Here is a 57,671-nt window from a genome sequence, read left to right on the forward strand (position 1 = left end):
ACCTGCACGCTGGATTGCATGGGACACCGGTTCTTTCACGACTGTCAGGAGATGGATCACGCCTGTTTCGTGATGGACGAGATGCTGGCCCCGTTCATTATCAAATGGCGCGACATGGGCTATGAGATCATTGTCACCGCAGATCATGGCCAGGATGAGCGCGGCCACCACGGCGGGCGCAGCCCCCTGCAACAGGAAACCGCGCTTTATTACTTTGGCGATGCGACAGGCCCCGCAGAGGATGTGGTGATTGATCAGCTGCAACTGGCCCCCACCATTCTCAGCCGTCTCGGTGCGCCAATTGCCGACACGATGAAGGCAAAATCTTTCCTCAGCTGAGGATCCATGGCAGGCTTCTTTGGGTGATCGATGTATTCGCCCGACAGGAGCCTGCCATGACCCGACATTGCCTTGCCCTGATACTGCTGCTTCTGCCGCTGCCCGCATTGGCGCAGGATGGCTGTGACGATCTTTGGTTTACGCGGAACCTGATCATGGACCGGGCCGGTTATTGCTTTGGATCGACACTGGGGCAAAGCGTCTTTGACAATAGCGACTGTCTGGGCAAATCGGTCGCGCTTGACCCACACAGCAATCGACAGGTGCAGGAAATCCGGGGGCTAGAGCAATTTCACGGCTGCAAGGTCAATACCAAGCGCCGTCATCTGGCACTGAATGACACCCACCTGCGCCGCCTCCTTGTCGATCTGCCGATCCGCGATGAATTTGAAAGCGCCTGCCTTGGCTGGCTTGGTGGTCCGGTGCCGCTCTACTCAGGTCACAGTGCAGGAACGGCGCGCATTGGAGTGATCCAGCCCGGCGATGTCATCGGGTATTCCCATCTCCCGGTGGGCAACTGGTCTTATGTGACCACCCACACGAGCGACTGGCGCGTCAAAAGCGGTGGATGGTACGACCGCAGTGCCGCACCCGAACAATGCCGTGACTTTGCAGGCTAGGGTAGGCGTCACTCATAAGGCCAGAGCCCCTGCCCCAGCGCTTCCACTGCAACAGAGATCCTCTCAAAACTGTCGCGGGCGCGGCCGACGCTGTGGCGGGCGCGCAGATAGCCGTGGACCAACCCCGGTTCATTGATCCAATGTGCCTTGCCGCCAGCTGCCAAAATCTTGTCGCGGTAGTGACGGGAGTCATCGCGCACGGGATCGCAATCAGCGGTGACCAGCACCGTGGCAGGCAGATCTGAGAAATCATTGTCAGCAAGCGGTTCCAATGTCGGGTCAGTGCCGACCTCACTTCCCTCCGGGCGCCGCAGCTGTCCATAGAACAGAATGTCATCCCGCGTCAGCATTGGGGCCTGCGCATGTTCCAGATAAGAGCCTTCGTTGATGTCACCGCCAAAGGCCCCGTAGATCAGCACCTGACCAACCAGCCCCGTGAGCCGTCCACGGGCATGATGCGCCACCGCAGCGCAGAGATTGGCACCAGCGCTGTCCCCGGCCAGGACCAGATCGCCTTCGAAGCTGGCAGAGATCCACTGGCAGACCGCCCAGGCATCTTCAAAGGCCGCAGGATGCAGGTGTTCGGGAGACAGCCGGTAGTCCACCGCGACCACGCGATAACCGGTTTGCGCGCAAAGCTCGGCACAGACATCATCATGGCTGTCCAATCCGCCAACCACGAACCCGCCGCCATGACAGTACATCACCGTGCAGCCCGGTTCCCCGGCGGTGTAGATCCGCACCGGAACGGCACCCACCAGACGATCCTCGCAGCTGACACTATCAGGACGCGCCGCGCGAAACTCAGCCGCCATGGCGTCATAGACCTTGCGCTGCTCGGCAATCGACAGATCCACCGCATCATCCGGGTAACATTCGCCCGTCTTGCGGATAAAGGCCCAGGTTTCCTCGTCGATCAGCCGTTCGTAGTTCATCTCGCCGTTCCCTGTGTCGTAGTGCGTCGGATGAGCCTAGCAGCGCGGCGGTCAAAAACCATGCCCCAGAATCGAAAAAAAGCGCCCCGGTGGAGCGCTTTCTCAATCTCGTTCAAGGACCAGTGCCGAAGGCGGGTGATCACGCCTTGGGCATGGGCTCCCACGGGCGGGTAAAGACCCCCAGCACGTCGGAAATATCCGAGGCCTTGGCACCGTTTTCTTCGACCTGTGCGACCAGACCGCGACCTTTGTCATCGACCACATGTTCGACACGGGCCGGCAGACCCGCCTTGAGCAACGCGTCGTTGTAGATCCGGGTGATGGCATTCTTACGCAGATCCGGTTTGAAGACCTTGCCCACGGCGGTTTTTGGCAGTTCATCCATTACGGTGACATGTTTCGGGATCGCTGCCCGCTCATGTACGTGGATCTGGCAATAAGCCAGAAGCTCGTCAGGCGTCACAGTTGCGCCGTCCACCAATTCGACAAAGGCACAAGGCACCTCGCCGGCATGGGCATCCGGCTGGCCGATGGCGCCGGCAAAGGCCACAGCCTCATGCCCCAGAAGCGCCTCTTCAATCTCGGCCGGGTCGATATTGTGACCACCGCGAATGATCAGATCCTTGGCACGGCCGGTGATCCAGAGGTACCCGTCGCTGTCCAGCTTCCCAAGGTCGCCAGTGCGCAGGTATTGATCCTTGTAGAACAGACCGTCGTTTTTCTCGACTTCGGTATAGGTGTGACCGGCATAGACACCGGGGCTGGAGATGCAGATCTCGCCAATCTCATCCACCCCCAACTCAACCGTGCCACTGTCGGTTCCTTTGACGATCTTCACATCCGTATAGGGCAGCGGAATACCGATCGAGCCGATTTTCTTCTCACCCTCAACCGGATTACAGGACACCAAACAGGTTGCCTCGGTCAGGCCGTACCCTTCGACGATCTTAACGCCTGTTGCCTCTTCAAACCGTTTGAACAGCTCGACCGGCAAGGGCGCCGAACCGGAGAAGGCGGTTTTCACGGTGGAGACATCCGCATCCACCGGCCGCTGCATCTTTGCCGAGATCGCCGTGGGCACCGTGATGATGAAAGAAATCTTCCAGCGCTCGATCAACTTCCAGAAATTGTCAAAGACACCGTCGCCGCGATAGCCCTGTGGTGTCGGGAACACGACATGCGCACCGGAGGCAACAGCCGCCATCAGGATCACATGGCAGGCAAAGACATGGAACAGCGGCAACGGACACATGATGTTGTCTTCGGCAGTGAACAGCAGCTTGCTGCCCAGCCAACCGTTGTAGTTCATGCCGGAATAGGTGTGCTGTGCCACCTTGGGCATGCCAGTGGTGCCGCCAGTGTGGAAGTAGCAGGCCACACGGTCGCTGTTGGAATCCGCAAAGGTCAGCTCGGTGGGATGCTTGCGCAGCTCTTTGTTGAAGTTCTTGTAGTCCGCATGCGCCAGCTTGTCCTTGCCCTCAAGTTTTGGGCGGATCATCGGCACGATCCAAGACTTCGGCGGGGTCAGATAGCGGTTAAGGTCAATTTCCAGAACCGTGTTTACCTTAGGCGCGTGGCGCACCGCCTCGGCGACCTTTTGGGCCACGTCGGTCTTCGGGAACGGCTTCAGCGTCACCACCACCTTTGCCCCGGTCTCGCGCAGGATGGAGGCGATCTGCTCCGGCTCGAGCAATGGGTTGATCGGATTGGCGATCCCGGCCACAGCGCCGCCCAGCAGTGTCACAACCGTTTCGTTACAGTTGGGCAGGATATAGGCAACAACGTCCTTCTCTCCGATCCCCATGGAGCGGAACATATTCGCCGCCTGGGTGACCTTATCCTTCAGCTGGCGCCAAGTCAGGGTCTCGGCCTTGTCGGTCGGGCCCGAGAAGATCTGATAGCTGATCGCCTTGTTGTCAGGAAACTTCCCGGCCGTACGGGACAACAACCCATAGAGCGTTGTCGGCATGTTTCGCTGCCCGAAGGGCATTTCATTCACTAGTGCCAAGCAGTCCGCGGCCGTGGCAAATCCCATTGGTTTCCTCCCCTAGTCCCCTTGTGCCGGGGAATTTCAGTTAACACAAAATGATTTGAAACGGCCTGTCGTGCAAGCGCGCCGACAGGGTCACGTCAAGGAAGCCTGCGCTTTGACGCAGCGACATTTGACAGTTTTCAACCTTGAAACCGAAATACTGACCGTTTGGGGCGGGTTTTGCCTATTCTGCAGCCAGTCCATCGGTGAACTGCAACCGCGCCAGACGAGCATAAAGACCACCCTCGGCGACCAGTTGGTCATGGGTGCCGGTGGCCACGATGCGCCCCTCTTCCATGACCACGATGCGGTCTGCCTTCTTCACGGTCGCCAGCCGGTGCGCCACGATCAATGTGGTGCGCCCCTGGCTCAGCTCGTCTACAGCCGCCTGCACCAGACGTTCGCTTTCAGCGTCAAGCGCAGATGTCGCCTCGTCCAGCAGCAGCACCGGCGCATCACGCAGAATGGCACGGGCAATCGCGATCCGCTGTTTCTGCCCACCCGAGAGCATGACACCGCGCTCGCCAACCTGGCTGTCGTAGCCTTCGGGCAGTGCGGTGATAAACTCATGCGCCGCCGCAGCTCGGGCAGCGGCCTCAACCTCAGCGTCGCTGGCACCGGGACGGCCAAAGCGAATATTGTCACGCGCGGACAGCGCAAAAATGACCGGATCCTGCGGCACCAACGCGATATGTTTGCGGAAATCATCCCGTTGCAGATCCTGCAACGGCATACCATCTAGGCAAACGGCACCAGACGTCGGATCATAAAACCGCTGGATCATCTGGATGATCGTTGTCTTACCCGCACCAGACGGCCCGACGAAGGCAACCGTTTCCCCCGGCTGCACGGTCAGGGAAACATCCACCAACGCCGGGATCTGTGGACGCGCCGGATAGCGGAAGGATACGTTGTCAAACCGGATTTCCCCGCGCACCGGTGTGACAAGCGTTTGGGGCTGCCTGGGATCCTGGACCTGATCTATCGCCGTCAGCAGCTCCACCAGCCGCTCGGTCGCGCCGGCGGCCCGCTGCAATTCGCTCCAGATTTCCGACAGTGCTGCAACCGAGCCTGCAACGAGAACCGCATAAATCACAAACTGGACCAAGGTGCCCTCGGTCATCACGCCCGCGCGCACGTCATTGGCGCCCATCCACAACACACCAACCACCCCGGAGAACACCAGGAAGATCACGATGACTGTGAGAAAGGCGCGTGTCTGGATCCGTCGCATCGACGCGTCAAAGGCGGTTTCGGTCAGGCGGCTGAATTCGCTCCGGCTTGCACCTTCATGGGTGTAGGCCTGAACCGTCTGAACTGCGCCCAGCGCCTCCCCTGCGTTGCCAGATGAGGCCGCGATCCAATCCTGGTTCTCGCGGCTGATCTTGCGCAGGCGCCGCCCCAGCACAAGGATCGGCACAATCACCGCCGGCACGATCAGCAGCACGAGGCTGGTCAGCTTGGCCGAGGTCAGCAGCATCAGCGCCAGACCACCGATGAAGATCAGCATATTGCGCAGGGCAATTGACACGGAGGACCCCAGAACCGACTGGATCAACGTGGTATCTGTGGTGATCCGGCTCAGCACCTCGCCGGTCATGATCTGTTCATAGAACGCCGGGCTCATGCCAATGACGCGGTCAAACACCGCCTTGCGGATATCGGCAACCACCCGTTCGCCCAGCCGTGTGACCAGCGCGTAACGCAGTCCGGTGCCTGCCGCCAACAGCGCAGCGATCACAAGGGCGGCGGCAAAATACTGATTGAGAAGCGCGGCTTCGGAGATCCGGAAATTGTCGACAACCCGACGCACCGCCAGAGGCAGGGTCAGCGATAGACCCGCTGTCAACACCAGCGCCAGCGTCGCCATGGCCATCAGCACACGATAGGGGCGCATGAATGGCCATAGTGCGGAGAGAACACCAACTTTGCGTGATTTCTCGCGCTCTACATCCGCAGTCGGGACCGCTTGATTTCCCGCCATGTCAGCTCCTTCGACGTTCCGTGTGGCAGGTTCTCGAGCCTGCGCATCGCCAAGGTTCATGACTGCGCAAACCTCTAAGGTCAAGCGCACAGAGACCATCATCCCTGGCCATAGCGCCGCATGCCGCAGATCAACCAGACGTGCCGCGTCGTGACGGGTAACGGCGCGGGCGCCACAAATATCAGCTGATGTCGGAAATCCTGGAGCGGGTAGCGGGAATCGAACCCGCACCTTAAGCTTGGAAGGCTCTTATGATACCATTTCACCATACCCGCTCAGGGAATTTGGTCTATAAATCGGTGCTTTCTGAGCGTCAAGCGGATCTGGTGTGAAAATCTCACATTTCGCAGCGTCGCTTGGAACCACCGACTGCCGCAGATCTGATCTGCGGCCTCGTCAGCTGCCCAGCACGCGGCCAATCCACCCCTTGCGCGGCGCGTCGTCATCGGTGGGGGTTTCGGTGTCCGCGTCGTTTGCCTCCGCGTCGGCGCCAGCTGTCTCATCGGCTTCAACAGCGCTCTGAAACCGTTCGAAGAACTGATCGGCCATCTTCTTGGCAAAGCCATCAATGATACGGCTGCCAAGCTGCGCCAGCTTGCCACCAACTTTGGCCTCCACCTCATAGCTCAAAAGGGTCTGCCCATCTTCGCCGTCGCTCAAAGTCACATGGGCATCCCCCTTGGCAAAACCGGCAGCGCCGCCCTTCCCCTCGCCGCGCAGGGTCAGGCTGTTTGGCACATCGAGATCTGAGAGCGTCACAGTTCCGCGAAACGTCGCCTTCACCGGACCCACTTTCTGCACGACGACCGCCGTGAAGCCATCCTCGGCGGAGCCGTCCATCTCCTGACAGCCCGGTACCGCATTCTTCAGGGTTTCGGCATCCAGCAACCCCTGCCAGACCTCGGTGCGCGGGGCAGCTATGGTGCGGGTATCGGCAAGTTTCATAAGCGCTATTCCTTCTTCTGGCGATCGGCTGGGGATCTCAATCCTGGCAGACAGCGGACGGCCTGCACGACATTGCATAGTCTAAACCGGAACCGCCCCGATATGCGACATTGGTTGCAGGCCAACGGTGGGCTACCCCGCCCTAACGCTTTCGGTCAACCTGCGACGTCAGCTTGTTCCTGGCCATTGCCGGACCAGATCGCAGAGCATGATCATCACCTTCGACCTTTCGCCTATTGGTAGGTCCGCATCTGTGCTGTTAGCATGATTCTCGCCGACAGCAGCGCTTAAGTCACTGCAACTGCCCGACCTATGCCACAGAACCAGCCGCCCGACCTCAGGAGCCTGATGACACAGACGTCCCCCACAACAGCCACGACGCAGAGCGCCACCGCCGATCCGCAAGGCTTGGCCCGCTTTGTCACCGCGTTGATCGTCGAGGATCATCCGCTGTTCTGCGACGCCTTGGCGATGACCTTGCGCGCGACAGTCGGGATTAGCACCATCGCAACCGCACCGACACTGGAACGGGCCATGGCCGAGATCGCCGATAAAGCGGCCCCCGATGCGGTGGTTCTGGATCTGAATCTACCGGACGTTCATGGGCTGGACGGGCTTATCCGGTTGCGCAACGCCACCAGCGCGCCGATCCTAGTCGTCTCATCCATGGCGGACAATCGGGTGATCAGTGCCGCCATTCACGCAGGTGCCGCAGGTTTCGTCCCCAAGCACAGCCAGCGCGAGATCTACATCGGCGCGTTCGATGCCATCGCAAAGGGCACGCCCTTTGTCCCGCCCGGCTATGTGCTGTTGCCGCGCGACAGCGAAACGCAGGACGCGACGGGGCGACTGGCGACACTGACCAATCAGCAGGCGCGCATCCTGCAGCTGATCTGTGCTGGCAAACTGAACAAGCAGATCGCCTATGACCTGTCCATCGCTGAAACCACGGTCAAGGCTCATGTCACCGCAATCATGCGCAAACTCGGTGTGCAAAGCCGCACCCAAGCAGTTCTGATCGCAAAGGAAACCAGCTTTGCAAACGTCTTGCAAGATCTGGGCTGAACTGCCTACCATCCAGCATGACACGCCCTGCCCGTCCCCGCGCCAACACCGATCCCCCCGCAACCGCACAGGCGGAGGCCGAGCGCACTCTGCCAGCTATGGCTGCCGCATTGCACCACGCCGGTCGCATCACCCGCACCGGTTTTGCAGACGCCGACGCGCCTGATGCGCTGGCGAGGTTGGCACAGATGCTGGCGCCGTTGGATGAGCTTGAGTTGATCATTCTCTTTGTCTCTCCCCAAGCCGATATCCATGCGCTCAGCGCGGCGGCCGCCCATGATCTGGCCCCCGCACAGGTGGTTGGCTGTACCACCGCAGGCGAAATCGGCGAGGCCGGTTACACAGATGGAGAGATTGTCGCCATCGGCCTTCCGCGCAGCCATTTCTGCGCCCGTGTTCTGCCGATTGACGATCTGAACGCCTATGACGCCCAGAACCAGATCGACCAGATCATTCGCAATCGCAACGACATGGCGCGGGAGACACCGCAGTGGGGATCCGAATTTGCCTTTCTGTTGATTGATGGGCTGTCGGTCAAGGAGGACGCGCTCACCGCCGATCTTGCGCCGGGGCTTGGCCCGGTGCCACTGTTTGGCGGATCCGCCGGAGATAGCAGCGATTTTGGCGCGACATATGTCCTCTGTGATGGGAAGGCACGGCAGAACGCAGCGGTCCTTCTGCAGATCCGCAGCAACTGCCCGATCAAAGTCTTCAACACCGATCATCTGGTACCGACGGCCCAGCGCATGGTGGTAACCGGGGCTGATCCTGCTCGCAGACTGGTCCATGAGATCAACGCCGAACCGGCAGCGCGGGAATATGCGCGCCTGCTGGGCAAGGATCCGGAACAGCTGACCACCTTCACCTTTGCCGCCCATCCCGTCGTGGTGCGCATTGGTGGCCAGCATCATGTGCGCGCGATCCAACAGGTCGCAGACACTGGCGATCTTGTGTTTTTCTCCGCCATCGACGAAGGGGTCGTGCTGACGTTGGCAGAGCCTCTCGATATGGTGGATCATCTCGACCGCGCACTCTCTGTGCTGGGAGAGACCCGGACCCCGGATGTGATTCTGGCCTGCGATTGCCTGCTGCGACGGATGGAGGCCCAGCAGAAACAGCTGACCCCACAGATCTCCGCGCTGCTGGCCAAACACCGCGCGGTTGGGTTTTGCACCTACGGGGAGCAGGTGAACTCCATCCATGTGAACCAGACCCTGACCGGGGTGGCCATCTACCCGCCCGAAACAGACGACACTGCGGTCAGGCCATGACCGAAGGCCTGATTGATCCGCGCGATTCACTGGAACGGCAGAATGAAAAACTGCTGAAGATCACCGCAACCCTGATGCGCCGGGTGGAACAGGATACCGATGCCTCCGGACTTGCCTATGCGCAGTTCGAACGCGCTGTTTTGCTGGAAGAGGAAATCCGCAGCCGCACCCGCGATCTGGAGCGCACGCTGGATCTGCTCAATCTCTCGAACGCCAAGCTCGCCGAGGCCAACCGCGAAACCGAAGCCGCGCGCGCCAATCTCGCCAATGCCATTGAAACCGTGCAGGAAGGGTTCGCTCTCTTCAATGCGCAGGATGTGCTGGTGATGTGCAACAGCCGATTTGGCATGCACATGCCGGACATCTGCGCTGATCTGCGTCCGGGATTGAGGTTTGACAGCTACGTGCAGCTGGTCAGTTCCAGCACGGCCCTGTCGCTGCCGACAGGCACGCCCCCCACCACTTGGGCTGCGCGCCGACTAGCACGACATCAGGACCGCAGCGTCATGTTCAACGTCCGCATGACCGGCAATCGCTGGGTGCAGGTGAGCGAGCACCGGACGCCGGATGGCGGCACGGTCATCCTGCAGACCGATGTCACGGATATCATGCGGATCCAGCATCAGGAACGTGAACGCATTTTGGATGATCAGGCCCGCCTGATCCGCGCCACATTGGAACATCTGAACCAGGGGGTCTGCATCTTCGATCAGCAGGCCCGGTTGGTCGGGTGGAACCGGCTGATGGGGGATCTGCTGTCGATCCCGATCGGGCGATTTCGCATCGGCAGCCGGTTTGAGAGTATTTTTGAGCGCCTGCGCGAGACCTTTACCTTTGCCCAAGCGGATATTGCAGATCAAGTCGCAGACTGGGCGCGCCCGCGCACCGCATTGGGGGACAGTTCAGCTTCCGCAAAGACCGCTACCGATCAGCGCGCGCGGGCTCCGCTCTCTTTCGATATTCAGCAGGGTGCGACGCGGGTTCTGACGGTGTTTATGCAGGATATGCCCGATGGTGGCTTTGTGATCAGCTTCACCGATGTCACCGCCGAACGGCAGGCCGCCCGCGCCATGAGCGAGGCACGCGACACCCTGGAACAACGCGTGCTGGAGCGAACGCTGGAGCTGGAAGACGCGCTGCAGGCCGCTGAACGGGCCAATGCGTCCAAATCCCGCTTTGTCGCTGCCGCCTCCCATGATCTGCTGCAACCCTTATCTGCCGCAAAACTCTTTGTCGCCGCTCTGGAAAGCGAACTTCCCGACGGTGCGCCTCAGGACACGTTGCATAAGGCGGCCAATGCGCTGGACAGTGTCGAAACGCTGGTCTCGGCTCTCCTCGATATCTCAAGGCTGGATTCCGGTCGCGCCGAGGTCCATGTGGCCTCTGTAGATCTGGGCGACCTGTTGGGTCAGCTTCAGGACGAGATGCATCCAATGGCCGATGCCAAGGGGCTGACCCTACGCCTCAGACCCAGTCAGGCGCGCGTGCTAAGTGATGTAACCTATCTGAGGCGTATCCTGCAGAACCTGATTTCCAACGCGCTGCGCTACACCGATAAAGGCGGTGTATTGATCGGTATACGGCCCCGCCGCGCCTCTGTCCGGGTTGAGGTCTGGGACACGGGGCCCGGCATTGCAGAACAAGATCGCGGCCGCATTTTCGCAGAGTTCCAGCGCCTCAATGCCACGGCGAGTGCTGCTGACGGAATGGGGCTGGGGCTGGCCATTGTGGAGCGTGCCTGCGCGCTACTTGGCCACCCCCTGACACTCAGATCTGAGGTCGGGCGTGGAACGGTCTTTGCCATTGACCTGCCCCGCGACGCCGCCCAGCCGAAGATCGGCGAGGCATTGCTTCTTGACGCGGCGCCCCCTCGCCCTGCCGCTGCGCAGCTGCCGCAATTGATCGCGCTGCTGATTGTTGCCGATACAGACCTGCGGCAGGCGCTGAGCCTCACTATGGAACAATGGCAGATCGACGTGCTGCCCTGCGCCAGCGAGGGTGAAGCCCGGACCTTGCTGGCCGAAATTGAGGTCGTCCCGGATGTTCTGCTGATCGATCTGCACCTAGGGTCAAACCTAAGCGGCGCCAAAGTCATTGAGGATATGCGTCGCGATCTTGGTCCTCTACCTGCATGCCTCATGTCCGCCACCCCCAGCCCAGACATCACCACGCTGGCGCAAGCACTGGATGCCCAGCTGTTCACAAAGCCGATCCACACGGAGCAGCTGCGCAGCTTTCTCAACGATCTGCGCTCTCCGCAGGTTTGATGCCCGATCAGCGCGCCCTTGCCTGAATCCGCCGCTGCCCTGACAACGGCAACCGAGTGACGCGCCACGCTCCGCCGCTGCAAAAGTGATCCGTGGGTGCAAGCGCAACGTAGTAAATCCACAACGAAACCTCTATCTGCGATATCTAGTCCGCCCTCGCCGTCCAGATCATCGCACAGCCGGAAAACCACGCCAGATGACCTCTCCCCACGTTATGCCGGTGCACCGGCCCACCGCCGTCATCACCGCACACGGCCAGCCCTCCGATCCCGCCCCGCAGGAACGCGCGCTGGCAGAGCTTGCAGATGCGGTCGCAACCCTGTTGCCGGACTGGGATATCCGTTCGGCCACCCTTGCGACCTCCGACAGGCTGGAACAGGTGACACCGCAGGGCGCGCTGGTTTATCCGTTCTTTATGGCAAATGGCTGGTTTACCAGTTCTGTGCTGCCACGACGGCTGCAAGGGCACGACGTTCATCATCTTCCGCCCTTTGGGCTTGACCCGAACCTGCCCGGCCTTGCCTGCGATGCGCTTGCCCTGGCCTGCGCCGCACGCGGCTGGTCCCTTTCCCAAACCCGTATTCTGCTCGCGGCACATGGCTCAGCCCGTGGCCCCAAGGCCGCAGAGGCGGCAGAGGTCTTTGCAACAGCGATGCGCGACCGCCTTCCCGGCACCACGCTGGCCACCGGTTACGTTGAGGAAGACCCGCGCATCGCAACGACCGCCCGAGTGTTCGAAGACACCGCCCCAGCGCGGCCCAGCCTCTGCCTGCCGTTTTTTGCGCAAGCGGGCGAGCACGTGCGCGACGACATTCCCGATGCGCTGGCCGATGCAGGCTTTGGCGGCGATACCCTGCCGGTTCTCGGAGCACTCCCGCAGGTGCCACAGCTGATTGCAAACGCGCTCAATAAAGCCCTTTCCGGCCCCGGTGTCATGCCAACCTGATCTGAATGTAGCGGGGCGCTCCTGCACATTGCCCGCAGCTACGTGTCTTCGCCGTGTTTGGTCCCAGGTGGATTGTAATTCGAACACATGCCACCGTGACAGGCGTCAGTCTTGCCCTCCCCAGACCTGGGGAAGCGCGTGCCCATAAGAACAAGACAGTGCCACAACAGAATTTTTCATTTTTTCCGCCCGGTTCCGCACAGCGGCACTTGCACCGCCCCCCCGCATGTGATTAATCACGCCTCACACCACCGGTAAGGCGAGTTGGCGGAGTGGTGACGCAGCGGATTGCAAATCCGTGTACACCGGTTCGATTCCGGTACTCGCCTCCACTAAAATCAATGAGTTGAAAAGACTTGAGCCCTTGATGTTATCACCAGGGCATCTCATTCGAGTTATCGCCCTGTTCTGCTTATAGACACTCCTTCGATGCTTGACGTACGCGCATTGTCTGACCGGCCTCTGCTGCATCCTTCGAGATTGTCTTTTTGGTGGCGTGGGTAAATAAGCGCAGCCTCGCGTACGAGCGTCGTAAAGCGTCTTAGCTAGACCGTCGCACACGCTCGCTACGCGGCCGTAGTCCGGGGTTCGCAACGCCTACCGCTAAACCGAGGCGGATGCCTGAACCGGCTCCCAGTAGACCGGGCCGCAGTCATTGTCTTCGAGGAACCTGTAGCGCGCCGCCCGGCGGTCCTCATTCAGTTGAATATCTGGCGCGGAGCGGTCGTCAAAACGGTAAGGCAATACCGCGCGCAGGTCCTCGGTATGCTCAAACACAGCCCGTACCACCCAAGGACGCGTATACATCGCCTCGCGTGTCGCTTCCTTCGGGCGTTGGAAACCCTTGGACGATGGAAACACAATCTCTCCCTCCACAGGGATCTCGAGGGACCTCAAAAAGTCGCGGTAGTCATCCTTTAGGCGTTCGACCCGGATGATGTGATCCGCGACGCAAACACCATTGAGCGAATAGACGTCAAAATCCTGCGGCCAGCGGCCATCGCTGACGAACCTTTTGAACCGGGGCGCTACCGGGCGCTCTGGGCGCCGATTGCCCTTCCAGAAAAACGAGGAAATTGCCTTCTCCCAAGGATTCCGCTCGGTGCAGACCACATCGTAATCCACGATATCCTCACCGTAGATGCGCAGCGCATCACAATATCTGGAGTGGTTTTGCAGCTCAATCACTTCACCGGAATTGATATTCACAAATCGCGGATTTTCGATCCGTGCGACGCACTCCACCCGCTGGGCTTCCTCACGTGGGCGCAGTTTGGTTATCATATCCTGCGGGCCGCAATATCTGCTGATCGCGAGTTCGATTGAGCTGCCAGCGGTCTTCCCCGGCTTCACGTAAACAAAGTTATGTTTGTGGCTTACAATCATTTGAACGCACTCAGAAGGTAGGGTATCTTTCGCTTATGGCATGCGGGGTTACCTCGGGCAATGATCACAGGCAGGTCGATGACCGGCCCAAGAGGTTGATAAGGCAGGTATGAATACGCACGAACGGCACCAGCGCTGAGGGACCCGTGTCGACATACCCACGGAGCCCCCTTGTGGTAACAAGGATGAGTGTCGAACGAGGCACTTCTGGACAGGGAGCAGTTTTTCAGGCTCGATTTTGCAAGTCGTCAATTTCGCCCAGCGAAAGATACGATTTTCGAGCGACCCAACGATCGCCCTCTTGGCCTTTTTCATAAAAACAACGAAGCAGTGCGGAATATTATGTCTGACCTCCCAGTAATCGCCTCCCTCTGGATTGGGGGAAATCTGAGTTATCTTGAACAAACCTGTCTCAAATCATTTGCCGATCACGGACATCGCACCCTTCTTTACACCTATGAAACCGTAGACAATTGCCCACCCGGTGTTGAGCTGATGGACGCGAACCGTATTTTTCCGGCGTCAGACTTCATCCGCCACAAGGTGTCTGGTTCCCCGGCCGTTCACGCCGATGCCTTTCGCTACAAGATGATCTCGATGCAGAATGTCATTTGGGTGGACGCAGATGTTCTCTGCGTGAAGCCCTGGGATTTTCAGGATCAATGGGTTTTTGGCTGGGAAAAAACCGGGCGTCTGGTCTGCAATGCCGTCCTCGGTCTGCCCCGGTTCTCCCGAACGCTGCAGCGGCTCAATGCCTTCTGCGAAAACGAATACCCGATCCCGCCTTGGGCAAACGGGGAAGAACGTGCACAGCTTGAAGCCGCACATGCGGCTGGCAACCCGGTGCATGTATCCGAGCTGAAATGGGGCGTCTGGGGCCCCTCAGCATTGACGCATTTCCTCAATGAAACTGGCGAGATGGCCCATGTGAAACCACAGATGGCGTTTTTCCAGATTTCGTTCAAAGAGCGCCGCAATCTGCTGTCGCCGGGTTATATTGTTGAGAAGAAGATTGATGATGGCTGCTATGGTGTGCACCTCTGGAACCGTCGGCTGAGCCGCCGCCTGATCACTCATGAGGGTGGCATTCCGCATCCTGAGAGCTATCTCGGCCGCGCCTTGGTCCGTCACGACATTGCTGCTGCTGCTGCCCCGATCCCGGACCGCCCACCAGCGGGAAAACCGACACAGGCTGAGCTGGCAAAAGCCAAAGCCTCCACCCCGGCGGCCAAAGCCCCTCCCCCTGCCGCTGGGCACTCAGCCGACCCGCATCTCGGCATGCCGCTGGACCAATTGGTGCAGAGCCCGCATTACCAACGCGCGATCAACAACCTTGAGCTGCGCACCGAGACCATTGGCGACCGGCTCTCACCGCTGTCAGAGCCAATCTCAAACGATAACATCCTAATCCTGACCTCAATGAAGAACGAGGCGCCCTTCATTCTGGAGTGGATTGCCTATCACAAGGCGATCGGGGCTAAGCATTTCCTCGTCTACACCAACGATTGCAGCGACAACACAAATGAGATTTTGGATCGCTTGGCTCAGCTGGGTCTAGTCACCCGCGTCACCAATCCCTGGGATCCGACCTCCGGTAAGAAGCCTCAGCATGTAGCGCTGGCAGACGCGATGCAGCAACCCGTGTACAAGGCGGCGGATTGGGTTCTGACCATTGATGTCGATGAATTTGTGAACATCCACGTCGGCGAAGGACGTTTTGCCGATCTGTTCAAAGCGGCAGGTGACCCCAACGTCATCTCCTTCACCTGGAAATTTTTTGGCAATGGTGGCGTTGCCAACTATGAAGACCGCCCGATCATCGAACAGTTCACCGCCTGCGCGCCAGAGTTCATTCCCAAGCCACGACTGGGTTGGGGCTTCAAAAGCATGCTGCACAAGTCCGCGCCTTACACAAAGATCGGCGTACACCGTCCGCTGAAAATCGACGACGAAGAAAACGTCTCGCAGGTGCGCTGGGTCAACGGGTCCGGTCGCGTCATGCCGGAGATGCTGCTAACCAACAATGGCTGGCGCTCCACCAAGCGGTCACTTGGGTATCGCATGGCGACGCTGAACCACTACGTGCTGCGCTCCGCGGACAGCTTTCTGGTGAAACGGGACCGAGGCCGCATCAACCATACAGAGCAAGATCAGGGTATCGACTACTGGGCGCGACGCAATTACGCCTCTGAAACCGACGCACGCATGCACAACCGCGTACCAATGATGCGTGCTGAGTTGGACACGCTGATGGCCGACGCGAAGCTGGCAGATCTACATGCGGAAGCGGTTCAATGGCACGAAGCCAAGATCGCTGATCTGAAATCAAAACCAGAATACGCCGCACTTTACGAAAACCTGACCGAAGTCGCACGCCCGGATGCTATCTATCTCACCAAGCTGGAAGACCAGGCTGAGGCCGGAACCCCGGCGGATGTCCAGATACCCGAGCCCGAAGCCCTGCTGCTCTCACCCGAACAGATTGAGGCAAAGACACAGCTGCTGAAGGAGATGGTACAAGGCAAGATCCGTGTTGGGGATCTGCGCAGTCGGGAAGCAGAGCTGGGCGTGTCGATGGATGTCTCAGATCTGGCTCAGAAGATGCAGCGGGCGCCTCAGGCCGTCACCGCTGCAACCAACCCAGCGCCCGCTGCAAGCCGTGTGGTCAAAGTCGCACCCACCGCGCCTGTTTCGAGCGATCAGCATAGGCTTGATCATGTGCCGATCTGGCTTCCCAAAGCTCCAGACACCACCGCACCCGCTGCTGGTGACCCAAGGTTCACGGACATGCGGACCCATGCCGCTCAGCGCGCTGGCTTTTTCTGGGAGAGCGATGAAAACGCGCTGTTCTTCGAGCCTTTTGGCAAGCGGCTTGTGGTCACTTTCGACAATATCCATGTGGTTCAGCAAAAGGAGGGCCAGCGATGGCCGTGGGGCTACAAACTGCTATCGCAGACGCTGGGCTGTTCGGTCCTTGGTGTGATCGGCTCCAAGCGCAATTGGTTCCGCAGCCCCTTTGTTCATGATAGTTTTGACCACCTGCGCGACAGTGGTTTCTTTGATCAATTCGATGAGGTCCTGTTCTACGGTGCCTCCATGGGCGCCTATGGCGCGCTGACCTATTCGCAATGTGCACCGGGCGCCAAGGTACTCGCCATCGCGCCGCAAACCACGCTGGACCGCCGCATTCTGCCCGATGATGACCGCTGGGGCTGGACCGCGCGTCTGGACTGGGATGATCGCTATGCGGACGCCGCAGAGGCAACCCATCTCGCTGATGATACGGTGGTTCTCTATGATCCCTACTTCGACCCGGATGTGCAGCAGGTCAATCGCCTGAACGGTGACAATATCCGCAAGTTGAGAATGCCATTCTTCGGCCACCAGCTGCCGCAGGCGCTGGTCAATATGGGGATCCTAGAACCGATACTGAGCGAGATTTTTGAGGACCGCCTTACCGCCCAACGGTTCTACCAGTTGCTGCGCGCCCGTCGTGATCTCCCCCGTTTTCAGCATGATCTGCTGATGAAGGCTGAGGAGAAGAACCACCCAAAGCTCGCCATTCAAGTCTGTGAATACACGTTGAAAAAACGCGATGCCAAGAACATCCGCAATTCCCTTAACCGTCTCCGCGCCGAACTTGCAGAAGCGGAAGGATAAGCCATGACCGCTGCCCCAACCGCCACCGCAACGCGCCTGATCATCACTTGTATGAAGAACGAAGGTCCCTTCATCCTGGAATGGGTAGCCCACCACCGCGCTATCGGATTCGACCATATGCTGGTTTTCACGAACGACTGCGACGACGGCACGGTTGAACTGCTGGATGGGCTGGCAGAGCGCGGCTATGTCACCCGCATGGACAACCCCTATCAGGAGATGGGGAGCGGCTATAACCCGCAAAAAGGTGCGCTCAAATACGCCGAGAGCCTTGATTTGGTCCGCAACGCAGAGTGGGTTCTTGTCTCCGACGTCGATGAATTCGTCAATATTCACGTCGGGGATGGGGATCTCGACAGTCTCTTTGCCGCCACCAATGATCCTGACATGATCTCCATGCAGTGGCGCCTGTTCGGCAACAGCTTTCGAGACAGCTACAGCGACGTACTTCTGACGCAAGAGCACAGCTACTGCGCGCCAAAATACTGCCCTGCTCCGATCCAGGCCTGGGGCATCAAGACGATGTTCAAGACCGCTGGCGACTATGTTGCTGGCGCCTATGACCGCATCGGTGTCCACCGCCCGCTGAAGCGGCGCATTGCAGGTATGCCAAACTGGGTTGCGGGTACCGGCCGACCGGTGCCCGAGGATATGGCAGATCAAGGCTGGCGCTTTGGTATTCGCGACCATGGCTATGACATGGTCACCCTCAACCACTACGCCGTGCGCAGCACCGAAAGCTTCCTCGTCAAACGGGACCGTGGCCGCGTCAACCATGTGGAACGTGATCAGGGGTTGGCCTATTGGATGCGCATGAACTTCAACATGGAGCAGGATACCTCCATTCAGCGCCGCCTCTCCGCCACGAAAAAAGAGCTAACACGGCTCAAGCGTCTCAAAGGCATCAAATCACTGCATGAGGCCGCCGTCACCGCCCACCGCAGCAAGATCAAAGAGCTGATGGCCCGTGAGGATATGAAGATATTCTACGAAGAGATCACCTCGCCCAAGCTGACGCTTCTGTCACGGCATCTGAACTTTGTCTCCCGTGCACAGTTCAACGACGGCCCCGACGCGATTTCTGCCGACCTGATAGACCGGCTGGAACAGGTGCCAGTGCTCTAACATCAGGACAAGAGACTGGCACCCACCGCCTCTTACGTCGATTTCAACCGAAACCGCTGGATCTTGCCGGTTTCGGTCTTGGGGAGGGCGTCAGTATAGACGATGTCGCGGGGGTACTTATAGGGCGCGATGGTTGCCTTGACATGATCCTGCAGCGCCTTGGTCAGGATCTCCGACGCCTGCGTACCCCCGGTCAGAACCACATGGGCCTGCACGATCTCACCGCGCGCATCATCACTGGCGCCGATCACCGCACATTCCGCCACCAGCTCATGGGACAAGAGCGCCGCCTCGACCTCGGGACCGGCGATATTATACCCGGCGGAGACGATCATATCATCGTTGCGCGCGGCAAAATGCAGATAGCCGTCAGCATCCATCACAAAACTGTCGCCGGTGATGTTCCAGCCATCCTTCACGTATTCGCCCTGCCGCGCATCCGCGAGATAGCGGCAGCCGGTTGGTCCCTTGACCGCCAGGCGACCAACCTCTCCGCGCGGCGCTTCATTGCCATCCTTGTCCAGAACCCGCACTTGATAACCCTGCACAGGCTTACCGGTGCAGGCGGGGCGATGGTCATCAAACCGGTTGGAGATGAAGATATGCAGCATCTCCGTCGCCCCGATCCCATCCAGCATCGGCTTTCCAGTCTGGGCGATCCATTCGTCATAAACCGGCGCTGGCAGGGTTTCCCCGGCGGATACCGCCGCCCTGAGTGATGACAGATCCGCCCCCTCCTCCATCGCGCGCAGCATCACCCGATAGGCGGTCGGCGCGGTAAAGCAGACGGTTGCCTTATACGTCTCGATTATCTCGATCAGATTGGGCGGCGAGGCATTCTCCAGCAAGGTCGCCGCGGCCCCAAACCGCAGCGGGAAAATCGCCAGCCCACCCAGCCCGAACGTAAACGCCAATGGCGGAGACCCGACAAAGATATCCTCAGGCGTGATCTGAAGCACCTCTGCCGCATAGCCATCGGCAATCATCAAGAGATCGCGCTGAAAATGCATCGTCGCCTTCGGTGACCCCGTGGTGCCTGAGGTAAACCCCAGTAGAGCCACATCATCTCGGCCCGTTGCCACCGCCTCGAACCGCACCGGTTTTTCCAGCGCCAGCCGGTCCAGTTCCGCGTCATGGTTGGAGGTGCCGTCGAACCCAACGACGGACGTCAGATACGCCGAGGTTTTGGCGCAGGCCACCAGTTCCTCCATCAGCCGTGTATCACACAGCGCATGGCTAATCTCTGCCTTGTCGATGATCTTCGCCAGCTCACCTGCCCGCAGCATCGGCATGGTGTTCACCACCACAGCCCCCGCCTTGGTCGCCGCCAGCCAGCAGGCCACCATCGCCGGATTATTGGCGGAGCGGATCAGCACCCGGTTGCCGGGCTGCACCCCCAGATCCTCGACCAGCACATGGGCGAGCCGATTGGTCCAATCCGCCAGCTCCTTGTAGGTCCGTCGCCGCCCATTGCCGATCAGGGCGGTATGATCTCCGAACCCTTTCTCCACCATGCCGTCAGTCAGTTCCACCGCCGCATTCAGTCGTTCAGGATAGGCGTATTCGCCGGTCAGGAACTCCGGCCACTGATCCGCCGGCGGCAGGTTATCACGGGTGAATGTATCGATATGTGCGCTTGAACCCAGCATCTCAGCCTCCCTTCTGGAATGTGGAAATCGCTTGACGCGCAATCACCACACGTTGGACGTCAGATGCCCCTTCGTAGATCCGCAACGCTCTGATATCGCGGTAGAGTTCCTCCACCTTCTGACCCTGCCGCACGCCATCTCCGCCATGCAATTGGACGGCTTTGTCGATCACCTTTTGCGCTTGATCGGTGGAGAACAGCTTCGCCATCGCGGCCTCGCGGGTGATGCGCGCAGCACCACTGTCCTTGGCCCAGGCTGCGCGATAGACCAGCAGGGCACTTGCATCCACATCCAGCGCCATATCTGCGATATGTCCCTGCACCATCTGCAGATCCGCCAGCGGCGCCCCCTGAACATGGCGGCTTGTCACGCGTGTCAGCGCCTCATCCAGGGCTCGGCGTGCAAACCCCAGTGCCGCCGCCGCCACGGTGGATCGGAACACATCCAGCACCGACATCGCAATCTTGAAGCCCGCGCCCGCCTCGCCCAGCACTGCGCTGCGCGGGATCCGACAATCACTGAACCGCAACGTCGCAAGGGGGTGTGGCGCCAGCGTCTCCAACCGTTCCACCACTTCAAAGCCCGGCAGCCCCGCAGGCACAACAAAAGCCGAGAGCCCCTTGGCCCCCGGTCCCTCGCCGGTACGGGCAAACAGCGTATAAACATCAGCAATACCGCCGTTGGAGATCCAGGTCTTCTCACCATTCAGAACATAGTGATCCCCATCCTGCACAGCGGTCATGGTGGAATTGGCCACATCGGATCCTGATTGCGGTTCGGTCAGGGCAAAGGCTGAAATCGCCTTGCCGCTGCGTGTGAGCGGCAGCCATTCCGCCTGCTGTGCATCAGTCCCAAACAGTGAAATCGCCCCGGTTCCCAACCCCTGCATGGCAAAGGCAAAATCCGCCAGCCCATCGTGGCGGGCCAATGTCTCTCGGATCAGGCACAATGTGCGCACGTCCAGCGCCTCGCCGGTCATGGCACCGGAATGCTGCGTCCAGCCTGCAGACCCCAAGGCCGACACCAGCGCGCGGCAGGCAGCATCAGTGTCGCTGTGGTCAATATCTGCCAGCGCGTCCTGTGCCCAACTGTCCAGATCCGCCGCCAGTGCGCGGTGGCGGTCCTCAAAAAATGGCCAGCTCAGAAAGGTCTTATCCGCCATATCGCTCCTCCCGGCAGCGGCATCCGCCGCCTGTCATCTTTCTCCAAATACTCCCGCCGGAGGCCGCCGCACCCTCCTCCGGTGCTGCGGCCTGCACGGGCCGGATCAATCCCCTTCAAACAGGGGTTTTTCTTTTTTTACAAAGGCCTGATAGGCGCGCTCGAAATCGGCGGTCTGCATGCAAATCGCCTGCGCTTGTGCCTCGGCCTCAATCGCTTGCTCAATCGACATGGACCATTCCTGCGCCAGCATCGTCTTGGTCATCATGTGACCAAAATTCGGCCCCGCCGCGATCCGCTCACCCCAGTTGCGTGCCTCACCCAGCAAGGCATCTGCCGACACCACCTTGTTGTGAAACCCCCAGGCCTGCCCTTCCTCAGCGCTCATCGACCGCCCGGTATAGAGCAGCTCTGCCGCCCGTCCCTGGCCAATGATGCGCGGCAGGATCGCACAGGCCCCCATGTCGCAGCCCGCAAGCCCTACACGGGTGAACAGAAACGCCGTCTTGGTGTCCGGCGTGGCGATCCGGATGTCCGACGCCATAGCAATGATCGCGCCGGCCCCCACGCAAACACCGTCCAGCGCTGCAATAATCGGCTTGCCGCAATTCACCATGGCCTTGACCAGATCGCCGGTCATCCGGGTAAAGGCCAGCAACTCCTTCATCGACATTCTGGTCAAGGGTCCAATGATATCATGGACATCGCCGCCAGAGCTGAAGTTCCCGCCATTGGGCGCAAAGATCACCGCTTTCACATCGTCGTCATAGTGCAGGTCGCGAAACCAGTCCCGCAGCTCTGCATAGCTGTCAAAGCTCAGAGGGTTCTTTCGCTCGGGGCGGTCCAGCGCCACGGTGGCGATACCGTCCTCAACACTGCACAGAAAATACCTGGTATCCGTCGAAATCATCTGTCGCGTCCTTCATTTTCAAGCCGTCTGGCCACCTGATCCAACGCATCAGAGAGCGTCTGAACCTCGGCTTCGGGCACGCTGTCAAACATCTGGTCAATCCAGGCCTCATGGGCGGCGGCCTGACGGGCAAATTCCGCAATCCCCGCCTCCGTCAGCCTTACCCGGCTGGCGCGGCGATCTCCGGGGACCTTCTCGCGCTGCACATGGCCGTCATCCACCAGCCGTTCGACGATGCCGGTGACATTGCCATTGGACACTTTCAGCACGCCAGACAGCTCGCTCATCTTCAGCCCATCAAGATGCTGGCTCAGGGCAGCCATCACGTCAAACCGCGGCAGCGTGGTGGTAAACTCCTGCCGCAGGTTCTCGCGAATTTCGCTTTCTACGGCGCGGGTTGCCTTGAGCACTTTCAGCCACAGCCGCAGCCGGTCCTTGGAGCGGTCGGTTTGCATCAGATCTCACCTCCGGTGATGGGCAGCGCGCTGCCATTGATGGACGCTGCAGAAGACGAGGCAAGGAACAGCGCCGCATCCGCCACCTCTTCCGGCTGGATAAAGCGGCCTTGCGGGTTGCCTGCACGCAGCGATTTTGCCGCCGCTTCCTCGCTCATCCCGGTGGTGGACACAATGGTCGCAATCGACCGCTCAAGCAGCGGCGTCTCAATGAAACCCGGACAAATCGCATTTACGGTGATGCCACTGCGCGCCAGTTCCTGCGCCAGCGACCGCGTGAGGCCCAGAACCCCATGTTTTGCAGCGCAATACCCCGAAACATAAGGATACCCCTTGAGCCCGGCAGTTGAGGCAACGGCAATCATCCGTCCCCAGCCTGCCGACTTCATATCAGGCAGGGCGGCCTGCCACAGGTTGAACACCCCCGACAGGTTGACAGCAAGGGCTGCCTCGAAATCCGCCAGATCCATCTTGGCAAAGGGTTTCGACGGCGCAGCACCTGCATTGGCAATAGCGACGGTCACCGGTCCATATTGCTGTCGCGCCGTAGCGAGTACCGCATGCACCGCCTCTGCCTCGGTCACATCACAGGCAAGCGGCAGGGCACCTGTTTCAGCGGCCACCTCCTCCAGCGGTTCAATCCGCCGACCAAGCAGTGTGAGCCGCGCGCCCTGCCCCGCAAAGCTGCGCGCCAGTGCAGCGCCCACGCCGGACCCGCCACCGGTAATCACCACATGTCTGCCAGCTAGATCTTTACCCGCCAGATTGCTCATGCCCGGATCACCTCTGCATCGCGGTCTGCCAGACGCCAGGCCTGATCCCGTCCCGCCAGATAGGGCAGCGGCCAGTCCGCATGACGATCGCCAATCCGGCTTGCCTCATGCAGAGTCCAATAGGGATCCGCCAGATGCGGACGCCCAACACAAACCAGATCAGCCCGCCCTGCCATCAGGATGGAGTTGGCGTGATCCGCTTCGTAAATATTGCCCACCGCCATGGTCGCGATCCCGGCATCATTGCGGATCCGATCCGAAAATGGCGTCTGGAACATACGGCCATAGACCGGCTGCGCCTCCGTTGAGGTCTGCCCCGCAGACACGTCAATGATATCCGCACCCGCCGCGGTGAAGGCCCGTGCGATCTCCACCGCCTCCTCTGGCGTCACCCCTTCATCGCCAAGCCAATCGTTGGCGGAAATGCGAACGGACATTGGTTTGTCCGCAGGCCAGACCGCGCGCATGGCGTCAAACACCTCCAGCGGATAGCGCAGCCGGTTCTCCAGCGACCCACCATAGGCATCGGTCCGAATGTTGGATTTTGGAGAAATGAAGGAAGAAATCAGATAGCCATGCGCCGCATGGAGTTCGATCATGTCAAACCCTGCCCGTTCAGCCATCTGCGCTGCGGCAACAAATTCATCCTTGATTGCGTCCATTTCTGCCCGCGTGATCTCCCGCGGGGCCGGGTTGCCATCAGACCACGCAATGGCCGAGGCGGAGACCGTTTCCCAGTTCCCGTCGCGCAGCGGTGCGTCCATGGTCTCCCAGCCCAATTGGGTGGATCCCTTGCGACCCGAATGGCCAATCTGACAGCAGATCTTCGCGTCGGTCTCAGCATGAACAAAATCCGTCAGCCGCGTCCAAGCCGTCTCATGCTCTGGGGCGTATAGGCCGGGACAGCCGGGCGTGATCCGCCCTTCAGCCGAGACACAGGTCATTTCGGTATAGACCAGACCCGCGCCCCCCTTAGCACGTTCACCATAGTGAATGAGATGCCAATCGGTCGGACAGCCATCCTTGGCCTTGTACTGCGCCATTGGCGACACGACGATGCGGTTTTTGAGCTGCATCTCGCGCAGTTTATAAGGCGCAAACATTGGCGGACGGGTCGGCGCATCTGCGGGTGCGCCCGCAGCCTCCTGAAACCACCTCTCCGCCGAGGCGAGCCAGTCTGCATCCCGCAAACGCAGGTTTTCGTGGGAGATCCGCTGCGACCGGGTCAGCAGCGAGTAGTTGAATTGCACCGGATCCATATCCAGATATCGCTCGACCTCTTCAAACCACTCCAATGAATTGCGCGCCGCCGATTGCAGCCGCAACACATCCAGCCGCCGCTCCTCCTGATAGCGCACAAAGGCCTGCTCCAACGTCGGTTCGGTCGTGATGAACTCAGCCAATGCAATCGCACTGTCAAACGCAAGCCGGGTTCCCGAACCGATGGAGAAATGGGCCGTGGCCGAGGCATCGCCCAGCAAAACCACGTTTTCATGGTGCCAAGTCTCACACAGAACCCGCGGGAAGTTGATCCACACCGCAGAGCCGCGCAGGTGATCGGCATTCGAAATCAGGGAATGCCCGTCCAGATGATCGGCAAAGATCTCCTCGCAGGTCCGCAGGATCTCATCCTTGCTCATCGCCTCAAACCCCCAGTTTTCCCAGGTCTGAGCAGAGCATTCGACAATCACCGTTGCAGTCTCGGCATCAAATTGATAGGCATGGATCCACATCCAGCCGTGCTGTGTCTTCTCAAAGATAAAGGTGAAGGCATCGTCGAATTTCTGCTTCGTGCCCAGCCAGATGAATTTACACGGGCGCACATCGACGTTGGGCTTGAATTGGTCCGCAAATTCACTGCGGACGCGGGAATTCAACCCGTCACAGGCCACCACCAGATCATAATCCGCCTGATAGGAGGCTGCGGGCCCGACTTCCGTTTCAAACTGCAGATCAATGCCCAGTTCGCGCGCCCGCTCCTGCAGGATCACCAGCATTGCCTTGCGACCAATCCCGGCAAACCCATGCCCACCTGAGACGGTCCGCGCGCCGCCATGCACCACGGCGATATCATCCCAATAGGCAAATTTATCGCGGATCTGCCCGGCGCTGACAGGATCGTTCGCAGTCAGATTCTCAAGCGCATCATCAGACAGCACAACGCCCCAACCGAACGTGTCATCCGGTTTGTTACGCTCAAAAACCGTGATTTCAGCATCAGGTTGGCGCAACTTGGTTGAGATCGCAAAGTAGAGGCCAGCCGGGCCGCCTCCCAAACAGGCGATTTTCATGATGCCACTCCCCTATTGCTGTCTGAACTGCAAACAGGATAAGCGGATCGCAATAAACTTCAAGCTTAAACTTTTATACTTGAAGCTTTTACCAATATGACTGATTTGCTCCGTTAAGGGAATATTCACCCAAACCTGAAAAACTGCGATCTGCGGCAGGACACCCCGGGTTTTTCGGGGCCTATCGGTACGCGGGCGATAAATCCGCCGACATACCACCGCATATTCTCTCTATATTTCAGCTATCTAGGCACCATAGTTGATGTTGAGAACTTATTAAACCTGCCCCGTCCCCTCGCGAATACGACCTCATTTAAATAAGCGATATCAATAACATAGATGTATTTCCAATACACCGTCACGCCTGTGGATAAGTCCGGGGGTAACCTAAGAGCTCTCAACCCCTGCGCGACCGGATCGCAAACCTCGCGAAACGTGGAATATTATCAGCATCCTGCAAGGCGATGCACAATTTTCAAAATTTTTATTGGATATTTTCAGCCGAAAAATCGCTATCCATCAAACGTAGGTAGCGATGATTTCGACAATTTATCCACAGGCGACCACTTAAGGACGCCCATAGGCTGCAGTCCGCAGGCAGAGGCAGCCGTAAAAAAAACCGCGCGGATCGGGCCGCGCGGTTTTTGGATTCTAACCCTCGCTGTCTTGCAAGGTGTTCAGAGCTCTCGCAGATACTGCATAACCGCTGGGCGCACTGTCTGCTCCCCCCGATGCCGGGCGTCGGCGATGATTTTGCGGATGTCATTCAGATCCACGCGCATCAACAGTGATTTCACCGGGCCGACTGAAGCCGGGCGCATGGATAGCACCCGCAACCCCATCGCGGCAAGGCAGACGGCCTCAATCGGGCGGCCAGCATCTTCGCCACAGAAACTGAGCGGTGTTCCGGATTTCTCACAACGTTCAACGATCTGCGCGATGAAGCTCAGGAAGCTGACATTCAGCGTGTCGTAGCGCTTGCGCACCCGCTCATTCTCGCGGTCGGCGGCAAAAAAGAACTGCTTGAGGTCATTGCCACCAATCGACAGGAATTCAACCTCGTCAAAGAACTTCTGCGGCGCAAAGGCGAGAGAGGGGGTCTCCAGCATCGCCCCGACTTCCAGCTTCTCAGGCAGAGGATGGCCCAGACGGCGCTCCCGCTCCAGTGTTTTGGCAACCTCAGCCTTGGCGTCGCGGAACTCCTCGAATTGGGCCACAAACGGGAACATCAGCGTCAGGGGACGCCCATTGGCGGCCCGCATCAGCGCCTGCAGCTGCATCCGCATCACACCGGGCTTGTCCAGACCCACACGGATTGCCCGCCAGCCAAGCGCCGGATTGGGCTCATCCGTCGGCTTCATATAGGGCAGCACCTTGTCCGAGCCGATATCCAGCGTGCGAAACACCACCCGCTTGCCGCCCGCCGCGTCCAGCACCCGCTGGTACAGCGCCACCAATTCTGAACGTTTGGGCATCTGGTTGCGAACCAGAAACTGCAGTTCGGTGCGGAACAGGCCCACACCCTCGGCGCCGGAATTTTGCAGGGACGGCAGATCGGCCATCAACCCGGCATTCATCAGCAGATGCACGCGGCGGCCATCCCGGGTCAGCGCCTGTTTGTCCCGGATCGAGGCATAGCGTTCCTGCGCTTTGGCCTGCATGGCAATCTTATCACGGAAGGCGCCGACAACGGTATCATCGGGACGCAGATGCACCACGCCCTGCTCGCCATCAACCATGATGTGGTCGCCGTTCAGCGCCTCGGTCGTGATACGTTTGGCATGGACCACCAGCGGGATTGCCAGCGCGCGGGCGATGATCGCCGCGTGGGAGCCGACAGAGCCTTCCTCCAGCACGATACCGCGCAGATTGCGGCCATATTCCAGCAACTCTCCCGGACCGATATTCCGTGCAATAAGAACCGGATCATCGGGCAACTCGGCGCCCGTCTCGCTGCCCTGCCCGGTCAGGATGCGCAGCAGGCGGTTTGACAGATCATCCAGATCGCTGAGGCGCTCGCGCAGATAGGCATCCTGCACCTGGCCCATCCGGGCACGCGCCTGCGATTGTTCTTTTTCCACAGCGGCTTCTGCGCTCAAGCCGCGGCCAATGTCCTCTTCCATCCGGCGCATCCAGCCCTTGGAATTGGCAAACATCCGGTAGGCTTCCAGCACCTGCAACTGTTCTTTGTCGCCGGTCTGGGTGACCTCCAGCATCTTGTCGACACCCACGCGCAGTTCCTCAACCGCCTCATGCAGGCGCTCCAGCTCGCGGTGGGGGTCGTCGGCAATCGGATTGGTCACCACAACGCGCGGCTCGTGCAGCCAGACATGGCCCTCAACAGCGCCTTCCTGTGCGATGGTGCCGCGCAACAGGACCGGCTGCTGGTGCAACGGAGACAAGGCCGCGCCTTCCCCGACAAAAGCCCCCAATTCGGTCATCTCGGCGATGACCATGGCCACCACCTCCAGCGCATAAACCGCGTCAGAGGAAAACTCACGCCCCTCTTTGGACTGCACCACCAGCACGCCCAGCATCTCACCCAGACGCTGGATCGGCACGCCCAGGAAAGAGGCAAAACGCTCCTCTCCGGTTTCCGGCATATAACGGAAGCCCTTGGCATTGGGCGCGTCAGGCGTGTTCACCACTTTGCCATAGCGCGCCACACGGCCCACCAGCCCCTCGCCAATCCGCATGCGCGTCTGGTGCACGGATTCGACGTTCAGTCCCTGCGTCGCGCAAAGTTCAAGCGTCTCGTCATCGCGGAACAGATAGACCGAGCACACCTCGCTGTGCATGCTGTCGGCGATCAACTGAGTGATCTTGTCCAGACGGGCCTGACCGGCGTCATCACCGGCCATCGCCTCGCGCAAGCGCATCAATAAGTTGCGACTTTCGGATTCGGTCGTCTTTACCATGGGGGCCGTTCACACAGATTTCGGTGTCAGGCGGCCAGGTCCAGATCAGGCCGCCTTGTCCAATTCAAACGCATCATGCAGTGCTTGCACCGCAAGTTCCATGTATTTCCGGTCGATCAGCACCGAAATCTTGATTTCGGAGGTGGTGATCACCTTGATGTTGATGCCCTCGTCTGACAGCACCTTGAACATCTTTGCCGCAACCCCAGATTGCGAGCGCATGCCGATGCCAACCACAGAAACCTTGGCGACATCACGGTCTGCCAACAGCTCTGCATAGTTCAGCTCGCCCTTTTCCTTCACCGCCTGCAGCGCCTGCTCGGCGCGCGCGACCTGATCGGTCGGGCAGGAGAAGGTCATATCGGTGCGCCCCTCGTCAGAGATATCCTGCACGATCATATCGACATTCACGCCCGCTTCGCTCAGCGCGGTGAAGATATGGGCCGCGATACCGGGACGGTCGGCAACCGACTGGACGGTCAGCTTGGCTTCGTCACGGGAATAGGCCACACCGGCCACAACATTGGATTCCATGATTTCCTCCTCGTCGCAGACCAGGGTTCCGGCCTCGTCGGATTGTTCCTCGAAACTGGACAACACGCGCAGTTTCACCTTGTAGCGCATCGCCAGCTCAACCGAGCGGGTCTGCAAAACCTTGGCGCCCAGCGACGCCAGCTCCAGCATTTCCTCAAACGCGATCTTATCCAGTTTGCGCGCCTTGTCGCAAATCCGTGGGTCAGTGGTATAAACCCCGTCCACATCGGTGTAGATATCGCAGCGCTCAGCCTCAAACGCCGCCGCAAAGGCCACGGCAGTGGTGTCCGACCCGCCCCGGCCCAGCGTGGTGATGCGGCCCTCGGGGCTGATCCCCTGAAAGCCTGCAACGACAGCCACACGCATGCCTTCACCAAATTTGGCGTTGATGTTTTCCGGCGGGATTTCCTCAATCCGCGCCTGGCTATGGGCGCTGGTGGTCTTCAGCGGCACCTGCCAGCCCTGCCAGCTGCGCGCCGGAATATCCATTTCCTGCAGGGTCAGCGCCATCAGCCCGGCGGTGACATTCTCGCCCGAGGACACAATCGCATCATATTCGCGCGCATCAAACAGCGGCGAGGTCTCATTGACCCAGCCGACCAGTTCATTGGTCTTGCCCGACATCGCAGAGACGATCACGATCACGTCGTAGCCCTTGGCCACTTCGACACCAACGCGTTTGGCGGCGCGGCGGATGCGGTCCAGATTGGCGACAGATGTGCCGCCGAATTTCATCACAAGAACGGGCATTGGGCAAAACTCTCCGTGCGCTTGCGGGTTTCAACTCCCCGCCTCTTATGCGAGCGGCCCCAAGAGGGCAAGCCTGCGGATTGTAGCGATACACATAGAAACGCAGGGGCAACACGCAATATTGATGCGCTGGACGTGCCCGTGACGGTCGATCTGCCTAGTTGCGCCAGAACCGAATGGTCAGAATGGCGTAAACGGCCATCAGTTCCAGCCGACCGATCAGCATCGCCGCACTTAGAATCCACTTCGCCCCGTCGTTCAGCGTCGAGAAATTGCCCGCAGGTCCGATCCGATCGCCAAGGCCGGGGCCGATATTGGCCACAGCCGTTGCAGCACCAGACACCGCAGTTACGAAATCCAACCCAGTCAGAGCCAGCGCCCAGGCCACGATCCCCAGCGTCACGACAAAGAACATGAAAAAGGAAATCACCGAGCTCAGCACCTCGGCGTCCACCGTGCGCCCCTGATAGCGCGGTACAAACACCCCATGTGGCGAATGGATCCGCTGGATCTGCACCCGGATTGAGGCAAACAGCAGCTGATAGCGGAAGATCTTGACCGAACAGGCCGTGGAGCCCGCACAGCCGCCGATCAACCCGATGAAGAAGAACAGCATGACCAGAAAGCTGCCCCACTGCATATAATCGACACTGGCGTAGCCGGTGCCGGAAATGATCGAGGTGATGTTGAACAGCGCTTCGCGCACGGCCTGTTCCGGGTGATGCGGGAAAACGTAGACCAGCACACAGGCGGTCACCACCACCAGCAGGGCAATCGTCGCCAGAAACGCGCGGATCTGACTGTCACGAAACAGTGGTTTGGACTGGCCGTTGATCATCTGCACATAGCGCACGAACGGCAGCGCCGCGAGGATCATGAACACCGATGCCGCATATTCAGGTGCGCCCGTGAAGGTGCCGAAAGACGCATCATAATTTGAAAACCCGCCGGTCGAACAGGTGGTCAACGCATGGACCAGCGCGTCAAACGGCTCCATCCCCAACAGCATATAGACCACCATGCAGGCGATGGTCAGCCCCACGTAGATCAGTGAAATCTGCTTCGCGATCGCCTGCGCGCGGGGCAAGATTTTACCCATGGTGTCAAAGGCTTCTGAGCGGAAGATCTGCATTCCGCCGACCCGCAACTCGGGCAGGAACACCATCGCGACCACAATAATTCCGATGCCGCCCAGCCATTGCAGGATACCGCGCCACAGCAACAATCCGCGCGGCAGATCGTCCAGCCCGGAGATCACGGTGGAGCCAGTGGTCGTGAGGCCCGACATCGCCTCGAAAAACGCGTCGACAAACCGCAGCTCGGTGGCGCCCAGCATCAGCGGGATGGCCCCAAACAGCGGCAGCGCCACCCAAACCAGCGTGGTCAGCAGAAAGGTCTGCTGAATGGTCAGCCCCTCGCGCACCCCATTGGCGCAGGACAGCGCAATCAGCCCGCCGCCAAGGATGGTGATCACCGCGCTTTCGAGGAAAACCGGCCACTCCCCCTGCCCGTCGTATAGATCGACGGCCAGAGGAAACACCATGGTCGCCCCAAGAATGGCCACCAACAGGCCAATGACATATCCAACCGGACGCAGATCCAACATGGGCGCAGCGTTGGCCTGCCCCGCACAGACTGTCAAGAGACTGCGCGCGCCCGGCGGGCTGACCCTATTGTTTTGCCCGTGACTTAGACGCAGGTTTGGCCTTTGCAGCGGCTGGCTTGGCCGTTGCTGGCTTCGCAGCCGCCTGTTTGCCACTATCCTGTTGTCCCGGGGCCGCCCCTGCGGCCTGACCCGCCATCAAGGCCTGCGCGCTGGTGGTTCCGGTCTGCTTTAAACCCATCTGTCGGTTATCGGTCACGACAGGCTTTGCCTCAGATTTGGCCGCCGCCGACTTAAGAGGGGCTGGCATCTGCGCCGGTTTCGACGGCGCACGAGGTGTTTTGCGGCGGGCCGCAGGCGCAGAGGGCGTTGATGCAGCCGACTTCGCAGCGCTACCGCCGCTGGTGGTTCTTTGGCTGGCAAACCCGCTCTGGCCAGGGGTAGCGCCGGTTGAAGTTGCTACTACTTTGGCGTCCTTTGGTGTGGTGACCTGGTCCGGGGCAAGTTTCTCACTCGTTTTCACAGCCGCCGATTGCGCCGGGCGGGCCGGTTTGCGCGTGGCCTTACGGCGGGCAGGCGCAGGCTTTGCAACCGTATCGTTGGCCGATGACAGCACTGCTGTCTTGGTGCCGGTCTTGCCAGTGACGCCATAAGTCGCAGCCATAGCCTCGCGGACGAGGGCCAGCTGCGTTGCAGGCACCGCCCCCATCAGGGTCATGGCGCCACGCCAGAACCGCAACTGGTTACCAACAATCGTGCCAGCCAGCGCAGCAGGGGTTCGGGGAAGGTCTGTGAAATCGAGTAGAGGGATCATCAACATCTCCTGTTTGGCGGGCAGCTTTTGCGGCCTCCTGAGGATAGGGGCCGCAACACGCCCCCCTTCAGGTTGCAAGCTTAGCCGATTATTGCCGCAGTGCAGCAAAAAAATGCCGCGACGCAGATGAACAATGATTACCAAAAAAAGAAACCGCCGCCCGAATGGGCAGGCGGTTCTGTTTGAGAGGTCAGGTCCGAGGCGGAATGCACGCCTCAGGCGCCCTCAGCCCTGATGAATGAGGGTCGCAAACATCTTGGGATCAATGCTGCGGGCCGCAAATGTCTGCCCCTGTGTCAGAACGCTGATCGCGTCGTGGCTGTGCAGGCTTTCCTGGTGGCTGGCCACAACTCGGAAATCACCAATCCGGGGGTCGGACTGCAGCGCTTCACAGAACAACCGCGCGGCATCTTCCACAAAGATCGGGTTCGCCGCGTTCAGCTCGGCAAAGGCCTGTTCATCTTCACGCTTCACCATCACCTGCGTTTCGGTCGGCACCGCGCGGCGGCAATGATCAATCACATCTTCAAACCACAGCACCGGGGCGCCGGGTTCCTGCACCAGCGATATCCGCGCAACCGAGCGCTGCGAATGCGGTGTCGCCAGCTGTCCCCGTGAACTACGCGCGTGCTCACTCAACTCAAGCGAGCAGGGACAGGTCGAGGAATAGACATAATCAAGGTGGATAATCTTGGTCCGCTCACCGTCGTGATCGACGATTTCCAGAGCGATATCATAGTACTGATAGCCAGACAGACCTGACCGAAGGCTTTCGACCTTCACCGGGAAGGAGAACCGCATCTGGAGGCGCGCATCCAGGCTCTCCAGATCTGTCAGATAATCGTCCAGCGCTGCCTCCATGACCTCAAAGCTGAAGGTGCGCTCAGCATGTTTGTAGAATGACCGCATGATCCGGGACATGTTGATGCCCTTCTTGTCGGCGTCCAGGCTGACGGTGCCGGTGACGCTGGTTTCCAGCGTCAGGTCCCCATTGTCGCGGGTGTGAAAGCGAATCGGCAGGCGAAAGTTGGAAATCCCCACATGCTGGATCTGCTCATGCGCCCCACGGATCAGGCTGGAGGGACCGTTCTGCAGATCCGGCAGGGTTGCACGATAGCTGCTGTCAGCAACAAACCCCTCAGGGTAGTGCCGCGACAGATCGGGATAGTTACCGGCGGGTGCATCCGGGAGAAGCCGTGCAACCACCGGGTTCAATTGGGCAATTTCGGTCTCGGTGGCCGCGCTGGCCCATTGACGCAACAGATCGAGCGCTTCTTCTGCGTCCGCTCGATCAGGCGCCTTGGTCAGATTACGCGAGTGAGAGTTCATGACACAGAGACCTCCGCTGATGCTGCCCGATCATCAGGCAGCAGGATTGGTTTTAGTCTGTTACGCGGCAGATCGCAAAACAGATCATTCAAAAGCGTCGTGTTGTGCGTATTTCCGGCGATTGCCCCCAGATCACCCAGGATCTGTTCTCAGCTGAGGCAGGCAACCCAATATGTCCCCTGCCCCAACTGCATCTTGGTGGCGCGCCGTTCAGCCCTCAGCCGCTGCCAGTGCTTGCGTCAGATCCGCAATCAAATCGCCTGCATCTTCCAGCCCGACGGAGAACCGCACCAATCCCGGGGTGATCCCCAGTTCGTCCTTCAGCGCCTCTGACAACCGTTGATGGGTGGTGGTGGCCGGATGGGTTGCAATGGACTTCGCATCCCCCAGATTGTTGGAAATCACCGGGATGGTGAGCGCGTTCAGGAAGCGGAAGGCGGCCTCCTTGCCACCCTTCAGATCCAGCGACAGCACGGTGCCGCCCTTGCCACCCAGCTGCCGCTGGACCAGCGCGTGTTGGGCGTGATCTTCCAGCCCCGGATACATCAACCGCAACAGCGCCGGATGACCGCTCAGCGCCTGCGCCAGTTCCAGCGCACTGTCCGCCTGCGCATTCACCCGTAGCGAAATTGTCTCCAGCCCCTTTAGCAGGGTCCAAGCGTTAAACGGGCTGAGGCTGCCGCCGGTGTGTTTCATATAGGGCTCAACCGTGCCGCGGATAAAATCGCGCGTACCCAGAATGACACCGCCCAGAACCCGGCCCTGCCCGTCGATATGCTTGGTGGCGGAATAGATCACCACATCCGCGCCCTGCTCGATGGCGTTTGAGAACACCGGGGTCGAGAACACATTGTCCACCACGACGGTGGCACCGACCGCATGGGCCAGCTCTGCCACCGCTGCAATATCGATCACTTCCAGCGTCGGGTTGGACATAGATTCGAAGAACACCGCCTTGGTGTCAGGCCGCAGCGCCGCGCGCCAAGCGTCAAGATCGGTGCCATCAACAAAAGTCACCTCAACCCCAAAGCGGGTCAGGATACTCTCAAGAATATAGAGACAGGAGCCAAACAGCGCCTTGGCCGAAACCACATGATCGCCTGCCTTCAGCGTCGAAGTAAGCGCGCCGTTGACCGCCGCCATGCCGGACGCGGTGGCAAAGGCGTCTTCAGCCCCTTCCAGCGCGGCAATCCGCTCTTCAAACATGGCCACCGTGGGGTTGCCGTAGCGGGCATAGATGAATTCATCGGGACCGGTCTCAATGAACCGGGCCTCGGCCTGCTCAGCGCTGTCATAGACAAAGCCCTGCGTCAGGTAGATCGCTTCGCTGACCTCATTGTACTGGCTGCGCCGGGTGCCGCCATGCACCAGTTTGGTGCGCTTGTTCCAGGTCTCGCTCATCTTCTGTCTCCTTGCGCGCAATGCGCATTAAAAAACCCCCGTTCGGCCAAGCGAAAGGGGGTCCTTCACATCCTGACCTCTTTAGCGGGATTGTTTTACGTGGCCCGCAATCCGGTTAACAAATCGCCACGATATGTAAGCTTCGGATACGCTGAAACCGTCGTTTGGTCAAGTCCGCAGCGGCACTGCGCCCCCCTTCAGCGCATGGCGTTCCATCACACCCGCGTGACCCAACCTCAAAGACGACTAGAGACCCGCGACACCCCAGCCGCCAATGCAGATGCGAAGGCCCCGGCTCACTCCGTCTCATCCACCTCGGCATCCGGCAGCGCATAAGCCTGAAACACCCGCGCCTGGGTCATGAAGAAGGCAAACATCGCCAGCGACAGACCAAACGTCTTGAAGTAGACCCAAGTCTCTTCACTCATGCTGCGCCAGACCAGCTCATTGGTCACCGCCAGCGCGAAGAAAAAATAACACAGCCGCCGAGTCAGGATCATCCAGCCGGCATCCTGTAGCGGCATCAGACCATCCATTGCCACCTTCAGATAGCTTTGGCCCCGCAGAAGACCGATCGCCAAGGCACCGCCCAGCAGCACATAGAGGATCGTCGGCTTCATCTTGAAAAACCGCTCATCATTGAACCAGACAGACAGCCCGCCAAACAGCACCACGATGACCAGCGTGCCGACCTGCATCTTGGAGATATGCCCGGTGAGCCGCCACAGCGCCAGGCTTGAGAGCACCATCAGAGGGATGAAGCCTGCGGTGGCAATGATGAACCCCCGATACTCCTCCCCGCCAATCACAAACACCTCGTCGCGCAGCCACAGATAGCCTGCGAAAAACGCAACAAGCGGGCCGTATTCCAGCGCCAATTTCAGGGTTGGGTTGATGGGTTTGCCCGCCATGGGATCTCCTGCCTGTTGCGCCCGCGCATGATCTGCGGTCGCGCTCCGTTCTGCGAAATCTGGGTTGCCTGCCTCTGGTCTTCAACCTGTTCGATCATCAAGGGGTGGTGAGGGACCAGCGGATCAGCCGCCCATCTCCACTATCACGGCCCCCAGCGCGATCAAAGCCATCAGCGCAATCCGGCGCGGACCAACTGTTTCCTTTAACACCAGCCAGCCGATCAGGGCCGCGAACACGGTCGAGGTCTCGCGCAGCACCGCCGCCTCGCCCACCTTGTCCAGCCGCGTGGCCAGCATCACCGCACCAAAGGAGCCAAAGGCAATAAGACCACCCAACAGCCCCTTGGCCATCAGGGGACCGGGATCCGGGCGTGGCGTCATCGCCCGCCAACGCATGTAGGCATAAGGCGGCATCGCCAGCCCGTCGATGAAGAAAAACCACGCCAGAAAGGTGAACGGATCCGCCGTCGCGCGGATGCCATAGGCATCATAAGTGGTATAGAGCGCCACAAAGACACCGGTCGCCACAGCCAGTGCCAGCGCACTGCCCAGTGTCTCGCGGTGGCTGGTCAGATTGCGAAAATTGTAGAGCGCAAGGCCAAAGATCCCCGCCAGAAGCACACCAACCCCCAGCCACTGCACCGCCGTAAATCGCTCATCAAACAGAACCGAGGCGCCGAGCACCGTGAACAAGGGCCCGGTCCCCCGCACGACCGGATAAACAACAGTATAGCTGCCCTTACTGTAGGCCAGCCCCTGCAAGATCTTGTAGAGCACATGGATCCCCCAGACGGCCGCAAAAATTGGCCACATATGTGGTTCTGGCCAGGGCACGACGAACAGCGCCAGTGGCATTGCCATCATCCCATAGGAAAAATCAATCGCCCCACGCGACAACCAAGGATCATAGCGCCCTTTCTGAAGCGCGCCGAACACCGCATGCAACAGCGCAGCCAGCAGGGCCAGAGCAAGGGCCATATGATGCCCCGCCTCCGTGCCTTCCAGCGAGATCAGCCAATCGCTCAAATGAAATACCTTTGCACCAAAACAGATGACCGGCGGTTTTCACCCCCGGACCCCCGAGGATATTTTCAGCCAGAAGATGGGCGGGCGGGCGTTGGTCAGGAACGTTCCAGACCGGTGAGAGCGGCGGCGAATTCTTCCGGATCGAAAGGCGCCAGATCGTCGATTTGCTCACCCACACCAATGGCGTGGATCGGCAGGCCGAAGCGATCCGCCAATGCCACCAGAACGCCGCCCTTGGCAGTGCCGTCCAGCTTGGTCATCACCAGACCGGAGACATCTGCGAGCTTCTGGAACGTCTTCACCTGATTGAGGGCGTTCTGACCTGTGGTCGCATCCAGTACCAGCAGCGTATTATGCGGCGCGGTCTCGTCCTTCTTGCGGATCACGCGGACGATTTTGGCCAGCTCTTCCATCAGATCAGCGCGATTCTGCAGGCGTCCGGCGGTATCGATCATCAGAAGGTCCGCGCCATCTTCCTGCGCGCGGGTCATCGCATCAAAGGCAAGGCTGGCCGGATCAGATCCCTCCGGTGCGGTCAGAACCGGCACCCCTGCCCGATCACCCCAGACCTGCAACTGCTCCACTGCTGCCGCGCGGAAGGTGTCGCCTGCGGCAATCACCACCTTCTTGCCCGCAGCCTTGAACTGGCTGGCCAGCTTGCCGATCGTGGTGGTCTTGCCGGAGCCGTTGACCCCCACCACCAGCACCACCTGCGGCCGTTTTGCATAGATCGGCATCGGGCGGGCCACCGGCTCCATGATCCGGGCCACTTCTGCGGCCAGCAGTTCCTTGATCTCGCGGGTGGACAGCCGTTTGCCAAATCGACCCTCAGCCATATTGGCGGTGACACGCAGCGCGGTATCAACGCCCATATCTGCCCCGACCAGAAGGTCCTCCAGCTGCTCCAGCATGTCATCATCCAGCGCCCGGCGCGGCTCATCCGCCTTACCGCGCCCCATCAGACGCCCCAAGAGCCCCGGCGTTGCCGGAGTTGGGTCCGGCGCGGCCGTCGGCTTGATCGATGGTTTCGCCATCGGCTCCGCCGGTTTCGTCACGGGTTCCGCCGGGCGGGGCGATTGTTCGGGCGTCTGGTCCGAGGTCTCAGCAGGCACATCTAAGGGGATCTCAGACGGCGCTTCAGACGGTACCTCCACTGGCGGAGCCTTCGGTACCTCAACAGCCTGTTCAGCTGGGACCTCGACCGGCGGTGTGGACGGCGACACCTCGGGCGTCTTTTCCGGTACGGACTGTTGCGGGGCGGCCTCCTCTGCGCCCTCCTCAACGATGGCATCCAGCCCTTCCTCAAGCTTGTTCGACGACTTGAACAGCCGGTCCTTCAGTTTTGAGAAAAACGCCATGTCGGTCTCCGCAGATTGGGTCGGTGCGAGTTGTTACGCGGACACCTAATGCGGTTTTGCGGCAAGTGCAAAGCACCTCGCCACCTCAACCGATGCAAATCCGGTCCCGACCTAGAGAAACGCCAACGGAAACCCCGCCTGCGCCCCCCAGTAAAGCGGCCAGACCACATAAGGCGTGATCCGCCGCGCCGGGTGATCTTCGCCCAACACAAAGGTCTCAAACGCGAGCACGATATCAGAGGCCATGAAGGCCACCGCCGCCGGCAGCACCAGCACCAGACCCGTCAGCCCAATGCCAAGCGGCAAGGTCAGCGCCGCCAGCCCCATGCCGAGAATGATCGGCACATAGGCCAGCACTGGCCCCTTCAATGCACCGGCCCGCGGCGCCAGCAGCCGTGCCATGGCAAGCCCGGCCACAGCCAGCACCAGCACGCCAACCAGTTGCGGCAGCTGGACCAACCTTGCGAGATCACTGCTCTCCTGACCGAGGAACAGAAAAATATAGACGAGATGGCCAGCCGCAAAGGCGCCCACCCCAGCCATGAACGCGCTTTCCCCGTCGCGCGACAGGCAGAAATCGCCAACCGCGCAGAGGCCAAGCGCCAAGGTCAGCAGCAGCGGCCCTCCCCCCAGCCATGCGGCAACGGCCAGCAAAAGCACCGCCAGCGTTTTGGTCACGCTGCGCAGCGCTGTGGGAGGTCGCGCAGTCAGGCCGAGATACAAAAGCGCCGCAAGCGCCGCCGCCAAAATCAACACATCCCCGACCGGGCTACTTCCAAAATCTGGCATGTCGCTCTCCCCTTCGTTGCAGCTGCGGTCTGCGCCGGTGCTTGCATTGCGTGCCGTGCCTTAAATTGGCCGGTATCTGACTGATGTTGCCCGCCTCTCCACCACCGGTCAAAGGTGACGCCGCGCAAGCCAGTCGCAAAGCCGGGCGTAGAACAGGCCCTGTACTTTCGCCGGACATGGTTCACGGAAACATTGGCCAGAGCCGCAGCCCTCTGGCACAGTTGCCGTATGCGACTGCCCTGTTTGATTCTATTGACGGCGCTCTGTGGCGCTCTGTCCGAGGGCCGCCCCGCCTGGGCGGGCGCGCCGCTCACCGCTGATCAGTTCGACCGCTACACCCAAGGCCGCACTTTGTTCTACGGCTTTGATGGGGTGCCCTACGGGGTTGAACGCTATCTGCCGAACCGCCGGGTGATCTGGTCGTTTCTGGACGGCCAATGCCAGGACGGCGAATGGTACCCCGAAGCGGATCAGATCTGTTTTATCTATGATGATATCGGCACGCCGCAGTGCTGGCAGTTCTCAATCGGCGACGACGGGCTGATTGCGCAGTTCGACGGCGACCCGGAGGCCACCGAGCTGTATGAGGCCGAAGACATCGGCGAGGACATGCTCTGCCTTGGTCCCAAGATCGGTGTCTGACAGACATCGCCGCACGCCCTCCTGATCCACGCGCCGGGCCCTGTGCCCATATCGATGTGGCCTATGTGGGTGCTTTCGCGTGACCTCAGCGACGAGAACGCTTCAGAACAGCGACCCCTGATCATCCGGCGGCGCCTTGTCGCTTTGGCGCTTCCCTGCTTTGGACCCTTCTGGTTTGGGCGCGCTGGGTGTCTTTGCTGGCGATATAGCCCCGTCTCCGGCAGCTGCTTGCGCAGGCGTCACGTCAATCTCTGCATCGGCAAATTCGATCCGCAACCGTGGCTGGATGGCGGCCTGTGCCGCGCGGGTGATGACACCGTCATCGCTGCGCACCACGGCATAGCCACGCTCAAGCGTGGCTTTGTAGCTGAGGATCTCCAGCTGACGGCCCGTTGCCTCCAGCCGTTGCCGTTGCCGGTCCAGCCGCTGTGTCTGCACGGTTTCAAGCCGCTGCGCCAGCTGGCCGATACGATCATGCTGGCGGGTAAGATCCTGCTGGATCGGGCGCAGCGTCAGCCGTGACGAGAGATTGCGCAGCCGATCCTGACGGGCCGTGACCAGCTGACGCAGCGTGCTGGGCCGCAGCGCAGCCGCCGCCTCGCTCAGCCGCAGACGGCGACGCTCCACCCCCCGGATCAGCGCATCGGGCAGCCGTTCAGACACCCGGTCCAGTCGCTGGCGCGGCGTTTCCAATAGAGTATCGGGCTTTGGCAGAGCCCGCGCGAGATCGTTCAGCCTCTGCCGTCGCTGCTGCACCGCCTGCCCGGCAGAGCGCACCAGCCGCGCCCCCTGATTCTCGGTCCAGCCCAGCAGCTCCAACCGCACTGGGACCGCCAGTTCTGCTGCCGCCGTCGGGGTCGGCGCGCGACGATCCGACACAAAATCAATCAGCGTGGTATCCGTCTCATGCCCCACGGCTGAGATCAGCGGGATCTGACTGTTCGCGACAGCCCGGGCGACAATTTCCTCGTTAAAGCCCCACAGGTCCTCGATCGAGCCCCCGCCACGGGCCACAATGATCAGATCCGGTCGTGGCAGCGCGCCCCCCGGTGTCAGCTGGTTGAAGCCTTCAATGGCGCGGGCCACCTCCGGCGCGCAGTTGGCGCCCTGCACCGCAACCGGCCAGACCAGCACCTTGCGCGGGAACCGGTCGCGCAGCCGGTGCAGGATATCGCGGATCACCGCCCCAGAGGGTGAGGTCACCACCCCGATGATCTGTGGCAGATACGGCAGCGGCTTCTTACGCTCCGGCGCAAACAGGCCTTCCGCCTCCAGCTGTTTCTTGCGCTTTTCAAGGAGCGCCATCAGCGCGCCCTGCCCGGCAACCGCGACCTCATCGACGTTCATATTGTATTTCGACTGCCCGCCGAACGCTGTCAGCCGGCCGGTGACAACCACTTCCAGCCCCTCTTCCGGCACCACGGAGAGGCTGGCGATCTGCCCCTTCCACGTGGTGCAAGCCAGCACGGAACGGTCATCCTTGATGTCGTAATAAAGATGCCCGGAGCGCGCCTTGAACACCCGGCCCACCTCGCCCTTCACCCGGATGCGCCCGAAGGTGCCCTCCAGCGTGCGCTTCACCTCACCTGAGATTTCCGAGACGGTGAATTCGGGGGCATTCTGCCCGGGCCGGTCGGATGGGGTTGGATCATCAAACAGGTCTGACATGGCGGGGCTGCTCTCCTGCGGCGCAAAGGCACCTACTGAGTTCTTGTTTTGAAAGTCCGCGCAGCATAGAACCCGCGGCAAGCAAGGCAAGCCCCGGCTGGCGCTGGGGAGTCACAGGGCTCAGGCAGATCGGAGAACGCGTCAATGAACATCCTTATCCTCGGCAGCGGCGGGCGCGAACATGCTTTGGCCTGGGCGGTGATGCAGAACCCCAAATGCGACAAGCTGATCGTGGCACCGGGCAACGCCGGCATTGCGCAGATCGCTGACTGCGCCTCTCTCGACATCGACAATGGCGGCGCGGTGGCAGCTTTCGCTGAGGAAAACGCCATTGATTTCGTGATCATCGGCCCGGAGGCGCCGCTGGCCGCCGGTGTGGCTGACCGCCTCCGCGACGCAGGGCTCTTGGTCTTTGGCCCGTCCGAAGCTGCGGCCAAACTGGAAGCTTCCAAGAGTTTTACCAAGGAAATCTGCGACGCGGCAAACGCCCCCACTGCCGGGTATGGCCATTTCACCGATGCCGAGGCCGCCAAGGCCCATGTGCGCCACCACGGCGCCCCCACGGTGGTCAAAGCTGACGGTCTGGCCGCCGGCAAAGGCGTGATCATCGCAATGACCGAGACCGAGGCCATCGCCGCCATTGACGAAATGTTCGGCGGCGCCTTTGGCGGCGCCGGTGCCGAGGTGGTGATCGAGGAATTCATGGAAGGCGAAGAGGCCTCCCTGTTTGTGCTGGTCGACGGCGAAGACGTGCTGGCCATCGGCTCCGCCCAGGATCACAAACGCGTCGGCGAGGGCGACACCGGCCCCAACACTGGCGGCATGGGCGCCTATTCCCCCGCGCCGGTCTTGTCAGCGGAGATCGAAGCGAAAGCGATGGCAGAGATCGTGAAACCAACCATGCGGGTGATGGCCGAACGCGGCATGCCCTATCAGGGCGTGCTCTATGCGGGCCTGATGATCAAGGATGGGCAACCCCGGCTGGTGGAATACAACGTGCGCTTTGGTGATCCGGAATGTCAGGTGTTGATGATGCGCCTCGGCGCGCAGGCGCTGGACCTGATGCAGGCTGCCGCTGAGGGCCGTCTGGCTGAAACGCAGGTAAACTGGGCCGATGATCATGCGATCACTGTGGTCATGGCGGCGGAAGGCTACCCGGGCGCCTATGAGAAGGGGTCTGAAATCAAAGGCCTGGAAGGCCTGCCCGAAGACAGCAGCAATATGGCGTTCCATGCGGGCACCAAGGCCGAAGATGGTAAAGTGCTGGCGATTGGCGGCCGGGTGCTGAATGTGACGGCGCGCGGCGACACTCTGCAAGAGGCCCGCGACCGCGCCTATGCGATGGTCGATGGCATCGACTGGCCGCAGGGGTTCTTCCGCCGTGATATCGGCTGGCGCGCGCTGAAATAGGACACGCGCAGCAGGCCCTCCCGCCTGTTCACGACCAATCAAAGATAGCCCGACACAGTTGGGCGTGGCCGGGCGCATGGCGCCCGGCAGCACCGCCGCCACTCGGTTCTCTGAATGTCAGAATATCTGGACACCCTTGCAGATCCGACGGAAAACCGCCGCGAACACCTGCCAGCTGCCGTTTTCTGCACGGGCGATAGGCTGGATTGCGGTCTAAGCTGCCACTGCCCGCGCCTGCGCCAACTATCGGCGCATGGATCTGCCAGCCTCGTGCCAGCTGCTATTTGTCCCCTTTTCCTCCCTCGGAGCCACCGCCGATGATCCTTCGCGACAAACCCGGACTGATGCAGCTGCTGTTTGCGGTGCGCGGTTCCGTCCTGCCCCGCATTCTGCCCCGGATCCTCGGGCTCTCGGCCCTGTCTGCGCTGGTCTTGTGGATCGACGCCAACGTCCTGCCGTTGCCCCATACAAATGCGGCGCCCTTTGCCGTGTTTGGCATCGCGCTTTCGCTGTTTCTGGGGTTTCGCAACAACGCCGCCTATGACCGCTGGTGGGAGGGCCGGCGGTTGTGGGGCCAGCTGGTTGCGGATCTGCGCAGTCTCAGCCGCGAGGTCGACCTCTTCGTTGCTGACCCGGACAGGCGGGCGCAAATCCTGCGGCTCGCCCTTGGGTTCCTGCATCTGCACCGCATCAATCTGCGCAAAGAGACAGACACGACCCCCGCAATCCGTTGGGCAGGCGATGATTTTTCGGGATCCCCCCATGCCCCCTGCGCCGCATTGGATGCGCTTGCCGCAACAGTTGCCCTTGGTGCGGACGATGGCTTCGCTCGCAAGGCACTGGCCGAGCGCACCGCCAGCATCGCGCTGGCGCAGGCCGGCTGTGAGCGCATCGCAACCACGCCACTGCCCTATGTCTATTCGCTGCTGGTGTTCCGCACGACCTATCTCTACTGCCTGCTCCTGCCCTTCGCGCTGATTGATGGCGCGGGCTGGCTGACACCGATATTTGTGGGCATTGTCGCCTATGTGTTCTTCGGCCTTGCCGAGGTGACCGAAGAGCTGTCGCATCCCTTTGGTGAGACGGTGAACGGCCTGCCGCTGGACGCGATCTGTCGCACGGTAGAGCGGGCGCTGGCGCCGAAGCTGGGACAGGACGCGCCACCGCCGCTGCAGCCGGTGGACTACTACCTGTCCTGATCACCGGCGCGTCCCGCAGCCGGTTTTCACGCTGCTCTCGCTCCGCTAAGGTCCTCGCAACAATGGCCATAGCTCCCGCTGCTCATGCTGTGCCAGCAGGTATGCGCAGCCCTATGGCCACCCGAGGAGCACCAGCAGGATCAGATGACGGCCCAACGCCCGCAGACCCACCCCAGCCCCGAAACACTCGACCAGCTTTTTGCCGATCGTGACCTGATGCAGCTGGCCTATGATTTCCTGCCGGTCGGGATCGTCGTCACGGAAAACCGGGTGCTCAGAGACTGCAACCGGCGGTTCTGCGAAATGTTCGGCTATCCCCGCGAGCAACTTCTGGACCAACTCTTCGCCTTTCTCTACCCGTCCGAGGAGGAGTTTTTGAACCTGCGCAGCCGTGGTGACGATACATTGGGGACCGGGGCGCCCTATTGGGATGAACGGGTCATGCGGCGCAAGGACGGCAGCCTGTTCTGGGTGCGGGTGCGTGGCCACAGTTTCACCCCTGAGGATCCGCTGGCACGCGCGGTCTGGAGCTTCGCTGACCTGTCACGCTCACGCCCTTATCAGCCACTGACCCGGCGTGAACGGGAAGTTTACTCCCTGCTTTGCGAGGGCAAAACCAGCAAGGAAATCGCCCGCAGCCTCGGCCTGAGTTATCGCACGGTGGAGGTGCACCGGGCGCGCTTGCTGAAAAAAATGGGGGTCAGCAATACCGCCGCCTTGTTTTCGTCGCTTGGCGACATCGACGGGGACCATGTGGTTGGCAGCCCCGATCCTTGATCCTCCGCTGCGGTCTCTGCACCGGGCGGCAATCTCGGATCTGAGCCAACCCAGATCCGGCAGGGCTTGGCCCATAAGGCGCGGCGCAGCGCTCCGCCACCACTGATCTGCGATCAGTCTGGTCCCTGCCCAGATTGAGCAACCCATATGATCCGTCTGATGTGATCCGCTTGATGCGCCCCACTTGGTCTGGCGTGTCCCCTTGATCCGGGCAAGGTGATTGGGCGACGTGATTGGGCTGCGCATGCGCATGTGTCCAAACGTCACTAGCGCTGGGAGGTACCGCCCGACGGGACGGCCACCCTCAATCATGAACTGCCTCGATAGAACCCGGATCAGTATGTTTCATCTCAATCGGGTCCGCGTCGACATGACCGGTTCCCCCATGGTGACGACAGATTCGAACCACATTTCCAACGACGATCCCAGCAGCAGTCGTTCGATTGGAAAACATCTCGGTATCAGTTGGTTGGCATCAGAACTCCCGGCCTCAATACGCACGTCCCCGATCCTCCCGGCATCACTTCAGTCAAGTCCCACCAGCCATTCCTGATCCGGCTCGATATGGCACGTCCCACCATGGCCGGATATGATTGAGCCTAGGAGGGTACCTCCTCAAGGGATCAAGCCTGACGGCGCAGTCCAACATGACCAAGCCTGCTGTGATACGGCCCTACAGGACACCGCGTTGTATGGATCACAGCCAACGGGATCTTTCGATCAAATCGCAGCCGGCGGGTCATGCCATAAGAGAACCCTTTGACCTAGACGCCGCGTCTGCGCAGGTCCGCATCCGTATGACGCCGCGCGCCAAGACACCTCCGATACCCAGTCGGTCGCGTCCGGTATCACAGGGTGTAGGCGCCGCGATGGGTCGCCATGCAGTCGTTCCTATTGGAACAGGGTGAAGATCGGATCACTGAACCCATTTGCCGCCTGATCACTGTTCAGACCGCTCAGCAGCAAAAACCGGTTGCGAAACTCATCCAGTTTCTCTGTTTCCAGCAGATCAGCCGGATGCGTTGTGCCAAAAGATGTCTGCGCACGCTCTTTCATCTCATTCACCTGACGGTCGACATCAAGCTGCCCAAAACTCGCCGGCAGGCCAAGCGCCGTTTCGAACATGGATTTGAGCGGCGGCGAGCCGATAATCCCGAACCAATGCGCATCTTCGCTGCCCCCGGCATCCGCGATTGATTGCAACTCACGCTCCAGCGACAGCGCCAGGCGCATGTTCGGATCACTTTCCCCGATCGCGATTTCGAAGTTCCGATCCTTGTATAGATCCGCGATTTCCTGTGCAAAGCCAGCCGGATAGGTGTGATCACTGCCGCCCGGGTTGAAGGCAAAAGCATGCGCCATCGCCTTGAGGTTCGGATCGCGGTGCAGGTTTGCATATGAAATCTCAGAGGAAAGATCGGATTCGAACGCCTTGATCATCACGTCAAAATCCAACTCCCGTTCGCTGATGTTGAACACATCAAGCCCCGCCTCAAAGGCGTCGAAGTCAAAGACAAACTGTTGTGGCTGCTCATAGCCGGCCAGTTTCCCCCCCACCTCATTGGCGAGCACCTGCATCCGGCTGGGCGCGCTTGGCCAATCATTCTGAAAGGCCTCGGCAAAGTCATAAAAGGCAAGATTGCTGGGCTGATTCACGAAGGAATTTGGATCCGACAGGTCCGACTCCAGCACGTCCCGGATGTACTGTTCACCGGGGTTGCTCAGGTTGAACTGCTCCAGCGCATCCTCCAGCAGCTGAGGCTGCGCCAGCAGCTCCTCCGGGCTGGTAAAGCTGTTGATGTCGGAAATGCCAAAGCCAAAGGCCCGCGACATCGCCAGATAGCGCGGGTCCTCCTGCTGGTTCACCGGCGAATCCGGATCATATGGATTGGATTCCAGCATCCGCTTGAGGAAAATGGTATTCGTATACTCCAGATCGAAGCTCTCAACGACCGCCGCCAGCAGGTCCTTGTTCTCCAACAACTCATCCGCAGTGGCCGGCCCATCGCCATCATTCATGGCATTGAATTCCCCCACCAGCGCCTCCATGCTGCTGGTGTACTCAGGTGGCTGATTGAACTGAAACGCATTGGCGAAATCGGCCAGCTTGCTGTCGCTCAACCGGTTCACAAACGACGCAGGATCGGTGGTGTCGGATTCCAGCACCCGCATCAGAAAGAACTCATTGCCTGCATATTTTTTCAGACCGAAATCATCCAGCGCCTGATTGAGCAGGGTCTGGTTGGACAGCAGATCCTCCGGGCTGGCGACATTTGCATAGGGTTTTTCAACACTGGAGCTGGGCAGCTGCGGCCCCGTCTCACCACCAAAGCCAAAGGTCTGCGCAAGACCGAGATAGCGGTTGTCATTCAGGCGATTGGCGAATGACGTCGGCTCTGACAGATCGGAATCCAGCACTTTCTTGATGAACGCGCGGTTGTTGATATCTTCTTCAAGGCCAAAAGCCCCCAGCGCGACCTTCAGCACGTTATAGTCGTCCAGCAGCTGATCGGAGCTCTGGATCCCTTCAATCTTCTGGGTGAAATCCTGCACCGCCCGATCCAAGATCGGCGATTTCTCGAATATCTGCTGCTGTTGGACGCGGGTCCGGTCCAGGAAATTCCATCCGGCGATACCGGTGCCCAGCACATAGGGTGAAAAGGTCACGCGCCTGTCTCCTGCTTACAAACGAGGTCCACCACGGTTCGCCCCGGTCGAATCCGCAGCATCCCGGGAGGTGTCTTTGGACAAGAGACTACGGGCAAAGTGGTGAACAAACCTGCAACGCAACGGGCACTCAATTCAGGCCGTGGGAAAAAAATACGCGCAACTTTACCAATGGGTGCGATGGCGTCCGCCGCGCCCCTATCCAGCGGCTATGCGGGATCCAGGCAGCGCAAATGTGCCGCCAGCTGGTCCCGATGCGAAAATGCGCCAATATCGCGGCTGATCAGCCGGCCGTCCACCAGCGACGTTGCCATAACGCGCGTCCAATCGGCATCGACCGTGATCAGCTCAGGCCCCGCGCCGCAGTCACGCAGCCCGGAGGTGATGAAATCCTCACCGATGCGATGATTGGTCAGCCCTGCCTGCTGTGCCACCTCCTGCAACGTCCCGTTGCGATAGCGCCAGATCCTCAGGGTTTTGGCCAGATGCGGGCGGTCAATGTAAGCGATCTCGATATGGCCGTCGCCGTCCAGATCGGCTGCAGCAACCGGCGCAAGCCAGCGGAACCGGGTGCCGATATGCGGCGTTGCCGCGATCTTACGCACTGCCCCGCCGCGCAGCCCATAGATTGCCAGCTGTGCGCCTGCCTGCGGATCGCTTTCGACAACCACCGCCTCCGGCAGGCCATCTCCGGTCACATCCCATAGGCGCGGGGCCAAATCCTCAAAGACCGCGCCACCGGCAGGCAGATCGATACGGTGGCGACGCCCATGGCTGTCCTGCAGCACCATCGCAGAATACTCAATACGATCCCCCAAGACCCCATGCGGATAATGGGTGACGGGTCCGTCAAACTGCGCGTCAGTCAGGGCCGACAGCGTGTCCGCGCCCGCGCCGACTCCAGCAAGGCCAATCGACAGGACAACGCCCCAGATCCCGACGTGACCCGAGCGTTTGGTGACACCGCCACTGGCGCCGGCGCGCCATCGACGCAAGGGCCGCGCTGCGCGGCGCATGAACCGGGGCCAGGCGCGCGACAGAGACCGCCGCGCCTGAGACCCCGACAGCATCAGATCTGTTTCTCGGGCATGTGCACCACCAGACCGTTCAGATCATCCGTCACCTTGATCTGGCAGGTCAGGCGTGAGCGCGCGGGATCAGGCTCATAGGCGAAATCCAGCATGTCCTCTTCCATGTCATCCTTGGCGGGGAGCTTCTCCACCCAACCGGCATCGACATAGACGTGGCAGGTCGAACAGGCGCAGGCACCGCCGCAATCTGCCTCGATACCGGGGATATTGTTGTCGCGCGCGCCTTCCATCACGGTCAGGCCGTTGGCCACCTCTACAACGTGTTCGGCACCGTTGTGTTCGACATAAGTGATCTTTGCCATCGTCAGCTGCATCCTTTTTCGCGTTGCGTCCGAGGTTGTAGCCAACCACTGGCCACCGCGCCAGTCAGAAACCGCGGCTTGAGCAAAACTCCTGCGCTCTGGCGACTCCCATCCAGCGCCACTTACGCCGTTCCCGGCCTTCGTGTGGCGACGTTCGACGGGCCGGTCCCGGTACAGCGGCAACGGGGCTTTGCGCCGGAGCCCGAATTGCGGTAGCCTAGGGACAGATGCGCCCATGCGGACGGGCCATCGCGGCATCACGGCTGCTGAAAATTTGACACAGGCGTTTCACCACGGTGTTTCGTCACGGGGACTTTGTTCATGGCTGACCTCTTGCGCCCGCGTGGGCCCTGGCTGGGACAGGCCTGTTTCAGGCGCGACCGTTGGTGGCGGGCCAACCTGCGCCTAGTCTCGCTTGTGCTGACTGGGCTGCTGCTCAGCGCCTGTGCGGAACCTCCGGCAGGTGGCAACAGCACCCAGGTCTCCCGCAATGCCCCCGCCGCCCCGCCCGGTGCGGCCCCCGGCAGTTGCTGGGCCACCCATACCACACCCGCCGTGATCGAGACTGTCACCGTTCAGGTGATGACCCGCCCAGCGAGGACCGCGCCGGACGGGCGGGTGATTGCACCGGCCCGCTTTCGCCGCGAGACCCGCCAGGAAATCGTGCGCCCCCGCCGCGAAAGCTGGTTTGAAACGCCCTGCCCGGTGGATATGACCCCGCAACTTGTCGGGTCTTTGCAACGTGCGCTGGCGGTACGCGGCCTCTACACCGGGGAGATCACCGGCCAGCTGGACAGTGCCACCCGCGCCTCCGTCCGCAAATTTCAGAAACAGGACGGGTTCGACAATGATCAGCTGTCGCTGCTCAGCGCCCGCAAACTGGGGTTGGTTGCCGTTGAAACCTGAGACAGATCTCCATCGCCCTTCCGTCATCGTCGCAGGCCCGGCATGAGCCCGCTGCCGCCTGCCCCCGGCGCTCTGCCCCGCTCCGGCACCACCACCGACAGCACCACAGGCTCCGGCAGCGCGCGCTCCGCTGCGCGGCGCAAATGGCTGCTGCCTGATCGTGGCTTTCTCTCCGGTGCCTCTGACCGCTTGCTGGAAATGCTCGACAGTCAGGCCAGCGAAGTGCTGCTGCAGGCCGGTGAAGAGCTGTTCGAGCAGGGCGATGAGGGCGACGCACTCTATGCCATTGTCAGTGGCGCGGTGGAGTTCTCCACCCTGTCCTCAGCCGGGCGCAAACTGTCACTGGACATCATGCGCCCCGGCGCCGTCTTTGGCGAAATCGCGTTGTTTGATCCCGGGCCGCGCACTGCGACCGCAACGGCGCTGGAACCCAGCCGCCTGCGCCGCCTGCGCAGCGGCGATGTGCTTACAAAGCTGCAACACCATCCCGCGCTGGCCGGGGATCTGCTGCGGCTGGCGGGCCAACGGATGCGCTGGATGAACACCCAATACAGTGAACAGGTCTTTCTGCCGATGCCTGTGCGGCTGGCCCGCAAGCTGCTGTATCTGACCACCGAGGGCAGAGACGGACGTTTGTCACTGTCGCAGAGCGAACTTGCGGAATTTGTCGGTGCCACGCGCGAAGCAGTGTCAAAAACCCTGTCGCAATGGAAGCGCAGTGACGTGATTGACATCAGCCGTGGTGGTCTGACCATCCGCGACCGGGCCGCGCTGAAACTATTGGCCGACCCCGACATCGGCTGACGCGCCCTGCGTCCCCCAGCCCCGATCCCGGATCAGGCACCGACCGCCGCGCAGGACCACATCCCGATAATCTTACTCAATTGTGAACTGGGTTACAGACCACCGCGGTGGCTTAGGGGCATGCTCGTGTCAGGCCGTCGTTATCCGTTCCATCCCAACGGCAGCCTGTCCCATCAAGAGCCATGTGTCACGGCACATGGCTCGACGGGACCCAGGACATCCGCCGGGCGCACACCGGGGACCATCTGCGCCATCTGGGGCGGCGGAAACCTAAGAACAGCTCGTTGGATCGAACAGACGGTGCCGGGAGGTGCCTGGGGTCGTTGGACCTATGTGCAGACATCTTCCGCCGACGCGAGTCCGTGACGCGCCGGACCAAGGGCTTGGGGGCAATTTCGCCACCCTGTTGTGATCCACGCAAAAGGGCCGAGCATCCCTGCCCGGCCCTTTTGTCTTGCGATCTCACTCGATATCCCCCCTGCGTCAGCGTTTCGAGACTGCGCAGCGAGGCACCGCATCAGCAGCGGACCACTGTTTGCAGCAGCCCGCAGCGAAAGGTCACTCAGACAGGTTCAGCGCCACAAAACGTGGCTCCCCTGCGCGACGCACCAGCAATAGCAGCGATTTGCGACCCGCTTCTTTCGCTTCGTCGATACGCGCTTCCAGCTCGCTGATGGAGGTCAGTTTCTGCTGACCTGCCTCAGTGATCAGATCACCGGCGCGCATGCCCTTTTCCCAGGCCTCCGAGGTCTCATCAACCGAGGTGATCACCAGACCGTCCATGCCATCGGGCACGTTCAGCTCACTGCGCTGATCCTCGCTCAAACGGCTGACGGTCAGACCCAGCAGCTGCTTTTCGGTCATGTCAGGCGCGGTGTCATCGCCACTGGCCGGGGTGCTCTGGCGCTGCGCGTCCTCGCGGCGCCCCAGGGTCACTCGCAACGTCTCGGTTTTGCCTTCGCGGAAGACCCGCACACGCACGGCTTTGCCCACTTCGGTATTGCCGACCTGACGCACCAGCGCGCGGGTGTCTTTCACATCCACACCGTCAAAGGACAGGATCACATCGCCCGCCAGCAGTCCCGCTGCCTTGGCCGGACCCTCCGGCACATCGGTGACCAACGCACCCTTAGCGCTGTCCAGCCCCATTGCCTCGGCGACGTCCTTGGTCACATCCTGAATGCGCACACCCAGCCAGCCACGGCGGGTTTCGCCGAATTCCTTCAGCTGGTTCACAACCTTGCTGACCACATTGGACGCCATGGAGAACCCGATCCCGATGGAGCCGCCATTGGGCGACAGGATGGCGGTGTTCACACCAACAACTTCGCCGTCCATATTGAACAGCGGCCCGCCGGAGTTCCCCCGGTTAATCGCCGCATCGGTCTGGATGTAATCATCATAGGACCCCGACAGCTCGCGGTTGCGCGCGGAGACGATGCCCGCCGAGAGAGAGAACCCCTGCCCCAGCGGATTGCCCATCGCCACCACCCAGTCGCCAACACGTGCCAGATCGCTGTCACCGAATTTGACAAAAGTCAGCGGCATCGGCGCTTCGACCTTCAGAAGCGCGATATCGGTGTTGGGATCAGTGCCCACGACCTTGGCTGGCAGCGGCTGCGCCGGCTGGCCTTCGCCGGGAAAGAATTCGATCTCGATCTCATCGGCTTCTTCGATAACGTGGTTGTTGGTGACGATATAGCCGTCTTCCGAAATCACAAAACCGGAGCCAAGCGCCGAAGATCGGCGCGGGCGGTCACCCTGACCACCATTGCGGTCCTGAAACTCGCGGAAGAAATCTTCAAAAGGCGAGCCTTCGGGGACGATACCCTGCGGACCAGACCGCCCCTCGACGACGGTTGTCGTCGTGATATTCACCACCGCACGGCTGACCTTATCTGCCAGCGGCGCCAGGCTCTCGGGCCGGGCCTGCGCGATGGCCACTTGCGCCAGCACCATCAGGGTGCTGATCATGGCCAGCCAGAGCAGGCGCCACTGCGTCGTTTGGCGCGCGGTCTGGCGCGCAACGGCGCGAGCGCTGCTGATTGTATTTTTCATTGCCTGTGGCTGCACGAAACTACTCCTTAGTTGTCGCCAAATTCCATCTTCTGCGGCGGGGCCTGCACGGGCATGCACCTCTGGGTCCGCAGCGGATCATGGGCTGTAATGTAGTCTTTTCAAAAACGGTCACAACGAATGTTGCACGTATTCAATTCGAAGTGAAACCCGGTGAGCTTCCGCAGGGGAACACACCCAGGAAAAGCCGGACGAAAAAGGGGCCGACCCAACGGCCAGCCCCCTTCTCTGTTCTCTCATACCCATGCGCAGAATTTCTGCACCGGTGATCATTGTTGGGCAGCTGCCGCGGGCTTGCCGTTGGAGGATTTCAGATAGTTGAAAAACTCATTGTCCGGCGAAAGCACCATGGTGGAATTCCCGGCCTGCAACGACGCGGCATAGGCGTTGAGCGAGCGATAGAATTCAAAGAACTCAGGATCCGCACCATAGGCCTGCGCAAAGATGCCGTTGCGTTCGGCATCGGCTTCACCACGAATGATCTCCGCCTCGCGCTGCGCCTCAGAGACCAGCTCAACCACGGTCCGGTCGGCCTGCGCCCGGATCCGCTGTGCGGCCTCATTACCACGGGCCCGCTCATCGGTGGCTTCGCGGACACGCTCGGCGCGCATCCGCTCAAAGGTCGCATCGAGGTTCTCGGACGGCAGGTCGGTCCGCTTCAGGCGAACGTCGATGATGGTAATCCCCAATGCCCGGGCATCAGCGATGGCGCCGTTGCGGATTCGCAGCATCAGCGCAGCCCGGTCCGACGACAGAATGTCGTTGGAGCTGACGGAGCCGAGGATTTCGCGGGTTTGCGCACGCAAGATCGAATCCAGACGGCTCTCAGCAGCGGTGATACCGCCGCCACCAACGGCCTGACGGAACCGGTTCACATCAGTGATCCGATACCGAGCAAAGGCGTCAACCACCAGACGGCGATCATCAGATGGGGTGATTTCCAGCGGATCAATGTCACGGCTCAGGATACGGTCGTCGTAACGCACAACCTCCTGGATGAGCGGGATCTTAAACGCCAGCCCCGGCTCTTCCTTAACGGAAACCACGCGGCCAAACTGCAGAACCAGCGCCTTCTCGCGCTCATCCACGATAAACACCGACGACAGCGCGGTGATGGCGATAATCACCAGTGCGGGCAGCAAGAGAGTTGATTTACGCATCAGTTGCTACCTCCACGGCGCAGTTCATTCAGAGGCAGATAGGGAACGACGCCCTGACCTTCGCCGGATTGCTCATCCAGGATGATTTTGTCGACGCGGCCAAGCACCTCTTCCATCGTCTCCAGATAGAGACGCTTGCGGGTCACGTCAGGGGCCTTCTCATATTCGGTGAGAACCGCAGAGAAACGGCTGGCTTCACCCTGCGCTTCGTTCACGACGCGCGCGCGGTAACCCTCAGCTTTTTCCAGCAGCTCAGCCGCCTGACCGCGGGCCTCGGCCAGCGCGTTGTTGGCATAGGCGTCGGCTTCGTTCTGACGACGGTCACGTTCCTGCTCCGCGGCCTGAACATCGCGGAAAGCCGCAATAACCGAGGCCGGCGGATCCGCTTTGTCAAAGTTTACGCGGATAATGTTGATGCCGCTGTCGTAGTCATCCAGCGTGAACTGGATCAAATCCTGCAGACGCGAGGCAATCGCGCCACGGTCCCGGTTCAGGATCGGTGCCAGCTCAGACTGGGCGATAATCTCGCGCATCGCGGATTCCGATACCGCGCGGATGGTGGTCCGCGCATCGCGCAGGTTGAACAGGAATTTCGCCGGATCATTGATGTTCCAGACCACCTGGAAATCAATATCAACGATGTTCTCATCGCCGGTCAGCATCAGCCCGGCCTCAGAGCCACGACCGCCGCCCACACCGATGTCTTCAGTCTGTTCGCGGGTCACTGGCAGAATTTCTTTGGTCACCAGCGGCCAAGGCGCAAAGTTCAGGCCGGGCTGCCCGGTGGAGGAATACTCTCCAAGAAACAGCTCAACCGACTGCTCTTCCGGCTTCACGGTGTAGAAACTGGCAAAGGCCCAGAACCCGACAGCCACCAGCGCGCCCAGCGCCACGGTGCCCTTGGTCAGCTGCGGACCACCGCCGCCGCCACCAGCGCCACCGCGACCACCGCCGCCTGTGCCACCACCGCGGCCGCCCATCAGAACGCGCAGCTGTTCCTGGCCTTTTTTCACCAGCTCGTCAATCTCGGGGATCTGACCATCATCAGGACGTCGTCCGCCCCCACGATTGTCATCGCCGCCTTGGTTGTTGCCTCTGTTGCCTGAGCCGCCAGAAGAGCCGCCGCCCCCCCAGGGGCCACCGTTATTGCCCGCCATATGTGTCCAATCCCTATCTCACCGCCCATCGCGGCTTGTTGTTCCTACCTGTGGTTTCTGCCTGAAAAATCAAGCCGTCCGCACCGGTGTCTTCATCGTGACCAGCTCTTCCGACATCGTCGGATGCACCGCCACGGTGCGATCAAAGTCTTCTTTTGTAGCACCCATTTTTACGGCGATGCCTGCCAGCTGGATCATTTCACCCGCTCCCGGAGCGACAATATGACATCCCAGCACCTTGCGCGTCGCCTTGGAGACGATGAGCTTCATCAGCACCCGCTGTGCCCGACCGGCAAAGGCCTGCTGCATCGGCTTGAAGGAAGTCGCATAGACCTCAATCTCTTCCTGCTCCGCCGCCGCTTCCTCGCTGAGGCCAACAGTCCCCATTTCCGGCTGGGTAAAGATCGCGGTCGGGATCAGGTCGTGATCAGGGCTGGTCGGGTTGCCCGCAAACACCGTCTCAACAAAGGCCATGCCCTCGCGAATGGCCACCGGTGTCAGGTTCACGCGGTTGGTCACATCCCCGACGGCATAGACCGACGGCACGCCGGTCTGGCTGTACTCATCCACCACGATGGCCCCGGCGCGGTCGCGCTCAATACCCAGTTCCTCAAGTCCAAGGCCGTCGGCATTGGGGCTGCGACCGGTGGCGAACATCACCTGATCGAACAGCGTCTCATCGCCATTGGTGGCCTTCACCCAGATCTTGTCGCCTTCTTTGCGCATCTCCAGCACATTGGTGCCCAGATGCAGAGCCACACCGGACTGGCACATCTCCTCAGAGATCAGGCCGCGCGCCTCATCGTCGAACCCCCGCAGGATCTGCGCACCGCGATAATACTGCGTGGTCTTGACCCCCAACCCGTTCATGATACCCGCAAATTCGCAGGCGATATATCCACCGCCGACAATCAGCATGGTCTCGGGCAGTTTTTCCAGATGGAAGATCTCATTGGAGGTGATGGCCAGTTCCGAGCCGGGAAACTCCGGCGTCACCGGCCAGCCGCCGGTGGCAATCAGGATATGTTTCGCGGTCTTGCGGGTGCCGTCCGCCAGCTCAACCGTGTGGGCATCCGCCAGTTTGGCGCGCTGATCAAAGGTCTCAACCGAATTGTTCTTCAAAATGCCACGATAGATGCCTTCCAACCGGTCCAGCTCCGCGTGCAGCTTGGTCTTAAAGCGGTCCCAGTCAAAGCTGCCGGGCGACAGATCCCAGCCATAGGCCTGCGCATCCTCAACCATACCTGCGTATTCACTGGCAAAGACCATCAGCTTTTTCGGCACACAGCCCCGGATCACGCAGGTGCCGCCGTAACGGTCCTCCTCCGCCAGCGCCACCTTGACGCCGCGCTGTGCTGCCACCCGCGCGGCACGCACCCCACCGGAGCCGCCGCCGATAACAAAGAGATCGTAGTCAAAGCTCATGTTCGTCGCCTTTCTGATGTCTTGCGCGAGGTATCACATAGCGCAGAAGGAATTGCCAGTCTCGCAGGTGGGGGTGCGCTGCCCGGTTTATAATGCCTGAGGGCGGTGTACTCGCGAAACCGTGAAAACCGCGTGAAGAGCACCGGGGCGATAGCAACAACCGGTCTAGCCTAAAGCCGCCTTGGCATCCGGCGAGGGCAAATCCGGCCAATACGACGCAAACGCGTCCTGAAACCGTCGCGTTTCTTTTGCATCGCCGTTTTCCAGCGGGCATCGCAGTCTGGTCAATGCACCGTCTTCCAGACGCACAAGGATCCACGCGGACCGGTAGGGTGCGGAGGGGAACAAGCGCAGAGCTACAGGCTTTTCCTGAACAGCAACAACTCTGGACCAGGGGATCGTAGAGGAGGATGAACGCAAGACCCTGCGTGTAGCAATTCCTTTTGAGGAAACCTCCGCCCAGCTGAGAGTCAGGCCGCCCGATATAACGCACCAAAACAATACGATATTTATGTAGGTCAAAGGTCCTATGTAAGGGACCTCGTACCCGCTCTGGTCCAATCCCCACCAGTCGAATTTTTGCGCCACCTCAATCAGGAGCAGTGCGAGTGAGAACAGCAAGAGCAGTTTCACCGGCACGCGCAGCTTTACCGACAGCGAAACCGGTTCATGCGTCTGCGAAGGGTCATCGGTAGATACAGCAGGCCTGATTTGAGAGAACTTCGTCATCATATGGACCCAAATACAGCAGTATCTCAAGAAAGGTCCAGTCGACGAGCCTCATTCGTCTCGCCTCAGTCACTCAGATCGGTAAACAGGTTCTCGGTCTCCACAAAATCAAGCCGGTCAGTCTCCACTGTGCCTTCATTGATGTCGCGCACCTCAACCTTGCCATCGCCATAGCCCACCACAACGGTGTCGCAGATGTCGACGAACAGACCATTCTCAACCACGCCCGGAATCTGGTTCAGCACCAGCGCCATCTGCCGCACATTGCCAATGCGATTGAGGTGCAGGTCCAGAATATGATTGCCCTCATCCGTCACCAGCGCCGCATCCCCGTTCATCCGCAGTGTCGTCTTGCGGCCCATGACCTCCATCGCGACCAAAGTCTCCTCCAGCAGCGCCTGCGTGGTCTGC

General features: G+C 60.5%; 45 protein-coding genes, 2 tRNA genes and 1 riboswitch (2 of these 48 only partly in view). Of the genes, 15 read left to right on the forward strand and 32 right to left on the reverse strand.

Features of this window, described 5'->3' with window-relative positions; translation table 11 throughout:
* Together D1820_RS06535 and D1820_RS06540 are read left to right on the forward strand one after the other, a co-directional pair.
* Positions 1-339, forward strand: the final stretch of a protein-coding gene (locus D1820_RS06535; RefSeq protein WP_040180071.1) for an alkaline phosphatase family protein. It extends 498 nt beyond the left edge of the window; 339 of the gene's 837 nt are visible here — the last part of the coding sequence; its start codon lies off the left edge, out of view; it ends in the stop codon at positions 337-339.
* A 56-nt stretch (positions 340-395) separates the two neighbouring features.
* Positions 396-959: a DUF4453 domain-containing protein gene (locus tag D1820_RS06540; RefSeq protein ID WP_118068279.1), complete on the forward strand. Its 564-nt coding sequence runs from the start codon at positions 396-398 to the stop codon at positions 957-959.
* Positions 960-967: 8 nt separating this feature from the next.
* Here the strand turns inward: D1820_RS06540 and D1820_RS06545 are convergent, their stop codons facing one another.
* The 5 genes from D1820_RS06545 to D1820_RS06565 form a co-directional block, all read right to left on the reverse strand.
* Entirely contained in the window at positions 968-1,894 is a 927-nt protein-coding gene (locus tag D1820_RS06545; protein WP_118068280.1) for an alpha/beta hydrolase, read from the reverse strand.
* A 139-nt stretch (positions 1,895-2,033) separates the two neighbouring features.
* Complete coding sequence (locus D1820_RS06550; protein WP_102896670.1) at positions 2,034-3,929, reverse strand: acyl-CoA synthetase; 1,896 nt, start codon at positions 3,927-3,929, stop codon at positions 2,034-2,036.
* Between the two features lie 181 nt (positions 3,930-4,110).
* Complete coding sequence (locus D1820_RS06555) at positions 4,111-5,910, reverse strand: ABC transporter transmembrane domain-containing protein (RefSeq protein ID WP_118068281.1); 1,800 nt, start codon at positions 5,908-5,910, stop codon at positions 4,111-4,113.
* A 201-nt stretch (positions 5,911-6,111) separates the two neighbouring features.
* Positions 6,112-6,185 (reverse strand) — tRNA-Gly (locus D1820_RS06560).
* A 121-nt stretch (positions 6,186-6,306) separates the two neighbouring features.
* Entirely contained in the window at positions 6,307-6,855 is a 549-nt protein-coding gene (locus D1820_RS06565) for a CoxG family protein (protein ID WP_118068282.1), read from the reverse strand.
* Positions 6,856-7,203: 348 nt separating this feature from the next.
* On the opposite strand from D1820_RS06565, the gene D1820_RS06570 reads away from it, so the two are divergent.
* From D1820_RS06570 to D1820_RS06590, 5 genes are all read left to right on the forward strand, one after another.
* Entirely contained in the window at positions 7,204-7,920 is a 717-nt protein-coding gene (locus D1820_RS06570; protein WP_118068283.1) for a response regulator transcription factor, read from the forward strand.
* Between the two features lie 17 nt (positions 7,921-7,937).
* Positions 7,938-9,191, forward strand: coding sequence for an FIST N-terminal domain-containing protein (locus D1820_RS06575; protein ID WP_118068284.1), 1,254 nt, complete (start codon positions 7,938-7,940; stop codon positions 9,189-9,191).
* Positions 9,188-11,458 (forward strand): PAS-domain containing protein, encoded by a 2,271-nt coding sequence (locus D1820_RS06580; protein WP_118068285.1) that lies wholly within the window; start codon positions 9,188-9,190, stop codon positions 11,456-11,458. The genes D1820_RS06575 and D1820_RS06580 overlap by 4 nt, the downstream gene beginning before the upstream one ends.
* Positions 11,459-11,654: 196 nt before the next feature.
* On the forward strand, positions 11,655-12,404 hold the full coding sequence (locus tag D1820_RS06585; RefSeq protein WP_118068286.1) for a sirohydrochlorin chelatase: 750 nt from the start codon (positions 11,655-11,657) through the stop codon (positions 12,402-12,404).
* Positions 12,405-12,662: 258 nt separating this feature from the next.
* A tRNA-Cys gene (locus D1820_RS06590) sits at positions 12,663-12,736 on the forward strand.
* A 271-nt stretch (positions 12,737-13,007) separates the two neighbouring features.
* Here the strand turns inward: D1820_RS06590 and D1820_RS06595 are convergent.
* A complete protein-coding gene (locus tag D1820_RS06595; protein ID WP_254683370.1) occupies positions 13,008-13,688 on the reverse strand; it encodes a hypothetical protein in 681 nt (226 codons plus the stop codon).
* A gap of 444 nt (positions 13,689-14,132) precedes the next feature.
* Here D1820_RS06595 and D1820_RS06600 point away from each other — a divergent pair, with 444 nt between their 5' ends.
* The gene (locus D1820_RS06600; protein ID WP_118068288.1) at positions 14,133-17,450 is read left to right on the forward strand and encodes a glycosyltransferase family 2 protein; all 3,318 of its coding nucleotides are present in this window, start codon (positions 14,133-14,135) and stop codon (positions 17,448-17,450) included.
* Positions 17,451-17,453: 3 nt separating this feature from the next.
* Positions 17,454-18,575 carry a glycosyltransferase family 2 protein gene (locus D1820_RS06605; RefSeq protein ID WP_118068289.1) on the forward strand — a complete coding sequence of 374 codons (1,122 nt, stop codon included), beginning with the start codon at positions 17,454-17,456 and terminating at the stop codon, positions 18,573-18,575.
* 32 nt (positions 18,576-18,607) lie between these two features.
* Here D1820_RS06605 and D1820_RS06610 read toward each other — a convergent pair whose 3' ends face one another.
* The 16 genes from D1820_RS06610 to D1820_RS06685 form a co-directional block, all read right to left on the reverse strand.
* Complete coding sequence (locus tag D1820_RS06610; RefSeq protein ID WP_118068290.1) at positions 18,608-20,224, reverse strand: AMP-binding protein; 1,617 nt, start codon at positions 20,222-20,224, stop codon at positions 18,608-18,610.
* Between the two features lies 1 nt (position 20,225).
* Entirely contained in the window at positions 20,226-21,386 is a 1,161-nt protein-coding gene (locus D1820_RS06615; protein WP_118068291.1) for an acyl-CoA dehydrogenase family protein, read from the reverse strand.
* A gap of 105 nt (positions 21,387-21,491) precedes the next feature.
* Complete coding sequence (locus tag D1820_RS06620; protein ID WP_118068292.1) at positions 21,492-22,295, reverse strand: enoyl-CoA hydratase family protein; 804 nt, start codon at positions 22,293-22,295, stop codon at positions 21,492-21,494.
* Positions 22,292-22,750 (reverse strand): MarR family winged helix-turn-helix transcriptional regulator, encoded by a 459-nt coding sequence (locus D1820_RS06625; protein WP_040180128.1) that lies wholly within the window; start codon positions 22,748-22,750, stop codon positions 22,292-22,294. Before D1820_RS06625 ends, D1820_RS06620 begins: the two co-directional genes overlap by 4 nt.
* Positions 22,750-23,523, reverse strand: coding sequence for an SDR family NAD(P)-dependent oxidoreductase (locus tag D1820_RS06630; RefSeq protein ID WP_118068293.1), 774 nt, complete (start codon positions 23,521-23,523; stop codon positions 22,750-22,752). The genes D1820_RS06625 and D1820_RS06630 overlap by 1 nt, the downstream gene beginning before the upstream one ends.
* On the reverse strand, positions 23,520-25,814 hold the full coding sequence (locus tag D1820_RS06635; protein ID WP_118068294.1) for a bifunctional salicylyl-CoA 5-hydroxylase/oxidoreductase: 2,295 nt from the start codon (positions 25,812-25,814) through the stop codon (positions 23,520-23,522). Before D1820_RS06635 ends, D1820_RS06630 begins: the two co-directional genes overlap by 4 nt.
* A gap of 677 nt (positions 25,815-26,491) precedes the next feature.
* Entirely contained in the window at positions 26,492-28,732 is a 2,241-nt protein-coding gene (gene ptsP / locus D1820_RS06640) for a phosphoenolpyruvate--protein phosphotransferase (RefSeq protein WP_040170305.1), read from the reverse strand.
* Positions 28,733-28,777: 45 nt separating this feature from the next.
* On the reverse strand, positions 28,778-30,016 hold the full coding sequence (locus D1820_RS06645; protein ID WP_118068295.1) for an aspartate kinase: 1,239 nt from the start codon (positions 30,014-30,016) through the stop codon (positions 28,778-28,780).
* A gap of 157 nt (positions 30,017-30,173) precedes the next feature.
* Positions 30,174-31,622, reverse strand: a complete 1,449-nt coding sequence (locus D1820_RS06650; protein ID WP_096871776.1) for a TrkH family potassium uptake protein — start codon at positions 31,620-31,622, stop codon at positions 30,174-30,176.
* Between the two features lie 64 nt (positions 31,623-31,686).
* The gene (locus D1820_RS06655; RefSeq protein ID WP_118070074.1) at positions 31,687-32,433 is read right to left on the reverse strand and encodes a hypothetical protein; all 747 of its coding nucleotides are present in this window, start codon (positions 32,431-32,433) and stop codon (positions 31,687-31,689) included.
* A 225-nt stretch (positions 32,434-32,658) separates the two neighbouring features.
* Complete coding sequence (folE2, locus tag D1820_RS06660; RefSeq protein WP_118068296.1) at positions 32,659-33,762, reverse strand: GTP cyclohydrolase FolE2; 1,104 nt, start codon at positions 33,760-33,762, stop codon at positions 32,659-32,661.
* A 210-nt stretch (positions 33,763-33,972) separates the two neighbouring features.
* On the reverse strand, positions 33,973-35,163 hold the full coding sequence (gene metZ, locus D1820_RS06665; protein WP_118068297.1) for an O-succinylhomoserine sulfhydrylase: 1,191 nt from the start codon (positions 35,161-35,163) through the stop codon (positions 33,973-33,975).
* 60 nt (positions 35,164-35,223) lie between these two features.
* Positions 35,224-35,303, reverse strand: a riboswitch (SAM riboswitch).
* Between the two features lie 156 nt (positions 35,304-35,459).
* The gene (locus D1820_RS06670; protein ID WP_118068298.1) at positions 35,460-36,074 is read right to left on the reverse strand and encodes an inner membrane-spanning protein YciB; all 615 of its coding nucleotides are present in this window, start codon (positions 36,072-36,074) and stop codon (positions 35,460-35,462) included.
* 123 nt (positions 36,075-36,197) lie between these two features.
* Positions 36,198-37,100 (reverse strand): EamA family transporter, encoded by a 903-nt coding sequence (locus tag D1820_RS06675; RefSeq protein WP_040174132.1) that lies wholly within the window; start codon positions 37,098-37,100, stop codon positions 36,198-36,200.
* A 95-nt stretch (positions 37,101-37,195) separates the two neighbouring features.
* Complete coding sequence (gene ftsY, locus D1820_RS06680; RefSeq protein WP_118068299.1) at positions 37,196-38,458, reverse strand: signal recognition particle-docking protein FtsY; 1,263 nt, start codon at positions 38,456-38,458, stop codon at positions 37,196-37,198.
* A gap of 111 nt (positions 38,459-38,569) precedes the next feature.
* Entirely contained in the window at positions 38,570-39,247 is a 678-nt protein-coding gene (locus D1820_RS06685; RefSeq protein WP_118068300.1) for a lysoplasmalogenase, read from the reverse strand.
* 228 nt (positions 39,248-39,475) lie between these two features.
* Between D1820_RS06685 and D1820_RS06690 the strand changes: the two genes are divergently transcribed.
* Positions 39,476-39,889 carry a hypothetical protein gene (locus tag D1820_RS06690; RefSeq protein WP_118068301.1) on the forward strand — a complete coding sequence of 138 codons (414 nt, stop codon included), beginning with the start codon at positions 39,476-39,478 and terminating at the stop codon, positions 39,887-39,889.
* A gap of 102 nt (positions 39,890-39,991) precedes the next feature.
* On the opposite strand, the gene xseA is transcribed toward D1820_RS06690, so the two are convergent.
* Positions 39,992-41,557, reverse strand: a complete 1,566-nt coding sequence (gene xseA / locus D1820_RS06695; RefSeq protein ID WP_118068302.1) for an exodeoxyribonuclease VII large subunit — start codon at positions 41,555-41,557, stop codon at positions 39,992-39,994.
* A gap of 144 nt (positions 41,558-41,701) precedes the next feature.
* On the opposite strand from xseA, the gene purD reads away from it, so the two are divergent.
* The 3 genes from purD (at position 41,702) to D1820_RS06710 (ending at position 44,943) form a co-directional block, all read left to right on the forward strand.
* On the forward strand, positions 41,702-42,967 hold the full coding sequence (gene purD / locus D1820_RS06700) for a phosphoribosylamine--glycine ligase (RefSeq protein WP_118068303.1): 1,266 nt from the start codon (positions 41,702-41,704) through the stop codon (positions 42,965-42,967).
* A 317-nt stretch (positions 42,968-43,284) separates the two neighbouring features.
* Entirely contained in the window at positions 43,285-44,166 is an 882-nt protein-coding gene (locus tag D1820_RS06705; RefSeq protein WP_014880650.1) for a bestrophin family protein, read from the forward strand.
* A 144-nt stretch (positions 44,167-44,310) separates the two neighbouring features.
* Positions 44,311-44,943: a LuxR C-terminal-related transcriptional regulator gene (locus D1820_RS06710; protein ID WP_102896644.1), complete on the forward strand. Its 633-nt coding sequence runs from the start codon at positions 44,311-44,313 to the stop codon at positions 44,941-44,943.
* Positions 44,944-45,834: 891 nt separating this feature from the next.
* Here the strand turns inward: D1820_RS06710 and D1820_RS06715 are convergent.
* The 3 genes from D1820_RS06715 to D1820_RS06725 form a co-directional block, all read right to left on the reverse strand.
* Positions 45,835-47,610 (reverse strand): DUF1217 domain-containing protein, encoded by a 1,776-nt coding sequence (locus D1820_RS06715; RefSeq protein ID WP_118068304.1) that lies wholly within the window; start codon positions 47,608-47,610, stop codon positions 45,835-45,837.
* A 209-nt stretch (positions 47,611-47,819) separates the two neighbouring features.
* Complete coding sequence (locus tag D1820_RS06720; protein WP_118068305.1) at positions 47,820-48,680, reverse strand: VCBS repeat-containing protein; 861 nt, start codon at positions 48,678-48,680, stop codon at positions 47,820-47,822.
* Complete coding sequence (locus D1820_RS06725) at positions 48,680-49,003, reverse strand: 2Fe-2S iron-sulfur cluster-binding protein (protein ID WP_014875267.1); 324 nt, start codon at positions 49,001-49,003, stop codon at positions 48,680-48,682. Before D1820_RS06725 ends, D1820_RS06720 begins: the two co-directional genes overlap by 1 nt.
* Before the next feature lie 321 nt (positions 49,004-49,324).
* Here D1820_RS06725 and D1820_RS06730 point away from each other — a divergent pair, with 321 nt between their 5' ends.
* Positions 49,325-49,909, forward strand: a complete 585-nt coding sequence (locus D1820_RS06730; RefSeq protein ID WP_118068306.1) for a peptidoglycan-binding protein — start codon at positions 49,325-49,327, stop codon at positions 49,907-49,909.
* A 42-nt stretch (positions 49,910-49,951) separates the two neighbouring features.
* Positions 49,952-50,713, forward strand: a complete 762-nt coding sequence (locus D1820_RS06735) for a Crp/Fnr family transcriptional regulator (RefSeq protein WP_254683371.1) — start codon at positions 49,952-49,954, stop codon at positions 50,711-50,713.
* Between the two features lie 558 nt (positions 50,714-51,271).
* Here D1820_RS06735 and D1820_RS06740 read toward each other — a convergent pair.
* The 6 genes from D1820_RS06740 to rpiA all read right to left on the reverse strand — a co-directional run.
* Positions 51,272-52,771 (reverse strand): Do family serine endopeptidase, encoded by a 1,500-nt coding sequence (locus D1820_RS06740; RefSeq protein WP_254683372.1) that lies wholly within the window; start codon positions 52,769-52,771, stop codon positions 51,272-51,274.
* A gap of 287 nt (positions 52,772-53,058) precedes the next feature.
* Complete coding sequence (gene hflC, locus D1820_RS06745; protein WP_118068308.1) at positions 53,059-53,949, reverse strand: protease modulator HflC; 891 nt, start codon at positions 53,947-53,949, stop codon at positions 53,059-53,061.
* Positions 53,949-55,106: an FtsH protease activity modulator HflK gene (gene hflK / locus D1820_RS06750; RefSeq protein WP_024096488.1), complete on the reverse strand. Its 1,158-nt coding sequence runs from the start codon at positions 55,104-55,106 to the stop codon at positions 53,949-53,951. Before hflK ends, hflC begins: the two co-directional genes overlap by 1 nt.
* Positions 55,107-55,175: 69 nt before the next feature.
* Positions 55,176-56,531, reverse strand: a complete 1,356-nt coding sequence (gor, locus tag D1820_RS06755; protein WP_118068309.1) for a glutathione-disulfide reductase — start codon at positions 56,529-56,531, stop codon at positions 55,176-55,178.
* Positions 56,532-56,696: 165 nt separating this feature from the next.
* A complete protein-coding gene (locus D1820_RS06760) occupies positions 56,697-57,260 on the reverse strand; it encodes a hypothetical protein (RefSeq protein WP_205521400.1) in 564 nt (187 codons plus the stop codon).
* A gap of 65 nt (positions 57,261-57,325) precedes the next feature.
* Positions 57,326-57,671: the 3' end of a ribose-5-phosphate isomerase RpiA gene (gene rpiA, locus D1820_RS06765; RefSeq protein WP_118068311.1), read on the reverse strand. The gene runs 443 nt beyond the window's last position; the window shows 346 of its 789 coding nt (coding positions 444-789); its start codon lies off the right edge, out of view; its stop codon occupies positions 57,326-57,328.

It is taken from the genome of Phaeobacter sp. LSS9 (assembly GCF_003443595.1).
Lineage (GTDB): Bacteria > Pseudomonadota > Alphaproteobacteria > Rhodobacterales > Rhodobacteraceae > Phaeobacter > Phaeobacter piscinae.

Excerpts from the sequence above, each read along its gene's own strand:
- D1820_RS06735 (WP_254683371.1), top strand. The coding sequence starts at position 49,952 with ATGAGCCCGCTGCCGCCTGCCCCCGGCGCTCTGCCCCGCTCCGGCACC.
- D1820_RS06555 (WP_118068281.1), bottom strand. The coding sequence starts at position 5,910 with ATGGCGGGAAATCAAGCGGTCCCGACTGCGGATGTAGAGCGCGAGAAA.
- D1820_RS06585 (WP_118068286.1), top strand. The coding sequence starts at position 11,655 with ATGACCTCTCCCCACGTTATGCCGGTGCACCGGCCCACCGCCGTCATC.
- folE2 (WP_118068296.1), bottom strand. The coding sequence starts at position 33,762 with ATGAACTCTCACTCGCGTAATCTGACCAAGGCGCCTGATCGAGCGGAC.
- hflC (WP_118068308.1), bottom strand. The coding sequence starts at position 53,949 with ATGCGTAAATCAACTCTCTTGCTGCCCGCACTGGTGATTATCGCCATC.
- D1820_RS06610 (WP_118068290.1), bottom strand. The coding sequence starts at position 20,224 with ATGCTGGGTTCAAGCGCACATATCGATACATTCACCCGTGATAACCTG.
- gor (WP_118068309.1), bottom strand. The coding sequence starts at position 56,531 with ATGAGCTTTGACTACGATCTCTTTGTTATCGGCGGCGGCTCCGGTGGG.
- D1820_RS06545 (WP_118068280.1), bottom strand. The coding sequence starts at position 1,894 with ATGAACTACGAACGGCTGATCGACGAGGAAACCTGGGCCTTTATCCGC.
- xseA (WP_118068302.1), bottom strand. The coding sequence starts at position 41,557 with ATGTCAGACCTGTTTGATGATCCAACCCCATCCGACCGGCCCGGGCAG.
- D1820_RS06630 (WP_118068293.1), bottom strand. The coding sequence starts at position 23,523 with ATGAGCAATCTGGCGGGTAAAGATCTAGCTGGCAGACATGTGGTGATT.
- D1820_RS06650 (WP_096871776.1), bottom strand. The coding sequence starts at position 31,622 with ATGTTGGATCTGCGTCCGGTTGGATATGTCATTGGCCTGTTGGTGGCC.
- D1820_RS06635 (WP_118068294.1), bottom strand. The coding sequence starts at position 25,814 with ATGAAAATCGCCTGTTTGGGAGGCGGCCCGGCTGGCCTCTACTTTGCG.
- D1820_RS06740 (WP_254683372.1), bottom strand. The coding sequence starts at position 52,771 with ATGAAAAATACAATCAGCAGCGCTCGCGCCGTTGCGCGCCAGACCGCG.
- D1820_RS06620 (WP_118068292.1), bottom strand. The coding sequence starts at position 22,295 with ATGATTTCGACGGATACCAGGTATTTTCTGTGCAGTGTTGAGGACGGT.
- D1820_RS06615 (WP_118068291.1), bottom strand. The coding sequence starts at position 21,386 with ATGGCGGATAAGACCTTTCTGAGCTGGCCATTTTTTGAGGACCGCCAC.
- D1820_RS06565 (WP_118068282.1), bottom strand. The coding sequence starts at position 6,855 with ATGAAACTTGCCGATACCCGCACCATAGCTGCCCCGCGCACCGAGGTC.
- D1820_RS06570 (WP_118068283.1), top strand. The coding sequence starts at position 7,204 with ATGACACAGACGTCCCCCACAACAGCCACGACGCAGAGCGCCACCGCC.
- D1820_RS06720 (WP_118068305.1), bottom strand. The coding sequence starts at position 48,680 with ATGCTGTCGGGGTCTCAGGCGCGGCGGTCTCTGTCGCGCGCCTGGCCC.
- D1820_RS06575 (WP_118068284.1), top strand. The coding sequence starts at position 7,938 with ATGACACGCCCTGCCCGTCCCCGCGCCAACACCGATCCCCCCGCAACC.
- D1820_RS06730 (WP_118068306.1), top strand. The coding sequence starts at position 49,325 with ATGGCTGACCTCTTGCGCCCGCGTGGGCCCTGGCTGGGACAGGCCTGT.
- D1820_RS06705 (WP_014880650.1), top strand. The coding sequence starts at position 43,285 with ATGATCCTTCGCGACAAACCCGGACTGATGCAGCTGCTGTTTGCGGTG.
- D1820_RS06600 (WP_118068288.1), top strand. The coding sequence starts at position 14,133 with ATGTCTGACCTCCCAGTAATCGCCTCCCTCTGGATTGGGGGAAATCTG.
- D1820_RS06685 (WP_118068300.1), bottom strand. The coding sequence starts at position 39,247 with ATGCCAGATTTTGGAAGTAGCCCGGTCGGGGATGTGTTGATTTTGGCG.
- D1820_RS06670 (WP_118068298.1), bottom strand. The coding sequence starts at position 36,074 with ATGGCGGGCAAACCCATCAACCCAACCCTGAAATTGGCGCTGGAATAC.
- D1820_RS06725 (WP_014875267.1), bottom strand. The coding sequence starts at position 49,003 with ATGGCAAAGATCACTTATGTCGAACACAACGGTGCCGAACACGTTGTA.
- metZ (WP_118068297.1), bottom strand. The coding sequence starts at position 35,163 with ATGAGCGAGACCTGGAACAAGCGCACCAAACTGGTGCATGGCGGCACC.
- D1820_RS06645 (WP_118068295.1), bottom strand. The coding sequence starts at position 30,016 with ATGCCCGTTCTTGTGATGAAATTCGGCGGCACATCTGTCGCCAATCTG.
- D1820_RS06550 (WP_102896670.1), bottom strand. The coding sequence starts at position 3,929 with ATGGGATTTGCCACGGCCGCGGACTGCTTGGCACTAGTGAATGAAATG.
- D1820_RS06655 (WP_118070074.1), bottom strand. The coding sequence starts at position 32,433 with ATGATCCCTCTACTCGATTTCACAGACCTTCCCCGAACCCCTGCTGCG.
- hflK (WP_024096488.1), bottom strand. The coding sequence starts at position 55,106 with ATGGCGGGCAATAACGGTGGCCCCTGGGGGGGCGGCGGCTCTTCTGGC.
- D1820_RS06625 (WP_040180128.1), bottom strand. The coding sequence starts at position 22,750 with ATGCAAACCGACCGCTCCAAGGACCGGCTGCGGCTGTGGCTGAAAGTG.
- D1820_RS06710 (WP_102896644.1), top strand. The coding sequence starts at position 44,311 with ATGACGGCCCAACGCCCGCAGACCCACCCCAGCCCCGAAACACTCGAC.
- D1820_RS06760 (WP_205521400.1), bottom strand. The coding sequence starts at position 57,260 with ATGACGAAGTTCTCTCAAATCAGGCCTGCTGTATCTACCGATGACCCT.
- D1820_RS06605 (WP_118068289.1), top strand. The coding sequence starts at position 17,454 with ATGACCGCTGCCCCAACCGCCACCGCAACGCGCCTGATCATCACTTGT.
- purD (WP_118068303.1), top strand. The coding sequence starts at position 41,702 with ATGAACATCCTTATCCTCGGCAGCGGCGGGCGCGAACATGCTTTGGCC.
- D1820_RS06540 (WP_118068279.1), top strand. The coding sequence starts at position 396 with ATGACCCGACATTGCCTTGCCCTGATACTGCTGCTTCTGCCGCTGCCC.
- D1820_RS06595 (WP_254683370.1), bottom strand. The coding sequence starts at position 13,688 with ATGATAACCAAACTGCGCCCACGTGAGGAAGCCCAGCGGGTGGAGTGC.
- D1820_RS06580 (WP_118068285.1), top strand. The coding sequence starts at position 9,188 with ATGACCGAAGGCCTGATTGATCCGCGCGATTCACTGGAACGGCAGAAT.
- D1820_RS06690 (WP_118068301.1), top strand. The coding sequence starts at position 39,476 with ATGCGACTGCCCTGTTTGATTCTATTGACGGCGCTCTGTGGCGCTCTG.
- ftsY (WP_118068299.1), bottom strand. The coding sequence starts at position 38,458 with ATGGCGTTTTTCTCAAAACTGAAGGACCGGCTGTTCAAGTCGTCGAAC.
- ptsP (WP_040170305.1), bottom strand. The coding sequence starts at position 28,732 with ATGGTAAAGACGACCGAATCCGAAAGTCGCAACTTATTGATGCGCTTG.